The sequence below is a fragment of the Microcoleus sp. B4-C2 genome (assembly GCF_036705265.1).
Classification (GTDB): Bacteria; Cyanobacteriota; Cyanobacteriia; order Cyanobacteriales; family Microcoleaceae; genus Microcoleus.
Genome location: NZ_JAUBUB010000002.1, coordinates 105,853 through 147,823, shown reverse-complemented (window position 1 = coordinate 147,823; position 41,971 = coordinate 105,853). Strand labels below are relative to the sequence as shown.

The window sequence follows — 41,971 nt, the reverse complement described above, 5'->3', positions numbered from 1 at the left end:
GCAAGATGCCTGTTCCACAAGAAAGTTTATTTGTTGTGGAATAGGCATCTTGCCTGTTCCTAAAGTCTTCTTCCCTTCTCCCTCTTCTTTCTTCCTTCTTCCTTCTTCCTTCTTCCTGACATCCGTTACATCCGTAATCAGGAACAGGCAAGATGCCTGTTCCACAAGAAAGTTTATTTGTTGTGGAATAGGCATCTTGCCTGTTCCTAAAGTCTTCTTCCCTTTTCTCTCTTCCTTCATTTACTGTACTTGAGAGCCGTGGGCGCGGGGGTCGGAGCTACTTGTTTTCACAGGCCCTGTGGGGGGAGTAAAATTAGAAACTTGACCGCCTGCTTGGGCGTGTGGCAGAGGTTTTCCTGCAATTAAAGCTTCTAAGTTAGCTTCCATAATACTGCGCGGCATTTCGCCCATCGTTTCAGCAACGGCGCTGCCTTTATCGTTCAAATAGACAAAGTGCGGAATGCCATCTACTCGATATTTTGTGATTTCTGGCAGCCATTTGTCATTGTCTACATTCAGCATCACAAAATTCATCGGTTCGGCGTATTTCTGTTTGATTTCGCTCAGCTCCTTAGCCATTGCCTGACAGCTACCGCACCAATTAGCATAAAATTCCATCAGTGTCGGTTTGCCATTTACCAAAGCTGTTTCTAATGGCGTTGAAGCTTTTGCCATGTCGGTGAGACTGCTTGACGGCGTTTGGGTTTGCAGCCCGAAGAAGATGGATATTGAAAGGGCGATCGCTGTTAACACGATCAATAAGTTTCTGAGGCGCGTGGCGACTTTTGTTTCGGGATTTTTGGCGACGGGGGCGACCGTTGACTTGGGCGAATTCTGGGTCATAAAATAAATTGCGCTTGGATTTCTATGTTTTTATTTTAAATAATAGATTCAGATTATACCACATTTTGAGATAATCAGACCCATTTCATAAAAATTTGTGCTAAGGGCAGTAATTAGATTAAGTGCGCTAAAACAGAAGATAACAAAGATTGTTTGTAAATTACCGAGGACTTGCAGGGTGAAAAAACGGGTAACACTGACGTTTCCCCAACGATCGATCCAAATGCCTGTCACCTATCGACTGGCAAAGGATTTTAATGTGGCAGCCAACATTATCCGCGCTCAGGTGGCTCCGAATCAGGTGGGCAAACTGGTGCTAGAGTTATCAGGGGACATCGACCAACTAGAAGCGGCGATCGACTGGATGCGATCGCAAAACATCGGCGTTTCCCTAGCCAGTCGGGAAATACTTATAGACGAAGATATCTGCGTTGACTGCGGTTTGTGTACGGGGGTTTGCCCGACAGAAGCCTTGACCCTTGACCCAGAAAGCTTTAAACTAAATTTTGCTCGATCGCGGTGTATCGTTTGCGAGCAGTGCATCCCTACCTGTCCGGTGCAAGCTATTTCTACTAACCTCTAGGCCCTGTACAAACTCATCGGGAGCATCATCTTTTTTTTTGCCTGGTTCTCCTAATTGTGCCATTGGATGAAAAAAAACTCTTGGGTTTCCCTAACTCTACTTTTTGTTACTTATTTCACTTTTGGCTGGAAATTATCTGAGTTTGATGTTCCCCCGCACCTGACTTGGTTTCTAGCCATAGCTTCAATTATAGTGTTTGCTGCCGCATTGTCGTTCCCGCTCAGAAACACAAAAGCCTTAATTATGGGGTTGTTTTCGAGTGATTTGGGTGCTTTTATTTCTATAACTTTAGGAGCTTTTGTGGCAGTCGTAGTTATTGCTTGGTTACACCTTTTTGCTACTTGTTTAGTCTTGATTTCAGCCGGAGCTTTGGCAAGACTCGATATTCAAATATCGGGTTGGAAAAATTGGCGGGCTTTTGCCGTATTAGCTACCATTTCTTTAACTGGTGTGGGGTTGGGCGGAGCGATCGAGTTTTGGTTAAAAACAGGCAGGCTCGTATTCTCTTAATGAGGAACGGGAAATTCATCCAACCAAATTCTATAACTCGCAACGGATATTTAGCCGAAAACTATCAGATCGCCCATCAATAAATACAGCTTATTTTTTTTCAATCCCCCACCCCTGGATTAATTCTTCGTTCCGCGCCGTAATCATAGCAGTTTTCCAGCCTCGTGAGGTAAAGCTTCTCAATTGCCGATTCCCCGTTGCCCGTTACTAATTCCCAATTCCCAACTACCAATTACCGACCAAGCTGGAGTCGAAATGAAAACCCCTAGGGCAGTATTGAACTGTAGCGACTGTTGCTCAAAATGTTATTGCCAAGAGCCCGCAAGTCCCGCAGCCAAAAACTTATCCCAATAAAAAAGCAGCTTTTGGGAGCTGCTAGTCAGAATGCATGAGGTATTGTTTTTAGAATAGGACAGGTTCAATTCGATCGGTGCTGGGTTACATTTTTTGATACGGGAGAGTTGATGAGGGAATGGACGATCGTAAAATCGTCACATAGCAGAGTATCATTGATGCTAAATTTCCCGACAATCAAGTTAGCGTTTAACTGTCCTTGCGCCCTACAGCCCTTCAGCGGTGGGGCCATTTTATTTTTAGAGAGAACTCAATAGCACACTTTAACGCATCAGATGAGTCTGCCATTAGTTCTTGTATAAAATCTCCGCATCGCCACATCCTCATACCATTTTAGATTTTAGATTTTAGATTTTCGATTTGGGGAATGACTGATAAATGTGGTGGTTTGGAGCTTGCGTAGGGTTGCATTATTTTTGGGAACTAATACCAAAAGTCCTCAGAAACCTGTTATTTTCTTAGAAACTCGGTTTCTGAATGTATCAATTGAGATCAGGCCCGGTTTCTGGTTTGATAACTTTTTGAATTTCCTCGATCGCCCTAGTCGCCACTGCTTCAGGCCTTTCGCCCACACCAGCACAGACTCGGACATCTGCTTGAGTGTAGAAACGCTCTCGCTCTTTCAAAAGGCTTTGCAGCTTAGATTTGATCTCGCCCTCCTGCAGTAGGGGTCGAGCCGTGTCCGAACGCAGTCGATCGTACAATTGATCTACAGGCACATCCAGCCAAACCACTATACCGTAGTGCAAATAACCCCAATTCATCGATCGCGTCACAATGCCGCCGCCCGTAGCCACGACCGAATTTTGATACGCAGACAACTCCCCAAGCACTTTACTTTCTAGTTCCCGAAAAGCCTCTTCCCCTTCTCGATCGAAAATCTCAGCAATTGACTGATTAGCAACTCGAACAATTAGTTCATCAGTATCAAAAAAACGGTATTTTAATTTTTTTGCCAAAATCCGCCCCACCGTTGTTTTTCCCGCACCCATCATCCCGACAAGATAAATATTTACTCCCCTCAACCCATCCACTGCCAAATCCTCCGATATTTTTCTATTTTTTCAGGTTAATCGATCTGCCACTGAGGCCATCATCGTCATCAAACTCATCACCCTCATCCAATCCCCAATCCTCATCTGCTTCTGCCATAGGATTTATTGGTGTTTCATCAGCGGGTTTAGGTATCGTCTCTTGGGGGGGAACGATCACCCGATACTCCGCATCGTATACAGACTCTGTTTGTCCCACCCCAGACTGGTTTGGATCTCGATAGCCGTAAGAGTATACTGAGCCAGCCCAAGACTTGCTTTTCGGTTCCTGCTGAGCTTCGTAAGCCCTCGGATTTGCTGCTGGAACATCATTTACCTGCGGTTGATCGGGAAAATCGCGATCGTCCCCCCAATCGTCATCGCCCCCTTGAGAGCCGGATTTTGAGCCATCTGAGATCCAATCATCCTCATCGTCTGCCGCTGCATAAGTCCCTGGTTGAGCGTAATTCTTCGCCCCATCAGGATTCGGAGTTTCTTGCAGGAAAGTCCGGGCACTGTAATCCGCCGACGTGCCGTACTCAGTTCGGTAGGAAGTAGCAGCCTGAGTTTGGCTATTTTCCCTATTTAGATCCGGGTCAAGTCCCTGTTTTCTAGGAGGGGGAGGCGGCGTGTAAGGTGTTCTCCTGTCCTCTGGGAAAGTATCGGAACCGCTGCGACTGTCGCGGCCGGTGCGGTCTCGCCTTGGAGATAGATAATTTGAAAAAGCGAGCAAACCAGAAATCAATAAAGACGTGATAGCTCCCACCGCCATGCTCAGCAGAATCCAGATAGATAAGGGTAAAGCGGGCGATCGAACTCCCAAAAACACCAGCGATAATGCCGGCTCCACATTTTGCAGGGCAAAAATAGTCAGCCCTACCACAATTACTAGCAAAAATACAGGACGCATATCAAAATTTAATTTGTAATTTGTAAATCATTAATAACTAATAACTAATGACTAATGACTAATGACTAATTATTACTCTTCTTCCTTCCAGCGTTTGAGAGGAACGCAATCAATCCCCAACTGGTCTAAAGCGCGAGCCACCACAAAGTCTACCAAATCTTCAATAGTTTGCGGATTGTGATACCAAGCAGGAATCGCTGGTACAATTCTAGCTCCAGCTTCCGCCAAGGTAGTCAAATTCCGCAGGTGAATCAAGCTAAAAGGCGTTTCGCGAGGCACGAGTACCAATTTCCGCCCTTCCTTGAGCTGAACGTCGGCCGCTCTTTCGAGCAAATCCGAGCTCAAGCCAGCCGCCAACTTGCCCAGCGTACTCATGCTACAGGGAATAATCATCATCCCTTGGGTACGAAAGGAGCCACTAGCAATATTAGCACCGACATCTTGCCAGGGATGGCACCGAAGTTTACCCATTGTCGCGACTCCTGCTTGTTCCCGCCAGAATTCCTCTTGTAGCGTCGGTTCTGCGGGCATTCGAGTGTTCTGTTCGCTTTGCCAAACCATGTAAGTAGATTTCGATGCTACCAGTTCGATCGCGCGATCGGCCTCCAACAAATATTTCAATGTTCGCACCGCATAAATCAGTCCCGATGCTCCAGTAACTCCTACAATTAGGGGGTAGTTATTCGTCATTAGTTATTTGTTATTTGTTAGTTGACTGTTGACTGTTGACTGTTGTTAGTAATTAGTTGTTATATCAAATTTGTTAGCATCAGAATTCTTCCTATATCTATTTTCGACCTCTGCGTGAATCAGCGTCAATCCATTGTTATCTGCGGTTAATACATTCTCTTTTTTTACCGCAGATATAGGCAAATTAACACAGATTGAGGCAGACAAATTATAGAAATTCCGCTTGCACCGTCCGTGAGTGTTGACCCTTCGGCTTCGCTCAGTGCCTCGCTTTTGACGGAATTGTACACCCGACGATGCTACCGGAATTGATATTAGTCATTAATTATTATTTTTTGATGATTTTTGAGTATATTTGGCCGCCCACTTCTTAATACTTAGTTGCCAGACAATGACAACTAAGTATTGAGACAAGTTAACAGTCAACTGTCAACTGTCAACAGATTATTCATCATCATCAAAAGCTTGACTGCCGCCACCAACTGCAACTAAATCAATTTGCTGGCGGTAGTAGTCAACACTCTTGACTTGAACTTCTACCCGATCGCCCAAACGGTACTGATTGCGGTTTTTGCGACCCACCAGAGTTTGCTGGCGCGATCGATATTCGTACCAGTCATCCTTAAGCGAAGAAACGTGCACCAATCCCTCAACACGCAAAATGTCGCTCTCCGGCGGCCGCACCTCAATTTCCACAAAGAAACCGTAAGACTGCACACCTGTAATCAAACCTTGGAAAGTTTGGCCGGTGCGTTCTTTCATCAATCCCGTTTTCTTTAATCCCTGCAAATCGCTTTCGGCATCCTCAGCAACTCTTTCGCGTTCGGTTAGGTGTACTACTACCGATGCAAACTCCGTCTCAAATTCGTGGTGCAAATCTGGGGGGAGAACATTCCAAGTAATTTGACCGTGACAGGAGGAATGGTGCAAGTCAACTTTTTCCTTAGCCCGTGTTGTGCGGCTGCTGCGGCCTTGCTCGAACACCGCTTGCAACACCCGCAGTATCAGCAAATCGGCGTAGCGGGAAAGCGGCGAAGTGCAGCGCGTGTAACCCTCTGCCAGCCCCAAACCGAAGTGCGGCTTGGGAGTTGTGCTGTAAACAGCGGGCTTCATGGTGTCTTCTAGCAGGTAGGTGAGAACTCTTTCGGACTTCAGGCCGGCAAACTGCTGGGTAAATCGCTGAAAGTCCAAGGGCAAAACTTCTTCTTCGGTTTCGAGATACAGTTCGCCTCCGAGGTTGTTGGAGAGTTTGATGAACTCTTGAATGTCTGCCGGGTCTGGCATCGGCTGGACGCGGTAGATTGCTGGGACTCCCAAGGCTTGCAGGTGGGTGGCGACAGCTTGGTTGGCGAGTACCACCAACTCGGAGACAGCCGACTGGGCGGGGGGAGCTGTTGCAAAAGCTCCTAATTCGCCTTCGTCGTCGAAGTGAGAGTTAGCATCGGGCAAATTTAGTTCAAAAGCTCCTCGCTTGAGCCTTGTCTGTCTGGCTGCCTGTGAGGCGGCCCCGATTTGATCTAGGAAAGGACGGAGGGTGGAGGATAAAGGGTGCTCTTCGGCATCGTCTGGTTCGAGAATTGCTTGAGCTTGCTCGTAAGTAAGGTGGTAGTCAATTTGAATGACGCTGGCTTGAATCTCGTATTCTAGGAGTTCTCCTGATTCGTCTAGGGTGAGCAGTATGCTGAAGGCCAGCCGTTCGGTATCTGGCAGCAGAGAACAGCGCTCGTTGAGGGTTTCTGGCAGTACGGCGATGATTTTTTCTCCCAGATGGGCGGCGGTTCCTCGCTTGCGGGCTTCGCGGTCGATCGGGGTTTCTGGCTGCACGTACTCGGCGGCGTCGCTGATGTGGATTCCTATTTGCCAGCGGCCGGGCTTCAGGGTTTCGATCGACAATGCGCGTTCCACTGGCGGATCGGACAGGAATGATGTTGGATCAAACTCCTTTTCGCCTCCTTCTTCGGAGAGATTTTCCTCCTCAACTTGGGGGGCATTGTTTTCGCTGTTGCTTGTTCCCGGTTCGTTTTTGCTGAAGCTAACAGTCAGAATGTTACGCAAATCTAGGCGTTTTTTGATGTCGGTTTTTTTGACTTTGCTGGGCAAATTTTCCGCTGCTTTGATGACGGCGGCGGGGAACGATCGCGGCAAGTCGTGTTTGCAGCATACGATGTCGAGGTCGTCAGCGGCTTCGGCGTCGGAACCGAGTACCTGTACTACTTTGCCGACTGGGCGATGGGTGCCGAGGGGGTAGCGTTTGACTTCGACGTGTACTAGGTGGTCGATCGCCTCTTGGAGATTTGTGCCATTTGCGAGCAAGTCTAGTTCAAACAACAGGCGATCGTCCAGGGGGATTGCTCTGTAGCTGACGCGGCCGGTGGGGGTGGCGGTTTGCTTGACTCGCGCGAGTACCGAGGGGTTGGCGCGTTCGAGGATGAGCATGACTTCGCCTTCGGGCGATCGGCGGCGGCTACCTTCTTTGATGATTTTGACTAAGACTCGATCGCCATTCCAAGCTGTCGAGAGGTGACTTTCCCGCACATAAACGTCTTCTGAGCCTTCGGCGTCTTGAATTGCAAAGCAAAATCCTTTGCTCGAACAGCGCAGTTTTGCTTCTACTACGTCGTCTTCAGCTACTCGGCGATAGCGGCCTTTGTCTTTGACTAATATGCCAATTTTCTCTAGAGCTTCTAATGCGATTTGAAGTTTGAGTTGACTGGTGGCGTCGTTGCAGTCGAGTTTTTTCTCCAATGCTTTTGGGGCCACTAATTTGTCTTCTGTAAAATTTGCCAGCAGTGCAGCGATAGAAAATTCCATGTAGCGATCGATCCTCTTGTTTCCAGCAATTAGTCTAAATTTTGGCGAAATCAGCCGCACCCCCTCGGGCCCTCGCAGTGCCTGCTTCCCAACAAATGCGCGGGTTGATAGGTGGAGACGCGAGCACAGCCACCTTGTTTCATCGCGAGGTTTTTTTGAGATTCTCTCCCGACACCGGCTTCGTGCTAATTGTCTGCTGTCTGTCTTGAACTGACTGCTGACGGTGCATACAACTGTCCCGCACGCTATTCCCCAATACAATTTTTTAGCGTTGGTTTGTTTGCTTTTAGGTCAGCAGCGCCGAGCACTTCGCGAATTAGAAAGCCTCTGTCGGTTCTTAAAAGATGGCTCGATACTGAAAGCAACGGCTTGAGTCGAGGATGAGCCGATGGAGGGATGGAGAGGGAGAAAATGTGCATTTCTGCCTTCTGCCTTGTTTCCTTCTGCGTTGTTCCTTCTTCCTTTTGAAGTGCCTCTTGCCTCTTGCTTTAGCAAAGAACTTACCGGATCAAGGCAAAATTGCTAGTAGCTCGCCGCTGCGATGCCCCTGTTTTTTGCACGCGATCGGCCCTTGCGGACAGAGGTGCAACGAGCGGGTCGGGAGCAATCTGTGCTGTAGAAAGTGCAGGTACGCAAACCGGAGACTTTTACTACTTTTGCTTAGTTGCTGTGCCATCTCTTATAGGTAGAAATGACGCCCGGTGCTTGTTAGCTTAAACTGCCGGATGTGGGATGGGGTTTAGTGGCGTGAAAGGTTGCGCGGATGACTCACCTTTAATTTATTGTATGTTGAATAGGTGCTTTCAGAAAATTGTTTTCTCAGGGCTGTACTACACTTAAGTCATAAGCCCCCTCTGGTTTCGGGGTCAAAAAATTATGTTTGCTGAATTTCGCGCCCTTTATCCCGCTGGACAGTTAATTTGTGAGTTGCTGACTGTTCATCACGGTAAGTTTGTTGTTCGCTGTCTGGTTCAGGTTGACGGCAAAACTCTGGCTACGGCTATGTCGGCTGCTGAGTCTGTTGAGGATGCTGAAGACCGCGCCCGGTTGCGAGCGATCGCTGTTCTTGGATCTGCTGCGCCCGATCGTGCGATCGCGAGTGTTGAGCCGCCTCCGGTTGCTCCGGTTGCTCCGGTTGCTTCGGTTGCTGCTGTTCCCCCTCCCCCTCCTCCTGCTGTTCCCCCGGTTGCTGCTGTTCCCCCTCCTCCTCCTCCTGCTGTTCCGGTTCCTGTTGGGCCCACAAGTGTTCCTCTTCCGGTTCTAGAAATGCCTGTTGCTGACAAATTGCCGGAAACAGATCAAAGCAATTTTGTCAAGACTGAAGCGAAATTAAATGAAGAGCCGATCGCACCTGTACCGGCACCGCTGCCTCCAAAGGTCGATCGCGCGGAGGCTACTGGATTTGTACCAAAGCAGTTAGACTCGGACGCTTGGCTTTCTTCTAGCTACGGCGAACCACTTCAGGAATTGGAGGTGCCGACTTCTAGCCAAAGTGAACTGCTACAGGGTGCGGCCGAAGTCAGGGAATTGCAACCGATCGCAGTGGGAATTCCCAGCGATGCGATCGAGGATAATTCTGATACGATCGCCCAAATAGACGCCATCCTCAAACGCCTGCGATGGAAAAAACCACAGGAAACCCAGTGTCTGGAACACAATTACGGCAAGTCGTCGCAGAGAGAGCTTTCTAGCGAAGAGTTAGTAGATTTCCTAGAATATCTAGAAATCTATAGCAGAACCACTGAGGAAATCCAGCGGCTGGGCTGGACTGCCAACCAAGGAAAAGATTATCTCAAACAAGGTTATGGCAAAGAAGCGCGCCATTTCTTAAATCAAGTAGAATTGCTCGACTTCCTGCAATATCTCGAATCTTTGCCCTAGGAATTCGGCAACTAAACAAGGCGCTGGAGGCTATTAGATTAAAGAAAACGGTTTTTTTACAGAGATTAAGGTTGAGAACCAAAGATTAGGGTAAAAAACCCGGTTTCTCGCCCCCCGTTGCTCCCGGATTAAAGAAACCGGGTTTTTTACAGAGATTAAGGTTGAGAACCAAAGATTAGGGTAAAAAACCCGGTTTCTCGCCCCCCGTTTATCCATTAAAGAGCTACTTTTGAACGTTAAAAATTAAAAATCAAAAATGAAGAATATTTCCTCATTTTTGATTTTTAACTTTTCATTTAGACGACAGCGGCGATCGGGCGGCTGGCGGAAGGACGGCGATCGATCACTTGATCGACTAATCCGTAGTCCTTTGCTTCTTCAGCCGACATGAAGAAATCCCGTTCGGTATCTTCTTCAATGCGGGAAAGCGGCTGACCGGTATGGTTGGCAAGATGTTCGTTCAGGCGGCGTTTGTGGTACAAAATCTCTTTAGCCTGAATTTCAATATCGGTTGCTTGTCCTTGAGCTCCGCCTAGAGGTTGGTGGATCATAATCCGGGAGTGAGGCAAACTCATCCGCTTGCCTTTAGCGCCGGCACTCAACAGAAAAGCGCCCATGCTGGCGGCCAAACCGAGACAAATAGTGCAAATGTCGGGCCGGATGTGGTTCATCGTGTCAAAAATGCCCATACCTGCTGTTACCGAACCCCCTGGGGAGTTGATATAGAGGTAAATATCTTTCTCCGGGTCTTCGGCGTCTAAAAATAGCAATTGGGCAACGATCAGGTTAGCCAAGTCTGAGTCAACCTGTTGGCCCAAGAAGACGATGCGATCGCGCAGGAGTCGCGAGTAAATGTCAAAGGCGCGTTCGCCGCGACCGGATTGTTCTATAACTGTTGGGATCATTGACGCCTGCCTGCCTATTACGTATCTTTTTTTAATTTTAGCGATTAGGGCTCAGTTATAGTTAGCGATCGGTGGCGTGCGATCGAGAAATCGGCAAAATCCTTGAACTGGGCGGGGTTGGGGCGTTAATTTGTGGAAGTTGTGGCGGGGGTGGGATCGGAAATCCGATCCTGCAGGCGATCGATGTTGAGGCAGCGGACATCAATAAACGTTAAATGTTGTTATGTGGCGATCGTATCATTGCCAGAACTGAAATCGCTCGATCGCCGCTGACACTAGGAAAATGGTCGAAAAATTCATCGACCGAATCACCAGCTTCGAGACAATCAAGCAGAGTTTTCATCGGGGCGCGAGTGCCGATTAAGACAGGATTTCCCCTAAAATTTCGGGGTCGCTATGAACGATAGTAGCTGCCTATTGCAAAGAAAAGGTTGTGACATCAAGACAATCTTCCTCCGTCCAGGTATCACTTGGCTCGAATAGCCTGTTAGTTTCCATCGCTAAATCCCCACTGGAATTCCATCGCATGAATCTTTTCTATCAAAGCTGAAACTTTAATCGGTGAATTATCAGGTACTAAATCGCGATCGACTATTTGTTGAGCCGTGGCAAGATTTTGACTTCCTATATCATCACTCGTATGAAAGACGAGACAATTCACTTGACTAAGCCGAGCCGACAGGAGTTGCAAAAGAGCCATCAGGACACGATTACCACCATAAGCTCCGCATCCCCAAAACCCTGTATGAATAATTAAACTGGGTGCTTTAGAAAACTCTAAATGTGACTCAATTCGTGCTGCTGAAAATGCAGTAAAGGCTGTTTTCAGGATGTATTCAATTTCTGCACTGCTATAAGAACCCTCGCCATAGGAAGGAGCTTCTATCGCAATAATGTTTGTGATTGTAGGCGGGTTTAGAGGTTTTGTAGCTTGTCCGATCGCATCTGATGTAGCTCGTCCAAAATTGTTGCCGTAAAGACCAAAAGGCCGCCCTTGTTCTGGATTGCGATCGGTAGAAATTGCACACCTCCGTTCCACCCCACGAATCAGAATCGGTGTAGGTTGTTCGCTCTCAACTGTCAATGGCTTAATGTTAGAATCTAGTAAAGCTTCTCGCAGTGAACTGAGTGATGGATGTTCGGCTACCTGCATTTCATCTTGGGCAAATAGCGAACCACCATAAGCACAAAAAAGATCGTGATGAGCGAAATTGAGATACCACTCCATCTGAGTGCTATCTTGGGATGGCTCGTACTCAAAATATCCCTTTCGCTCAGAAAGATCGGTCTGATGTTCGAGAGGAGAAAAATATTCTGGAAGTGGCATTGCATACCATCGGGAAAAAGCTAATTGACCCCGATGAGTGCATCCAGGTGGACAACAAATGTCATAAACGAGCTTCTTATTAGGGTGGTAAAATTTTGGTGGGTGAGAATTCATCAGAGCTTGTGTATCAAATGTCTGCCTACTGATCAAGCTATCTAATAAGTCGTTCATTGCTCTCTCGCTTCCAACATTGAAACACTTTTTTCAAACGTTAACCGCTAAAGACTGTGGATGTCAAGACCGACTAGCTCTTAGATACCGGAATTCTTGAAGAAGTCCGATATCTGGGGTATCTGGTTATTCTGTTTTTTTAGGAAGGCTTACTTATTGCTGACTACTCAAATTTTAATCTGCCAACCTCGGCGGTACATTCCATACAAAATTAACCACCAAAATAATACCGCAGTCACGGCAAATGCTAGGGAACCATTCAGCGGCCCCGCCCACGGCACAAACCAGTTTTCATAAATCCAAGTGTAAGTTGTTGAAGCATTTCCCCCGCTGCCGATATGGGTTTTCAACAGGATTCGGGCGACAATACCGGAAGCAACAAACAGGAAAATTGCATTCACTCCCATGATTTCAAACGGTCGCCCCCATTTCCAACCTCGCACTTCAATTGTTTCGTAGCAAGCTGCTAGCAATAGCAACGCCCAACCTGTGGTAAAAACTACATAAGAACTTGTCCAAAGTTGTTTGTTGATGGGTAAGGAAAATCCCCACAAGTGGCCGATTACCACGCAACAGAAGCCGCAGATTGCTAAGTTGATACTGGTGCGCGTTTTGATGGGCTGTACGCGCAGCCATTCTCCGGTAAAGTAGCCTGTGAGGACTGTGACAACTGCGGGTAAAGTGCTCAACAATCCTTCGGGATCGAAGGGGCCGCCTTTGTACAGGTGTTGGCTACCGAGAATTAGCCGATCGACATATCCCCCTAAATTTCCTTCTGGCGTGAGTTCGCCGGCAGTGTACCCCCCTACAGCAAATACGGTTAATGCACCCCAATAGCCCAAAAGCACGGCAACAGCGAGCAGTTTTTGATGGCGGGGGGAAAGGTTGAGAATGGCGATCGCACTGATGAAATAAGCTAAGCCGATGCGCTGCAATACTCCCATGATGCGGATTTTACCGAAGTTTTCCACTGGGGCGTTGTTGAGAAGTACGTCAAGGGCGATCGAAGATGTATTTAGCAGTAATCCTAATATAAATAGAATCGCGGCGCGACGCGCAATTCGCCAGTAAATATTTGAAGAAGGGAGAAGGAAGGAGGAAGAAGGAAGAGGGTTTTTTGCGGATTCTGATTTTTCCTTTGTTTGTGTAATTTTTGAGGTTTCTATTCCGGTTTTTGGATAATTTTGAAGATATTTAGACAGCGAGAAAGACATCGCGCAGCCAACGATGAACAAGAAAAACGGAAATACTAAGTCTGTCGGGGTGCAGCCGTGCCATTCTGCGTGTTCTAGCGGTGGATACACCTGTTCCCAACTACCGGGGTTGTTGACTAGAATCATCGAGGCGATCGCAATTCCGCGAAAAACATCAAGGGATTTGAAGCGCATAAATTAAGGATCGCGAATTCAATAACTTACAATTTTAATTGTTATTGTGGGATGGGCGTCCCGCCCGTCCAAAAAGAACGGGCCCGACGCCCATCCAAAAAGAACGGGCGGGACGCCCATCCCACTTTCAAGAGTGGAAATTATTTAATTCTCATTCCTAAGTTATTTGTTCACTGTTCACTGTTCACTGTTCACTGTTCACTGTTCACTGTTCACTGTTCACTGTTCAGTATCTTAGCTGATGCCCATTTCCTAATTCTTTTTAGCCCAATTCCCAATTCTCCATGCCCCTATACCCCATGCCCCATGCCCAATTCCCCACTACCTATATCTCTATTCCTTCCAGAGTCATTATGACTGCATTCTTCATCAACATATCGCAGCGTTCTGCATAAAAAGATGCTGCCTTATCATACTTGTTGATTTGCAAAACGCGCAGAAACATTTGCCTTGCTTGCGCGAATTGCTGCTGGTAGTGAAAAAAAATTCCCTGTTCAAAATAAGTTTGAGTTTGTGCTTTTAGTTCGATCATTGTCGCCGAGTCGCCGTCGTAAATTTCAAATACAGCAACAGGTGTTTGTTTTCCTTTTACTTGAACGCGATCGAGAAACCGGCACTTGTAATGTTGAGGATCGTCTATCCGGCAAAGGGTTTGGACGCTAGCTACAATAGCAACTCCATAAAGCTTTGTCAATCCTTCCACGCGGGAAGCTAAATTAACTGCATCAGAAATCACCGTACTTTCCATTCGTTCCGCTTCGCCAATCGTACCTAACATTAAAGTCCCCGTATGCAAACCAATCCCTATCGAAATAGGTTGATAGCCACTGTTTTGCCTGTGTCTATTATAAATTTTTACTTGATGCTGCATCTCAATTGCTGCTTGCACAGCATCTTCAGCCCTGTTAGGAAACAAAGCCATAATCCCGTCACCAATATATTTATCTATAAAACCGTTGTACTCGCGGATAACTGGGCCAACTCGGCTTAAGTAAGAGTTAAGAAATTCAAAGTTTTCTCGCGGAGACATACTTTCTGACAGACTTGTAAATGATCGAATGTCGGCAAACATAATCGTCATTTCTGCTTGTACAGAGTCTCCTAGTCTGGCATCAACGATGCTTTCTCTTTTGAGAAACTTCAAAAATTCACGGGGTACAAAACGGGCTGAGGCGGCTGCAATTTTTTCTAGTTCGCTTTTGCTGGACTCGATTTGATTGAGCGATCTAAATGCTCTCAGTGCGGTGACTACTGTGGTAAATAATTTTTTGTTAGTAAGTTCTGTTTTGGTTTTATAATCATTGATATCGTAGCTGACAATTACTACATCTTCTGGCACTTGTCCGGGCTGTCCAGTGCGTAAAATAATCCGCACAATTTGATTATTTAAAATATCGCGGATGTATTTAACTACTTCCAAGCCTGCTTCTTCTGTTTCCATAACTACATCGAGTAAAATCAATGCTATGTCATAGTTATTTTGAATTATTTCTTTAGCTTCTTTTCCTGAGTAAGCGCTGATAAATGTTATACTTTTACCTTCAAATTTAAAATCGTTTAAGGCTAGTTTAGTAATATTATGAATTTCTATTTCATCATCTACAATTAAGATTTTCCAACTTTCTTCTAGCGGTTTTTCTTCCGCCTCGTCTTCCTCGGCAAATATTAATTCATCGTCGCTCGCCGCGATTAATTCGTCATCGCCTGCAGCCAACAGGTTTTTACTAGCTTCTGACATATATCGTTCTCCTATATAAAACTTATATCCATGTGGGCCGTATAATAACTAACTGCTCATTTTAGCGGGAAATTCAATCATAAATCTTGTGCCTTTATTTACTTGACTTCTACAGCTAATTGTGCCTTTTAGTTTTTGAGTAACAAGGTTATAAATAATGTGCAGTCCCAATCCCGTGCCTCCCTGACCTCTTTTGGTGGTAAAAAACGGTTCAAAAATTTTACTGAGATTTTCTGGGTCAATTCCTTTGCCGTTATCGGCATATTCAAATATTAGCCGATCGCCCTCTAGTTTGAAATCAAAAGCCAGAACTCCTTCGTCTTCTACATCGTAGGCGTGAATTAGCGAATTCAACACCAGATTTGTCACAATTTGACACACTACGCCGGGGTAACTGTCCACAACAATATTTTCATCACACTTAATCTGTATTTTGTGCTTAGTTCTTTTTAGTTTGGCTGTTAAGGATGTCAAAATTTCCTCTAGATAGTTTTTAACATTAAACGTGCGTTTTAACTCGCTCGACTGATCCACAGCTACTTCTTTAAAACTGTGAATCAAGTCTGCTGCCCGCGTGAGGTTAGATAAGATCATATTACTGCTTTGCACGGCGGTATCCAGAAACTTTTCTAACTCGGAACGTTTTATTTGGCCGTTACTGTAAACCTCAAAAAACTTTGTGGCTTTTTCAGCAAGCAGGGAGGCGGCGGTGATGCCGATGCCGATGGGAGTATTGATTTCGTGGGCAACACCTGCAACCAACCCTCCGAGGGCAGCCATTTTTTCCGATTCTACCAGTTTATTTTGAGCCGATTTTAAGTCTTCTAAAGTTTGGGAGAGTTCGGAGGTACGCTGCTGTACTAAATTTTCGAGATTTTGATTGAATTGGTGCAAGTTGGCGTAAAGTTGGGCATTTTCGATGGAGATAGAAATTTGAGAAGACAGCAGTTTTAATATTTCTAACCTGTCTTGTGTGAAAGCGCCTGTAGTCAGATTGTTTTCTAAATATAGGATGCCCGTGAGTTGGCCTTGATTAATTAACGGAGTGCAAAGAATTGATTTAGGTCGAACGGCCATTATATAGGGTGTGCGAGTAAATTGTCCTTCGCGGCTGGCATCGTTTAAAACTATACTTTCCTGGGTGCGGGCAACGTAATTGACAACTGCAACTGCCAGCAAAGTTACTTCTCGATCGTCGGCTACAAAATCTATCGGAATTGATTGCATGACAGCAACGCGATCGACATCTACAGATCCTGATGCTTCAATCACCCATTGACCCTCTTTTTCTAGTATTAAAAAGCCTCTTTGCCCTCCGGCATTTTCAATAACAATTTTCATCATTTTTGCCAGCAGTTTGTCTAGAACTATTTCGCCCGCTAAGGTTTGCGATGCTTTAACTGCTGTGGTCAAGTCTAGCACGCCTGCAGCGTCGTTCGTAGTGGAAGCGCTACTGGTAGATTTGTGAGTTTCAATATTAGTTGAAATCGAGCTTGAAGTTAGCAAGTGCGAGTATTTGGATTCTAAATGCGCTGCTTTGGCTGTTGCTCCCCAGCGTTGATAGCAATAACGCGCTTCTGTTAAGTAAGTTTTAGAATTTTTTTCTCTTCCTATGGATAGATAAAATGCTCCTGCCAATTCTGCTGCTAGTGCTTGTACTTGTATGTATCCGTTTTCTTGGGCTCCTTCAATTGCGCGATCGTAATATTCCATTGCTCTCACAATATTGCCCAAAACACGCGCTTTTTCTGCCGTAACTAAGTCGCATTTGTGCTGAAGATTCATGGGTGCATAAAGCGCTTTCTGTTGCAGTTTTTTTCGGTTACTGACAGCGTAAAAAATATGCTCTTCTTGTTCCCCCTCTGTTGCAGATGGATAGGCGGCTAGGCGGGCTAGAGAATCGTAAAACTGATATTCAGAAACATTAATAAAGCCTGCAACTCCGTCTAAATATACTTCGGCTAGCGCTGAATTTTCTAGGGCTGTAGCGGTATCTCCAAATAAATAGGATATTATTAATTTCTGCAAATAAAAGTGCTGTAATCCCACGCGATCGTTAGCTTTTAACAGTAGCGACAACAACTTTTCTTCGCTGTATGCTTCACCTAATACCAGGTGTGTACTTTCCGATTTTCCCATCAATTGCAAAATAGTTTGCAGATATATTTGATTCCAAGTTAATACAGTTTCTTGCTTGAGTTGAAACAGCAAATGGTTGTAACTTACTATTCTTCGTTCCAGTTGTGGCAATTCTTGACCGAGGAAATACAAAGACTGACAAATATTTACGGCTGAATATCCGACACATTCTAAATCCCCATTTTCTAACGCGCTTTGATAGGCGTCTTCTAATAGCGGCAAAGAGTCTTTAACGTGATGCTTGCCGTTCATCAAAATGAATGCTACTAAATTAAGCGTTTTGCTTTTGAATTCTAACACATTTAATCTATCGCTCAAATTTAAAGCTAATTGACCAAAGCGATCGCCTGATTCAATATCTCTAACTATTCCTTTTAAAATTGCTCCGTAATTAGCATAACCGAAGGCAGAAAAAGTAGAGTTTCCGTAATTAATAGATAAATTAACTTGCTCGCACACAATGAGCGGCAGCAGGACAGGTTCAACTATAAATGTAGCTGAAAACATACTGGAAAGCACACACATAGTGGCTAATTTGTGCGGATTTGTCATAATCGGTAAGTCTATTAAATCTTCTATTTTTTTGTCTTTTAAATAAGCTGCTGTTTTAGCAAGTGCTTGCTGAATGTGGAGGGGAATCGGCGATTCAGGAAAGTTAATTCCTAACATTTTTAGTGCTTCCCGACCAATTTTTACCGATTCTTGGAGTTTTGTTTGCATCGCACAAGCTATGATTCTGATTTCAAACACTTTGATTTTGTCTAGTTCATTTGTTGCGTGTTGCAGGACAATTATCGCCCATTTTTCCATGGGTTCAAAGTCGGTATTCAGGTAAGCAGCTTCTGCTGCTGACTCGTAGAGTGCCAGAGTTAAGTCGTAGTCAGTTTGCCAACTTTCGGGGGGCAGCAGTTCAATACCTGCGGTTAAATATTTGAGGGCAAGTTGGTAAGCGGCACTTGCTTTTGCTTTGCGGCCTGCAATTAAATTTAATTGGCATAATTGAAATTGTTCTAATTGACTGCTGATGATTCCTTTGGCAGAATTTAGTTGGTTTACGGTATCAAAAATATGCTCTTCTAATTGCTCTGGCGGTGCATTTTGAAGTAAAAAGTTGCCTATCTTGAGATGAATTTCTTGTTTTTGATAATCGGATATTAAAGCATAAGCTGCTTGCTGCACTCTCTCATGCAAAAATTTGTACGTGGCGCTCGAAACATCAGCTACTGGCAGGGAAAATTTATCGGTAAAGTCTCTAGATATTGTGTCTGTTACTTCTGTGCTTGCTGCTAGTGCGATCGGAATTTTGTAGGCGTTATTCACGAGCAAAATCAGACCGGACTGAAGTGCCTCACCGAGGTCTGTTGCTGCGGAAGCCAGAGGTTGTTCGGCGATTGTCGAGAGAGTTTTCAAATCAAATTTGTTCCCGATACAAGCGGCTAATTTAAGCAGTTCCTGGGTATTCTCTGAAAGTTTCTGAATGTTATCTATCATTAATTCTACAACATTGTCAGTTATTCCCATTTCTTGTATTTGTTCGATATCCCACTGCCACTCGCCTGTGACATGGCATTTTTTCACAATTTGCTCTGAGATTGGTTGCGCTAAGCCCGATAGGTTAGGTTCAGCTAGCTCGACCACATTATTCGAGGGTGAAAGTTTAAATTGAATCAAACTTTTTGAGTAAAGAAATTTTATTAATTGAGTTAAAAAGAATGGATTTCCAGCGGTTTTTCGCCAAAGCAATTCTGCTAAACTTAGGGATTTTTCTGGGGCGCAGTTCAAAGTATCTGCAACGAATTGGTTGACGCTGCTTATATCTAAAGCCGAAAGGGCGATCGCACTCACAGTGCCGCCTGCTTTTTTAATTGCTTCGGCGGTAATGATTAGGGGATGATTTGCATCTACTTCCTGCTCTCTATAAGCTCCAATTATTAATAAATATTGAGTCCCCATGTCAGTTGCTAGCAGTTCTATTAACTTGAGAGATGCTGAATCGATCCACTGCAAATCGTCCAGGAAAATTACTAGGGGGTGTTCTTTTTGAGCAAAGACGCGGATGAAGTTTTGAAATACTAAATTAAAGCGATTTTGAGATTCATTGGCTCCTAAATCGGGGACGGGGGGCTGCGGCCCGACAATCAGTTCTACTTCAGGAATAGCTTCAATAATTACTTGGCAGTTGCCACCCAGTGCTTTTAAAAATTTTTCTTTCCAAACATGGATTTCTGCAGCATTTTGTGTGAATATTTGGCGCAACAAATCTTGAAAAGCTTGGAGCAAAAAAGCGTAAGGAATATCTCGTTTAAATTGCTCAAATTTGCTGTCAATAAAATACCCATTTTCCCGCCGACTCGGCTTGTAAACTTCATATACTAACGAGGATTTGCCCACACCTGCAGAACCGGAAATCAGCACGATTTCTGTATTGCCCCGCCTCATACGCTGGAAGATACTGAGAAGCAGATTAACTTCTGCTTCTCGCCCGTAAAATTTTTGGGAAATTTGCAGGTGACTTGACTGATCTTGCTCGCCGAGGGTTATGTGGGAAATTTCGCCTATAGTTTGCAGTTGATCGAGACAATTTTCCAAGTCGTACAAAAGTCCGAAAGCACTTTGATACCTGTCTTCGGCTGTTTTTGCTAAGAGTTTTATGACGATATCGGAAACGACTTGAGGAATCTCCTTGGTTCCTACTTGATTGATTCTGCCTTCGATGCTTTTGCTTTCTACTTTTTTATTTCTGTTTTCCCAAGGAGAAACTGGCGTTTTAGCAATATGGCAGTGTACTAATTCCATGGGATCGATCGCCTGAAAAGGCAATTCACCACAAAGCATTTCATAAAAGGTGACGCCTAAAGAATAAAAATCGGTGCGGTAGTCGATCGCCCGATTCATGCGCCCCGTTTGTTCAGGAGACATATAGGCGAGAGTGCCTTCGAGTAAATGGGGATGGCTGGGGGCGGGGTTTTCGCCCGGTAGCAGGGAGGCGATCGCAAAATCAGCAATCTTTACATCTCCTGTCTCGATATTGACAATAATATTGCTGGGTTTAATATCCTTATGGATGATGTGGTGTTCGTGAAGTTGCCCAAGAGTTTCTGCTAGTTTGATGCCAATATGCAGAAATTGTGGTAACTCTAGCTGGTTGTTGCTGAGAAACTCTTTTAGGGAAATCCCACCAAAATCTTCTAAAACTAAAACAGGAAAGTGATTGTATGTTTCTATTTTGTAAAGCTTGACTATTCCGGGCAAACTCAAATTTTTAAGAATTTCGGATTCGTGCAGAAGTTGGGATATTTGCGCTGGGGTAGGGTATGGCGGCGTGAGAGTTTTGAGGATAACGGGTTTTTCTTCCTCAAGCTGCACCCCTCGATAAATAACTGTGTGAGGGTTTGTATAAAGTTCTTCGTCAATGCGGTATCCAGGGATAGAAATCATGATATTTGGGGGTTATTTGAAAGATCCGGTTATACAATTTTAAATGTTAGATTGGGAATGATTTATCACATAAGGGTTTGGATCTGACCTACAGTTACATTCTTTTTTGCCACAAGTATTATTAAGTAAGTGGAAATACACATCACCGAGCGAGTGCGGTTTTTACGGCAGTAAACTGGCTACTATTATATAGCTGAGCTAAAACCCTCCCTAAAGAGTCCTCCTAGATACTTTTTTGGTCGCTTATTTAGTTATCTCTATTTTAGTCTTCAAAAAATCCGAAATTGCACTTTGCTATCCCACCAGTGCCAAAATAAACGGGTGCGTGCAAATCAACAGCTAAAATCTAAAAAAATCATGCAGAATATAACTGCCTCAAATCCAGCTAATGCGACCGATCGCGCTTTTGGCACCGCAGACATTCAATTGCTGGTAGTGGATATAGACGGCACGATCGCAGGTATGTCAAATACTATCCGAGAACCAGTCAAGCAGGCAATTTTGGCGGCCGAGTCGCGGGGAGTGAAAGTAGCCGTCGCTACGGGCAGGATGTACCGATCAGCTTTGCGTTTTCACCGCGACATCGGCTCAACATTGCCACTGATTTGCTACCAGGGCGCATGGATTCAAGATCACGCTACTCAAAAACGGCTGCGGCACTTGCCGCTGTCGAAACAAACTGCTCTGCAACTGTTAGATTATTTTGAAGAACCGCATTTGCGACCGCTGCTTTCGATCCATTTCTACATTGACGACCAACTTTACGTGCCGGAAATTACCGCAGCTACCCGAATTTATGCCGAACGATCGGGCATTGAACCAATGGTGATTAAAGATTTGCGGCGAGATATTCCGGGGGAACCGACGAAAGTTTTGGCATTGTGCGAGAATCCGGGGGTACTCGACGGCTTGCTCAGCAGTATGCGGCAGCGCTACACGCCTGCGGAGCTTTATTTGACTCGATCCGTTGCTACTTTTTTTGAAGCTACGCATCCTGTGGCGAATAAGGGAGATGCGGTGCAGTATTTAGCGGAGGAACTTTTGGGTTTGCAGGCGGCGAATGTGATGGCGATCGGCGACAATTTTAATGATGTAGAAATGATTGCCTATGCGGGTGTGGGCGTGGCAATGGGCAATGCTCCTGATGGCGTGAAGGCTGCTGCTGATTGGGTGGCGCCGGATGTGGAGGAAGATGGGGTGGTGGCTGCGATCGAACAATTTGTTTTGGGCGATCGTTGATATTTCTAGCACCAATACCGCAGGGGCGGGTTTAGCGACATTTGGAAAAAATCTAGATCTACCCGCCCCGACCCAGCGACAATTTATTATATAACTGTCTAGTTTTGAGTTCTATGCAATCAAGTTTTGATGATCAAAAACAATCCACACTTTCGGATTTTTCGAGATCAAGTGCAATCAATTACTTTTTTTGCAACATCGAATATTTATTTAACGAACCGCGAAGACGCTAAGAACGCGAAAGAAGAATTGAAGAAAGCGGGGCGGGCTTACATATCTTCTGGATGTGAATTATAGATAATTTAAAACTCTTAAAAATGCCTTGCAACAGAAAAAGCACCGACGACTGGCCGTGTTTCGTCTCGGTGCTTCTTCTGGTTCGCTCCTCACACGTCCATCAATATAGCTGACTGAGTAAATTGTGTCAATACTTTTTCCAAAAATTGTTTTTTGAGTCGGCTGCAGCCGGGGTTCCGGCGCGGTGGAGCGATGCAAAACTCTTGGAATGCAAGGGTTTGACTCGATCGCCCAAGGGTTGCCTCGATCGGAAAAATTTTACTTGACTTCCACCAGCCAGTCCAAAATCAGAGCGTTGACTTCACTGGGCCGCTCGTCGTGGGGACAGTGGCCTGTGTTGGGAATTGAAACAAATTTCACTGGTTTATCGTTGGCGGCCAATTGTTGATAAATCTGGCTGCCGGCGATGGGCGTCCAGGGGTCGTCTGCGCCCCAAAGTACCAATAACGGACGATCGACTTTGGGCAGCAATTCTGACGGTTGAGGGCCTGGAGGGGCTGTGAGAATCGATGCAAACACTTGTTGAGCTCCGGGCTCGCAGGAGGGGGCGTGCAGGAGTTCTACGAGTTCGTCAGTGATGGCTTCGCGGTTCCCGTAGACTTGGCGCAGGGTGTTGCGGATGCGGTGTTTTTGGCGGATGTTGTTGAAGACAAAGGGGCCGATCAGGGGCGATCGAACTAATTTAGTAAAAGTCCCCATCACTACTCGCAGCGGGAAATTCAGTTCGTCGGGCCGGTGGTTGAGCCCGCCGGCACAGTTGATTAAGACACCGCCGGCTGATATTTCTGGATGGTTGGCGACTACCATCAAACTCAGCAAAGCGCCGATCGAATTCCCGACAAATACCGCCGGTTCTAGTACCATATCCGCCCAGAAATCAGTCAGCAATTCTTCCCACAATTCCAGAGTGTAATCTAGGGCTGGTTTGGCGGAAGCACCGAATCCCAGCAAGTCCAAAGCAAATACGCGATAGCCGCCGGCTGCGAGTACGGGGATATTTTGCCGCCAATGTCCGATCGAAGCCCCAAATCCGTGAATCAAGATCAGAGGGCGGCCGGTTCCTTGGACGGTATATTGGATTTTGTGACCTTTCCAAGTCCAAATTAATTTTTCAAAGCTGGTTGCAGATACTAATTGTTGTGCAGTCACGGCTCTAAATGTAAATTTTCGTTAACTTCTTTCATCATAGCAGAAGTCAGTAGTCAGTAGTCAGTAGTCATGAATTATTGGTTATTGGTTATTGGTTATTTGTTATTTGTTATTTGTTATTTGTTATTTGTTATTTGTTGTAATGCCCAATGCCCAATGCCCAATGCCCAATGCCCAATGCCCAATGTCCAATGCCCAATGCCCCATGCCCCATGCCCAATTCCCCATTCCCAATTCCCAATTTTTACTTTTTTTGTAGCAACCAATAAGTCATCATATTCCCCTTACCTTTTACCGGAATTACGCCTCGCCTCTCAAACAAATACTTATCTTTCAAAAGCTCATAAGTAACATCAGTAACTTGAATTCTGCCGGCAAAACCCGTAGCTTCCATCCTCGCCGCTACATTCACCGTATCTCCCCACAAATCATAAGTAAACTTGCTCACACCAATCACTCCCGCAACCACCGGCCCGGAATTGATGCCAACGCGAATTGCCAGTTTTTCCCCTGTCTCGGCGCACAACTTTGCTATTTTTTCCTGCATTCCCAGGGCCATTTGGGCGATCGCCTCGGCATGATCCTGTCTCGGCGTAGGCAATCCCCCGACTACCATGTAAGCATCGCCAATAGTCTTAATTTTCTCCACACCGTACTTTTCAGCTAACTGGTCGAAGTGCGAAAAAATTACGTTCAAGCGCTTTACCAACTCGGTGGGAGACATTCTAGCAGACAACTCAGTAAAGCCAACAATATCAGCAAATAAAACACTTACTTGGGCAAAACTGTCGGCGATCGTACTTTGCTCTGCCTTCAAGCGTTCTGCGATTGGTTTGGGTAAAATATTTAACAGCAACTTCTCGCTTTGTTCTTGTTGAATTTTCAGCTCTTCTTGGGCTAACTTGCGCTCTGTAACGTCAGAAACAGTACCCTCATAGTAGATCAGCTCACCTTTTGCATCTCGAACAGCCCGAACATTTTCTGACACCCAAATCCGGCGCCCGTCTTTGCGACATACCATAGATTCAAACCCAGAAACGGCATTTTCAGCATCCATAGCAGCCACAAATTCGCGGCGGCGTTCTGGGTCAACATACAGTTGCTGAGCAATATTGTTAATCTCGGACATCAGTTCTTCTGGCGAGTCGTAACCGTACAATTTTGCCAAAGCTGGATTAGCGCTGAGATAGCCTCCTGAAGGCGTGCTTTGAAAAATGCCTTCCATCGCATTTTCTACAATGCTGTGATATTTTTCTTGGGCAATACGTAGCAATTCTTCTGCTTGTTTCCGCTGAATCAAAGAACCTAATTGAGTGCCTACCGCATTGAAAACGTCTATAAATTGTGCGTCTTTCCCTTCCGACGAAATTTTAAAGAAAACTAGCACTGCCAATACTTCATCGCCTACCAAAATCGGCACACCAAAACCCGCTTTGAATCCGAGTTCTAGTGCTATTTGACTTCGGAAAAAATGCGGGTAGCCCCTGGAAATATCTTCTACCCATTCCGGTTGCTTGGATGCCCAAACTCGTCCCGGCAGGCCTATATTCATGGCAAATGTCAGTTGTTCGCTTTGCTTGCGGAACGCATCCATCCTCGCGTTGCTGGCATACCAGCCCCTGGCAGATTGCAGCACAGTTGCTTCTGCATTGGGAATCCAAGCTTCTCCTACATCCCATCCGATTGTTTCGCCCACTTGGTGCAAAATTACTTCTAAAGCTGAGTGAAAGTCTACAGCTTCGCCGATCGCCCGCGTCGTTTCCAGCAAAAACCGGATTGATTCTTCAGCCCGCTGCCGTTCTGCGATTTCTTCCTGCAATCTAGAATTGCGATCGTGCAGTTCCCTAGCTTGCAGTTGCAGTTTGCATTGCAGCGAACGAAGAGAAAGTTGGTTTTGGACGCGGGCTAAGACTTCTTCTACTTGAAACGGTTTAGTAATATAATCCACTCCTCCTACTTGAAAAGCTTTAACTTTTTCCAGCACGTCATCTAGCGCACTAATAAAAATTACCGGAATATCTTGAGTTTTTTCGCTTAACTTTAACTGCTCACAAACTTCATACCCGTTCATTTGTGGCATATTAATATCTAGTAAAATTAGATCGGGAGGAGATATTTGTGCCCCTTGCAAAGCCAAGTGTCCGTTAATAGCCTTCCTGACATGATACCCGTAAGATGTCAGCATAGTGGATAAAAGTCGCAAATTATCCGGCATATCGTCAACGATCAGAATGTCTTTACGAGTCGCTGATAATGGATGGTCGTTCATCATAATATAATTGAGTTAAATCGATAATGATATCTATCCGAAAATTATCGACTAAATCTGTTAAAGCGTTAGCGAGATTTGCCTCAGTTTCGGGAATTTCCTTGATCAGATCGAGGATGCGGTTGTCGTCAACACAAAGTGCTGCTCGGTGCAACTCGACCACCCAGTCTGTGGGCATTACACTCAAATCCTCGGTGGTCAAACTTTTAAGCAGCGTCGGTGTAGAAAAAGAAGTAGATAAGTTCTCTTTTTCATAAATATAACGCAGGTTGAGGTGATGCGCTATCTTTTCAAAAAGTACCTCTTCCCGAAACGGTTTACATATCAAATCGTTACAACCAGCAGACAAAATTATTTGTCGCTGCTCATCAAAAGCACTGGCCGTCAAGGCAATAATTATTGTTTCTTTACCTTCGAGAGTTTTCTTAATCTCTCTTGTCGCTTCATACCCATCTATCACGGGCATCAGCATATCCATTAATATCAAGTGCGGCTTCCAAGTTAAATGCAAAGCAATTGCTTCTTGACCGTTAGTTGCTTCCCGGACTTCAAATCCCAGGGGTACTAGCAGCTTAAGCAGCAGTTGGCGATTTTCCGCTACATCTTCAACTATTAATATCCGATAAGTTTCCTGTCCTGCTTCTAAACCAATAACTTGTTTAATCGGTGGTTTTTCTTGTTCATCACTTTCTGTCACTAAGTTAACCCAGATATTAAAGCTAAAAATTGTGCCTTGGCCGAGTTGACTTTCAACAGCAATATCACCTCCCATAATTCGGACAAATTGTTGGCTAATCGGCAATCCCAGACCAGTTCCCTGCATGGAATTTCGACCAGTTTCGGTTTGTACAAAGGGCTTGAATAATGTGGAAAGTTCCGAGGGAGAAATGCCGGGTCCCGTGTCGGCAATTTCAAAATACAATTGGGATTTGTTTTCTTCTATGGCGTCTTTTTCAGCGTGGCTACTGACGCGCAAAGTAACGGTTCCGTGTTGAGTAAATTTAATTGCATTGCCGAGTAGGTTAATTAAAACTTGCCGCAATTTAGCTTCGTCTGTTTGAATGTACTGCGGCAAATTATGGGGATTTTCAAAAATTAGATACAAGCCTTTTGAGTTGGCTTTTAGTTGCAGCATTTCTTTGAGACTGTTGAGAAAGTCGTAGAGATTAAAGCGGCTGGGATTGATAGTAATTTGACCTGCTTCTATTTTGGACATTGACAAAACATCATTGATGAGTTCTAGCAAATGTTCGCCGCTGCGGTTAATAATTTCTATGTATTCTTTTTGTTCTTCCGTGATAGAACTGTTGCGGGCCATGACTTGGGAAAAACCGAGAATGGCGTTGAGAGGTGTCCGGAGTTCATGACTCATGGAAGCGAGAAATTGGCTTTTGGCGCGGTTGGCCACTTCGGCGTTTTCTTTGGATTTAATCAGTTCCATTGACTGCCTTTGAGTGCGAGCGAGCAATTCCGCTTGCTGTAATGCTACTCCTAGCTGAGTACCTACATCAACTGCAACGTTGATTTCAGCTTCGCTCCACTGGCGGGGAGCTGAATTTTGATAGGAGCCTAGTAATCCCCAGAGCGTTTTTCCGCAGAAAATTGGCACAATAATGTAGGATTTAGCTTGAAATTTTTCTAGTAAGTGGATGTAACAATTATCGAAACCTTGCTTGTAAATATCTGGGACACAAAGGTAAGTTGTACCTCGGCTGTAGGCTCCGCCTTGGGTTTGTTGCAAATAGGTATCGCGTACTTCTTGTGAGGGGCTATCTAATTCTTTGACGACGCAACGGTCGCTGTCTAAAGCGCCTTCAGTAAGGTTAGAATCAGTCTCCTGTGCTTGGATGAAAGAAACCCACTTGCGATCAAGGGATTCGGCTACAAATTCGCCACTCCAGTCTGGATTGAAACGGTAAATAGCGACTCGATCGCACTTCATGGTTTGGCGCAATTCTCGGGTTGTGGCGTGAAAAATTTCTCGGATATCTAAAGTCTGCCGCATTCTTTCAATGATGCGGGCGATCGCTCTTTGTCGTAAAGCACTTTCTTGCAGTTCCGTTTCTGCTTGCTTGCGTTCGGTAATATCTACAGCCATTAAAGCAATGCCGATCGCTGTACCGTTATCGTCAATTAGCTGAGTATTATACCACTCGCAGATGATAATTCTGCCGTCTTTAGTCAGATTTTCAGTAGTCCCGCTGGATTTGGCGTTCAAGTCGTGATTGGAAATCTCAGATAATTGCGGTTGATAGCTTTCAGGTACGATTAAATCGGAGGCGACTCGACCAATCGCTTCTTGCTCACTGTAGCCAAAAATAGCAACGGCTGCGGGATTCCAAGTAATAATTTCAAAATTGAGGTTTAACTCGATAACCGCGATCGGCGTTTGCTGCAATAAAAATGAGATTCTTTGTTGGGACTCTAGCAGTTTTTCTTCTGCTAATTTGCGGTCTGTGATGTCATTAGCAGTGCCGAGAATTTGTTTGGGTTTACCATCGCTTGTTCTGAGAAATACTGTATCCCAACTGTGCATCCACCGCCATTCACCGTTTTTGTGTTTCATTCGGTATTGACATTCAATGACATCACCGTCTTTGGCTCGATCAACTTTTTGGATGCTTTCAAAAAAGTTTGGCAAATCGTCGGAGTGCATCAGAAGTGGCATCATTGCTGTACCCATATCTTGTATTTCTTGGGTGGTGTATCCGAGCATCGTCGAAATTTGTCGATTGGTATAAACATTCCGCTGTTCAATTACATCGTAAACGTACAACAGGTTGGGATTGGAATCGGCGATCGCTTGAATGAAGTGCTGGCTTTCTCTGAGTGCGGATTCTGTTTGTTTACGAACGCTAATATCTCGCGCCACGATAATCACTGAATCTGGAGTCAGCGGAGAAACTTTAGCATCGAGGCAAACGTCGCGCTCTCCGACTTTAAAGCTATATTCAACATTGATAGTTTGCTTCGTTTTCAGAGCTTGTTGGATCGCATTTAATAGTAAATCTGCTATAGGTTTCGGCAAGACTTCGTGAGCGGTTTTGTTAATCATTTCGCTTGGAGGTTTCACCAAATTTGTTGATGCTGTCGGGGCGATTTTGATGCAGCGCCCTTCTGCATTTCTCACTAAAACTGTGTCAGTCATGGCGGCAAAAATAGCCCGCAATTCTGTTTCCGATTCTTGCAGAGCTTGCTCGGCACGGACGCGGGTGCGAATTTCTGCTTGCAGCACTTTATTTTGCCGATCGAGCTGCTGAATTCGGTTTTTTTCTCGTTCGATCAGTTTAGCTTGAGCGATAGCGAGCCCTACTTGAGCCGCCACAGCTTCTAATAAGTCTATTTCCTCGGAAGTCCATTCCCGGTAACGATCGCACTGGTGCAAACAGATAGCACCGTTGGCCCGGCCTTGGTAAGAAGTGCGAATTGCCAGCATCGATTTTAACCCAACCTTCTGGCAAATCGGTTGAACAGCTTGCAAAAGAGGGTCTGAATAAACATTGTTCGAGGCGATCGCCAGATCTTGTATCATCATTTGTATGACGTGAGGATTGCCCCAAATTGGAACAGGTACGTTCCGAATAGATTCGCAATCGGGTTCGAGATACTCTGCCGCCAGAGGAATATCGACTTGGGGAGTAGTGACGTAAGTATGAATCAAACAGCGATTGACGCAGAATGCCAGACCGACTTGAGTGGCAGCTATTTGAAATATTTGTTCTGGCTGCAAGCTTGAGCGAATTTCTTGAGTTATTTTTGCAATCAGCAATTCTCGCTGAACTTGCCGTTCTAAAGCAGCTTTAGCTCCAGCCATTTCTATTTCTGCGTGCTTGCGCTCGCTGATATCAAAAAGTACGCCATACCAAACAATATCGCCATTATCGCGCATTTCTGGTCGAGAATTAGATTGGAGCCATTTGAGTTTACCCGACGGCGTAACAATCCGCCATTCACAGGCAAAAGGTTCTAAAGTTTGGGCGCTAGTAGCAATTTGTTTTACCAGATATTCGTGGTCATCTGGATGATTTTGATCGAAGCAAAAGTCGGGACATTTTAATATTTCCTCACTCTCTAATTCGTAAATCTCCCGACAAGCATAACTAATATATTCAAACTTAAAATTTCCCTCTGGTTTCTTGATAAATTGATAAAGAACTCCCGGTATATTGACCGCCAATTTTTGCAACCGCGCTTTGCTTTCCCGGAGTGATTGTTCTGTTCGCTTGCGAAATTCTACCTCTTGTTGCAGTTGGGCATTCTGCTGTTTTAATTGTTTTGATAGCTGTTGTATAGTCAATTGACTTTCGATCCTCACTAAAACTTCTTCCACTTGAAAAGGCTTAGTAATGTAGTCAACACCGCCGACTTCAAAAGCTTTGACTTTGTGAAAAGTTTCCTCAAAAACACTCAAAAAAATAACCGGAATTTCCTTAGTTTTTTCGTTGGATTTCAGTCTAGCACAGACTTCATATCCGTTCATTTTGGGCATAGCAATATCTAGCAAAATTAAGTCTGGGAGAACTGCTAAATTAGCATTGACCGCCATTTCTCCCGAAATCGCCCGCTGAACTTTATACCCTTCTTTCGTCAATATATTTGATATAAACCGCAGGTTGTGGGGCTGATCGTCAATAATTAAAATGTGAATACTTTCTTTGTCAAATATCATTTTTTGTCTGGTCATTGTGATTTTTTTATTTCTAGCAGCAGATTGATGATTTAATATATTTAGCGATTTCTTCCGCTCATCATTATTTATTAAACATTTTTACACTCAGCAAATAGATGATTAACTTTAGATATTAGCCATCAACTAACGCACCTTCTATTTTTTCAATTTATTGGTTACTTCTCTTAATTTTTCACTCAAAATAACCGTAATTAACTACATTTTGTTGTCAAAAGAAATCGCCTGATTTGCTGTACAAATTAACTTGGCTGAAAAACAATCATCGCTTAGGCACTCCAGACCAAAGCAACCGGGTTTCTTAACTTTGTTCAATGGCTGCGACAAAGTATTTTCGTACAACCCGGTTGATTCGCCCAGGACAGTTTTTTGCTTGAATTTAGCATTAAAATTGCCCGGAGGATAACACAACTTTCTGGACATTTTGCTCGCACGTTCAAAGGGTTTTAGCACAGATACACACATGGACATACCACGAGGTGAAGAAACCGTTTTTGACTCTTGTCGCTGCAACAAAGTATTGCTGTGAAAAACCTCGGTTTTGACCCACCGACTCCTGAGTCTTAAGATATTTATAGGTAACTAAGAGTATATAATAGCAATCCACCCCGCACCCAAAGCTTACCCTATAAAATATTTTCTCGGTCTTTTCTATGCCAGCAATTCCTTAAGTTTAGCAATATTTTCATTGCTTAAGTAAATTTTAATTTCTAGTTCTTGGTCAGATTCCCACAGCAACAGCAGATTATCTTCGCCCAAGGCGATTTCGGGATTGTTTAATTCAAGTGTTTGATATTTAACTTCGGGAATTCCTACGCGAATTACCAGTTCCGCTTCCAACTGAGGATAGATGTACAATTGCTGTTGCAAGTTGTCAAGTTCTAATTTGTCAACAGTGTTGTTACGTTGGACAGGAGAATCTGGTTTGTACCAATAGAGAGTTTCCTCCCGAATTTCGGGATTGACTATCACAAATGTTTCGTCAAAACGCTGGGGGTGCCAGTGAATTTCGCTCAAACCGCCGATTTGCGGAATCAGTCGCTCTACCCAGCTAATTTCTTTCCCGTTCAGGTTTCCCCACCACTGACTGATATTATCGAGATTGTCAGCATTTTCGGGGTCGGTGCTGCCGGACTGCCAGACTGTTTTTAGTTGTTGCATATACAAGTTCTCCAGCGAATTTAAATTTGAGATTGCAGGCGCTCAATTGGAGATTCATTCGTTATACAATAATTTTAATGGACTTACCAATTATTTACCACGAAGATTACGTTGCACCCCTGCCACCGGATCACCGCTTCCCGATGGCAAAGTTTCGGATGCTTTACCAGATGCTGCTCGCGGACGGGGTAGCAGATAAATCGCAATTTCACGCTCCCGAACTTCCCCCTCAAGAATGGATTGAATTAGTCCACGACCACTCCTATGTTCAAGCTTACTGCAACGGGACGCTGGATAACAAAGCGACTCGGCGAATTGGTCTGCCTTGGAGTCGCGCCCTTGCTAATCGCACTTGCACTGCGGTTGCAGGAACTGTACTAACTGCAAAGCTCGCTTTAGACTACGGTTTGGCTTGCAATACTGCGGGCGGAACTCATCACGCCTTCCCTGCTTTTGGGTCGGGTTTTTGTATTTTTAATGATTTGGCGATCGCCTCTCGCGTCTTGCAAAAAAATGGTTTAGTTCGCAAAGTTTTAATTGTCGATTTAGATGTCCACCAAGGAGACGGAACCGCCGTAATATTTCAAGATGACAGCAGTGTTTTTACTTTCTCGATGCACTGCGAAGTCAATTTTCCCGGCACTAAACAAAAGGGCGATTTAGATGTACCTTTGCCTGTGGGTATGGAGGACGACGAATATTTACAAACCTTGGATAAATTCTTACCAGATTTGCTTTCAAATGTCAAGCCCGACTTAGTTTTATACGATGCTGGAGTAGACCCTCATCACGGTGACAAACTGGGAAAATTAGCTTTAACTGATACGGGCTTATTTCGCCGGGAAATGCAAGTTTTGATGGCGTGTTTGGCCGGCGGCTATCCCGTTGCCTGCGTGATTGGCGGGGGCTATTCCGATGACGCTAAGGGGTTAGTTTACCGACATTCGCTGCTGCACCGAGCTGCCAGTCAAGCCTACAGGCAGTATCGACTTTGATCCAGCAAGAGTCCGGACACTTTTTCTATTGCCCAATGGCTTATTCTTACTTGACTTTGAGGCTAGCGTAAATAATGAAATCAAAGTCATCTCTACCCCTGACGCGGCATTTAATTCGACTTTTTTATGCTGCTTGCCCTGTAAGGCTTGTAGTATAGTTCCAAAAACTGTGCGGAGTATTGACCCAGATTGGGGAGATTTAATATGGACTTCAGTATTCTTTGGCGATATGATTGCGTGTTTAGGGTGTCAATTAATACTAAAAACAGGCTAAAGTGGCATTAAAATAGATATATCGCATTCAATCCTAGTGTATTTTATGGACTCCAACTCGTTAAATATCACAGAAGATGGGGCCAAAGAACCGACTTTGATGCCCATAGACAAGCACTACCTGCTAGTCCTCAACATCCCATCCTTCCGCGACTCCAAAGGCTGCAGGTATCTCGATTTAATGTGGGCTAAAGACCTAACTCAACACTTTAAGTATTTGAAAAACTTCACGCTAGCATCTCCGTGCGTGCGAGAAACCCTCCCCGAAAATACCATAGAGGTGGATTCGGAAACATCATTTGCTGATGCTAAATTTATTGACCTTCCCTCCCCAAATAGCTTGGCCAAAGGAATATTTCTGCTGCCGGCAACGGTTGCCCAGCTTTGGGGCGCGATCGCATCTTCAGATATCGTACATAGCGGCGTAGCAGGCTGGCCGATTCCGATGGCATGGTTAGTGACGCCCATAGTCCTGATACAGCGGAAACCATACCTGCTCATAGTCGAGTCCGCACCGTGGCGGCTGCAGCCGGGAACCCCTGCCAGCATTAAAGCCAAAATTCAAGCTTACATATACGAAACATTGAATCGCTGGTGCATCAACAGCGCCGACTTGACAATCTTTACACAGGGAGAATATCAGCAAAGTTTATTAAAAAAACCACACAAAAAAAGTCACATAATTCACGCTTCGTGGATAGATGAAGAAAATATTATTTCGGAAGCAGAGGCGACTAAAATATGGCAGGAAAAACTGTCAGCCTCGCCCAAACAACTAAAAATTCTATTTGCGGGCAGATTGCATCCACAGAAAGGTCTGTTAGTTCTCCTAGAAGCAATGAAAATCTTGGACGAGGAAAACATTGCCGTCAAGCTGGACATACTAGGTGAAGGCGAACTGTTAAGCAACTGCCAAGCAGCCAGCAAGGCAATGCAAAAATCGGTACAGATCGAACTTTTGGGAACTATTCCTTACGGGAGAGAATTCTTCAGCCGGCTGCAACAATATCATGCTGTTGTGGTTCCCAGCACCTCAGACGAACAGCCCAGAATAGTATACGATGCTTATTCCCAGGCTGTATCGGTACTGGCAAACAACACTGCCGGACTCCGCGACTGCATCGAAAACGGCATCACAGGCTTGATCGGTAATTGCAATGACCCAGTTGATTTAGCAAACTTGCTCAAACAGTCGGGAGAAAACTTGAACCTACTTCAAAATATGGGCATGGCAGGTCTGAAACAGGCTCGCAGCCTGACTCACGAAGAAATGCACCGGCAGCGGTGGCAGCTTTTGTTAAGTATGTTGGAGCAATGAAAAAAGTAAGTAGGTAGGCGCAAATAAACCTGGCTGTGTAAAGGAATGTAAAGCTGTCAGAAGCTTTGGGATTGCTTCGTTTCACGGAGTTACCCTCGCTTTTGACTACTTGTGTATTTTCCGACTCATCTACTTAAGCGATACCTGTACTCCGGGCGATCGCTCCAGCTTGCCAGATGGGTACAACTTGAGCTAAAAAGTTGTTAAACAAACAACGGTACTTATGTCGAAGGCCAGCGAGTCCAATCACCCCTATCCACTGCTGGTTGTCATTGTTAACTACCGAACCTCTAGTTTGACAATTGACTGCTTGCGCTCTCTAGTTAGCGAAGTTCAATCGCTGCCCGGTATGCGAGTTGTAGTTGGCGACAATGCTTCAGGCGATCGCTCTGTCGAAGAAATTAGTAGTGCGATCGCCTCAGAAGGCTGGAATGAATGGGCATCCTTCGTTCCCCTAGAGCGCAACGGCGGATTTGCTTTCGGCAACAACGCCCTGATCCGTCCCGCCCTCCAATCCACCAATCCCCCCCCTTACTTCCTGCTGCTTAACCCAGACACCATAGTTCGCCCAGGTGCCTTAAAAGCCCTCGTCGATTTCATGGACACTCATCCCGAAGCCGGCATCGCCGGCAGCCGCTTGGAAGACCCCGACGGCACGCCCCAGGAGTCAGCTTTTCGGTTTCACAACATCTTGACAGAACTCGATTTTGGTTGGCGGACAGGCTTTATATCCAAGTTATTAGCCAACTGGGCCGCAGCGCCTCCGATTTCCCAAGAAACCTGTCAAACTGATTGGGTAGCTGGAGCCAGCATGATCGTCCGTCGCGAAGTATTTGAAAAGATTGGCTTGATGGATGAAGCTTATTTCATGTACTGCGAAGAAATGGACTTTTGTCTGCAAGCGAACAAAGCTGGCTGGAGTTGCTGGTACGTACCTGAAAGTCGCGTTGTGCACTTAGTCGGCCAAAGCTCAGGCGTCACTGACACCAAAAAGCCCGCCAAGCGGCTGCCTACCTATTGGTTTGATTCCCGGCGTAGGTACTTTATCAAAAACTACGGCTTGGTTTACACAGCATTAACTGATGTATCCTGGGCTTCGGGTTTTGCAGCCTGGAGGGTGCGTCGCGTACTTCAAGGCAAACCCGATGGCGATCCACCACAATTGCTGAGAGATTTTGTATTAAATAGTGTATTTTTTAAGGGGGGTAAGATTGAAAAATCCAAAAACTTTTAAAGGGAGTTGGTAAATGGGTCAAAGCCAACTAAACCAGGTTAGCCTAGGCAAGCAAAATATTTTATGATGCAGCTGAGGAATTAGTATTCTCGATCAATAAAACCGGATTGCTCCTTCCTCACAAACCTGATAGACCCATTAATATCGTCGGCATCTAGCAATAGAGTAAACAATAAATAATGTGAATTAGAGCTTATGGTAACTGAGCAAAACTTAATCACCACTGAAAATCAAGTAGAAGACCCCGGCCTGGGACTGTGGCAGCAAATTAAAGAAGACTGGATTGCTCATGGTCGAGATTGGACAAAACCGGGATTTCGCGCCGTAGCAGTGCAGCGTTTTGGCGTCTGGAGAATGCAGGTAGAACCGAAATTACTGCGAGCTCCTTTGAGCATTATTTATCGAGCACTCTACCGAAAAGTCCGCAATAGTTACGGGATAGACTTGCCTTACACTGTGAAGCTCGGTCGTCGCGTGGTGATTGAACATCAAAACGCTATTATTATTCACGGATATTGTACGATCGGCGACGACTGCATTATCCGCCAAGGTGTAACGTTGGGAAACCGCTATTTGGACAAGCCGCTGGAATCCCCTCAATTGGGCGATCGGGTTAACGTCGGCGCTGGTGCAAAAATCCTCGGAAAAGTAAACTTGGGAGACGACGTAAATATCGGTGCTAATGCTGTAGTTTTATCAGATATTCCCGCAGGCAAAACAGCAGTAGGTATTCCTGCCAAGATTCTTCAATCTACCAAAAACCAGGAAAATGCTTAGATCAATATTGCAAAAAATTATCCGCCATCTTGCGATGCGTTACGGCAAGTTCCGTGGCCTTTACATCCAATTCTGTAACGCCTGTGCCCAAGAATACACAGAATTTCTCCCCCGCCATGGCAACTTGTAAGCGCTAGGCGAAAATTGCAGCATCTGGCTCAATACGGTCTTTGGAGATCCCGCCTACGTCCGCATCGGCAACAATGTTCACTTCTCCTCTTATACCGTGCTCGGCCACGACGGCTCGATCGCCATGCTTAACCGGGCTTACAACGTTAAACTAGATGCCGTAGGCAAGATACCTCTCTTCTGTCACTAAGCGGCAGAAGAAAATAAGAATTCACTCTCATTTATTAAGTAAGAGAAGGGATTTGGGTAAAAATTCATTAACGCTCTTAATCGAGCCCAGCCTGTAGATAATTGTGGAATCGGAAAAATTTTTAGCCACTGTTGTATCAAGTTAAAGCTAATTAAAGCTTGTAATATTAATCTCAAATTGTTTAGATGCCTCTTCCAACTTTTTTTTTCATCAAGCGTCTTGATGTTGCTCAAAGCGGTGGAGAAGTGAGAAGTTTTTTGCGGATAAAGAGCTGGGTGATGGAGTCTGGGAGTTAACGGCTCTATTAGACCTAGTATAGAGGCCGATCATCACGTAAGCACTACAAACGATTTCCCACCATTTTTCAATCTGTGAATATTGGGTGACTCGGAAATCCGCCCACCCTAATTCACTCTTACTTTGTCGAAAACCATATTCAATCCAAGTCGTATTTCCATACAAATTCCCAACTTCTTTAGCTAAGACTCCCGGAATTTGTGTCATCATATACCAGGTTGAGTTTTCGGAAATGGTATCTATATATGTTGTGATTTCCCAGTAACGCAATGCTCTCTTTTTTCCATAAATATTTTCTCGAATATAGCGCCATACGGTTCAGTTAAGCTCGATCCCCTCGGCGCCAAGGGCGGGAACTCTTACAGCACTTCCGGGTGTTATGAGGTACAATAAGAATAGATTAAAAAATACACCAATGAAAGCATATTCAGTAAATTTGCTTTCCAAAAATAGTAGCAGCCCATCAATATCAGAAGCTGTCGATCAGAAAAACAGCAGCGATATTTTACGTCAGTAAAAGCTTAGTTCAAAAACTGGTCAAGCAACAAAAAATCGAGGGGAATTTACAGCCGAAACGAGAGTGGGAAACCGAGATATAGTCATTTGAATAATTCCACAGCTTCTTTGAGAGAAATAGTGGCAGCACATCCCGATGCAACCTTACTAGAATTGTGTGAGTTATTTGCCCAGAAGAATCGTAAAAAAAAACAGTGATCGGTAGCCAAGCCGGCACTGAAAGAGTCATGAAGTTAAGGTTAGATTATTGGTAAAAACTCAAGCATATCGACCCAAAACATCTAGTCTTTTTAGATGAGACTGGAGTATTACGCTTGTTTAACCAGAAGTCATGCACGTTCACAACGAGGAACAAGAGTCTATGCGGTTAAACCTTTTTACCGAGGGAAAAAAGTCACAGTAATTGGTGCAATTAGTTTGAAGCGAGTAGTGGCACTCATGACAATGGATAACTCAATGGATGGCAAAGCATTTGAGGTATTTATTGAGCAATGTTTAGTGCCACAATTGTGGTCGGGAGCAGTAGACGTGAATTGATAATTTACCCGCGCATAAAGTAGATTCAATTAAGCCTATGATTGAAGCGGTGGGTGCTTCTATCTTGTGTTTTTCCCCATACTCTCCTGATTTTAATCCAATTGAATTATGGTGGTCGCAACTCAAATCTTTCTCGATCCATTTGTCACCAACCACCACTAAAATGGTTGACACCATAATTTCTGTGGCTCTTGACTTAATTAATCCGAAACATCTTAAAAACTGGTTTACTAATTGCTGCTACTGTACCTCATAACATCCGGAAGTGCTGTATGCTATTTATAGGGCGATTAGGTCATTGGTTTGTGTTAATATGCTAAAATATCAAACAACCACGCGGTAATAATTAGGTGGACAAACTTCAGACAGATATAGAAGCAATTTACTCTAAAATTGAGGAATTGCGCCTGGAACGCCAGCAGCTTAGTATTGCCGATGTTGTCCCAACGGGTAATTCGCCCCAAGCGATCGCCGATGCTTATCGGCGTCACGCCAGGGAAACAGCACAAGTGTCGGCAGAAGTCAAGGGTATAGATGACGCGATCGCGGCTCTGTCTGCTCAACTGAGTCAGAAACAACAGCAGTCGGTAAAGTTGCAAAGAATCACTCCGATGGAGGAGCAAGTTGAAGAAGGAAGATTACTAGCTCAGGGACACGCGGAACGGATTAATGAACTGGCGGCGGAACTGGCGGCGGAAGTGAAGGGACTCAAAGCCATCGCCGACCAAATTAGTCCCAGCTACTGGCAAGTTTATTACAAGCCTTTTATTACTGGTTTTAAGAGTATTTCTGTTCCCTACGTGCGATCGGACGGGGATGTTTGGACTATTGTCAATCGAGTAGTTTAGAGAGGCTGCGGGAGCAGAAATAATCAGCGCTCAAGACAATTTTTTTCCTGTCCCTACTCCTCCACCTCAACCTCGCAGCAGTTGCTTAATAGTCCCGACCAATTCTTGAGGGTGAAATGGCTTGGCGATGTAAGCGTCGGCTCCTTGTTTCATTCCCCAATAGCGATCGAACTCTTCGCTTTTGCTCGAACACATTACTACAGGCAAATTTTGGGTTTTAGGGTCGCTTTTGAGCCTGCGACAGACTTCGTAGCCGTTCATCCGGGGCATCACGATATCCAGAACGACTAAATCTGGGCGGTTAGCCTTGATTTGCTCTAGAGCTTCTACGCCATCACTCGCTACCGTGACGTTGAGTCCTCTACCTTTGAGCAAGTCGGCGATCATCTCCCGCAGAGTGACGCTATCATCAACAACCATAACTGTACTCATAGAATAATCCCTACCAAGTTTCTGGGTTGAAACGTTCTCATTAACGTTTACACTAACGTTCACCTTCAAAGGTGTCTTTTCCTGATTGAGATTGCGATCTGCTAAATGTAGTTTACCCACTTTTGCTGATTTCTCAATCATTTTCTGAGTAATTACGGCAAAATTTAAAGATCCGCGCAATCTCGGTTGACACACGAGGCTATGTCCGTTAGTCTATCATTTTCTTTCTCAAATGGTACTATTATCAAAAAATCAGGGTATAGCTTGGTTGTGCGTTTCCCGTTGAGGACGGCGGCGCTCGGCCGCGTGCATCAACGGGAGCATCTCAATGAAAGCAGCCCTCCGCTAGAAATTGGAGTTTTGAGGCAGAAGGCAGGAGGCAGAAGGCAGGAGGAAAGAGGAAGAAGGAAAGAGGAAGAAGGAAAGAAGAAGAAGGAAGGAGCTAGAAGAAGTTTTTTTCCAAATATGAGATGCTCCCTGCATCAACATTTGTCTAATTAGGATTTTTCGTACCTAAAGCCGATAGTTTTTGGTCGTAGAGCGTGTCTAAAACGACCGGGCGTTGGCGGTAGCTGTGACCGGTGTTTTTGCAGCCATTAGCAACGATTCCCAAGACGGAAGCTCCAGAAATTTTTAATTCTTCTAAAACTTTGCGAACTTGCGCTCGGTCCGTTTGCCCAATTTGGACGACCATAATCGTAGCGTCTGTGTGAGCTGCGATCAAGTGGGTGTCTGCCAAGCCTGCTAGTGGCGGGGTGTCATAAATTACTAAGTCAAAAAATGCTTGAAATTGCTCCATCAGATACTGCATTTTTTTGGAAGAAAGAAGCTTGATCGGATCGGGGGGAATTTGGCCTGCGGTGAGTACAAACAAATTTTCTTGGTTCGGGGCTCGTTGAATCGCGTCGTTGAGGCTGATATCTGTGGAGATGGCATCGCCCAGGCCACGCACGTTCGACAGTCCTAACTTAGCGTGCAGTTGGGGGCAACGCAAATCTGCATCTACTAACAATACTCGCTGTCCTACGGCTGCTGCTGTGGCTGCTAGGTGCAAAGCTACTGTAGATTTCCCGTCTCCGGTTACGGCTGAGCCGACTAAGAGCGATCGAATTGCCGTGCCTGCACTCAGCAAGTGAATGTTCGTGTATAGGGATCGAAATGCTTCTAAAAATTGATAGTCCAAGTCGCTCAAAATACTTGGTGCCCCGCTCATCGAACCAGTAGGTCTAGCTTCGACCTGTTCGACTACTTCCACTTTCGAGTTCGATCGAGCCGATGTTAGTTTTCTCTGTCTGGCTGGCGGTCTGCGCTTGACTTTCTTGGTAAACGGAATCACCCCGAGTATTGGCAATCTTGTGGCCATTCTGAGTGATTCTGGAGTGTGGAACACAGTATTTAGTACCTCTACGAGCAAGCCGACGGCTATGCCCAGCAGACTGCTTAAAATTACTGCCAGCGCTAACTGTTTTCTGGTTTGTTTGACGGTAGCTGTTATAGGGTTGCCGAATTTGTCTCGCGGAATTTCCGGAGGATTTATCAGCACCCAGGGTATTTGCTCCTGAGCCGCATCAATTCGCAAGGCTTCTCGTTTTGCCAAGAAGTCCGACAAACTCTTAGTAACTACTTGCAGTTCTCGCTGTAAATTGTCGTATTGTCGGGTTGTAACTGAAAAGTTTCTAATTTTTTGGTTGAGAGCATTTTGCACAGCGGTCATTTCACGATCGCGCGCTTCAATTTCTTTGATTTGGGTCTCTAAATTTCCCATCACCACTTCTTTTGCTTGTTGAGTGGCGGTTAAAATAAGTTCTTCCCGACTTTTTCGCAGCGCTAAAACTGGCAAACTGTCTTCTCTGTACTGAGCTAATTTCATTGACAATTCCGAGTCTATTCTCTGAATTTGACCTAAGAGTCCGCCGTAAGCTTGTCCTTGGGTAATCAGCAGCCCCTGGGGATTATTTTCCTTGAGTAGTTTTTCATAGCTTTGGTAGAGGTTTCGCATCCCTTTTAGCTGAACTCTGATTTCTACTTGCTTGCCGCGAATGCTTTGAACTTGTTCAGACAAAGATTTTCCCTCTATCTGAGGTTCAAATAAGTTGCTCTGCTGCCGCAGTCTTTGGACTTGCAATTGCAGAACTTCTACTCTTTCTCGGAGCTTGGGAAGCTCCGTATCTATAAATTTAATACCTTGATTAATGCCCATCAGCCGTTGCTGCAAGCTGTAGTCTAGATAAGCTTTAGAAATTTTGTCCAATACGTTGTTAATTTTTTTTCTGTCTGCATCTTTGTAGCGAACTTGTAAAATTTTTGTGCCTTGCTGTTTGCCATCTTTCGTGTAGCTGATGCGGTTGATGGACATTTTTGAGATCAGTTCCGTATAGGTCATTTTGGGATACCACGCTCGCAATTCCTCAAGCACGGGCTGCATCAATTTGGGGCTACGCAAAATCCTAATTTGGGTTTCGTAGTCTACTAAGCTAATTCCTTCTATATTAATTCTTGCTAAGTCGGCAGCTTGGGTGTTGTTTAATTGTTTGGACAGCAAACCTTCAGCAGTGGCGGGTTCTACTAACAGGGAAAAGGAGCCTTCATACTCGATCGTTATGCTTTTAGAAGTGGCGACGATCGCTGTTCCTGCCAGGGCGCTCAAAGCAATGGTGGCGGCTGCCATGACCGGGAAGCGACGGCGCACGACGCCTAAGAGCCAGGACAAGTCTAGCTTTTCTTCTTCTCTCTCCTCAACAAAGTGATCTCTGTAGTTCTGAGCAGATAACTCCGGCAGTTTGCCATTCGATTTGGGTGTGAAGGGTTGGTAATCTTGTCTGCTATCCATATTCAGCCTGGGTATTTTTGAGGTTGATATTTTTGAGGTTGATATTTTTGAAGCGGCCAGGTCGCGGCTGGGTA

Annotated in this window: 29 protein-coding genes; 11 read left to right on the top strand and 18 right to left on the bottom strand. The window is 45.0% G+C overall.

The features are described 5' to 3' along the window. A partial coding sequence (locus QUB20_RS01740) for a hypothetical protein (protein WP_333291112.1) occupies positions 1 to 195 on the bottom strand: 195 nt, incomplete at its 3' end. Between the two features lie 45 nt (positions 196 to 240). After that, positions 241 to 843 (bottom strand): thioredoxin family protein, encoded by a 603-nt coding sequence (locus QUB20_RS01735; protein ID WP_333242478.1) that lies wholly within the window; start codon positions 841 to 843, stop codon positions 241 to 243. 178 nt (positions 844 to 1,021) lie between these two features. Between QUB20_RS01735 and QUB20_RS01730 the strand changes: the two genes are divergently transcribed. Both QUB20_RS01730 and QUB20_RS01725 read left to right on the top strand, forming a co-directional pair. After that, positions 1,022 to 1,426: an NIL domain-containing protein gene (locus tag QUB20_RS01730; protein WP_333236412.1), complete on the top strand. Its 405-nt coding sequence runs from the start codon at positions 1,022 to 1,024 to the stop codon at positions 1,424 to 1,426. A gap of 66 nt (positions 1,427 to 1,492) precedes the next feature. Continuing rightward, positions 1,493 to 1,936 (top strand): hypothetical protein, encoded by a 444-nt coding sequence (locus QUB20_RS01725; protein WP_333242481.1) that lies wholly within the window; start codon positions 1,493 to 1,495, stop codon positions 1,934 to 1,936. 836 nt (positions 1,937 to 2,772) lie between these two features. On the opposite strand, the gene QUB20_RS01720 is transcribed toward QUB20_RS01725, so the two are convergent. From QUB20_RS01720 to QUB20_RS01705, 4 genes are all read right to left on the bottom strand, one after another. Continuing rightward, positions 2,773 to 3,324: a shikimate kinase gene (locus QUB20_RS01720; protein WP_333236415.1), complete on the bottom strand. Its 552-nt coding sequence runs from the start codon at positions 3,322 to 3,324 to the stop codon at positions 2,773 to 2,775. Between the two features lie 22 nt (positions 3,325 to 3,346). After that, the gene (locus tag QUB20_RS01715) at positions 3,347 to 4,231 is read right to left on the bottom strand and encodes a LapA family protein (protein ID WP_333242484.1); all 885 of its coding nucleotides are present in this window, start codon (positions 4,229 to 4,231) and stop codon (positions 3,347 to 3,349) included. A 72-nt stretch (positions 4,232 to 4,303) separates the two neighbouring features. Beyond that, on the bottom strand, positions 4,304 to 4,921 hold the full coding sequence (locus QUB20_RS01710) for a flavin prenyltransferase UbiX (RefSeq protein ID WP_333242487.1): 618 nt from the start codon (positions 4,919 to 4,921) through the stop codon (positions 4,304 to 4,306). 444 nt (positions 4,922 to 5,365) lie between these two features. Then, complete coding sequence (locus QUB20_RS01705) at positions 5,366 to 7,732, bottom strand: ribonuclease R family protein (RefSeq protein WP_333242490.1); 2,367 nt, start codon at positions 7,730 to 7,732, stop codon at positions 5,366 to 5,368. A gap of 876 nt (positions 7,733 to 8,608) precedes the next feature. Here QUB20_RS01705 and QUB20_RS01700 point away from each other — a divergent pair. Then, positions 8,609 to 9,613 carry a hypothetical protein gene (locus QUB20_RS01700; RefSeq protein WP_333242494.1) on the top strand — a complete coding sequence of 335 codons (1,005 nt, stop codon included), beginning with the start codon at positions 8,609 to 8,611 and terminating at the stop codon, positions 9,611 to 9,613. Between the two features lie 296 nt (positions 9,614 to 9,909). On the opposite strand, the gene clpP is transcribed toward QUB20_RS01700, so the two are convergent. The 6 genes from clpP to QUB20_RS01675 all read right to left on the bottom strand — a co-directional run bounded on the left by clpP (position 9,910) and on the right by QUB20_RS01675 (position 20,719). Further along, complete coding sequence (gene clpP, locus QUB20_RS01695; RefSeq protein WP_006635758.1) at positions 9,910 to 10,518, bottom strand: ATP-dependent Clp endopeptidase proteolytic subunit ClpP; 609 nt, start codon at positions 10,516 to 10,518, stop codon at positions 9,910 to 9,912. 211 nt (positions 10,519 to 10,729) lie between these two features. Continuing rightward, positions 10,730 to 10,861, bottom strand: a complete 132-nt coding sequence (locus tag QUB20_RS28590) for a hypothetical protein (RefSeq protein WP_445299365.1) — start codon at positions 10,859 to 10,861, stop codon at positions 10,730 to 10,732. Positions 10,862 to 11,005: 144 nt separating this feature from the next. Beyond that, positions 11,006 to 11,845, bottom strand: a complete 840-nt coding sequence (locus QUB20_RS01690; RefSeq protein WP_333242498.1) for a hypothetical protein — start codon at positions 11,843 to 11,845, stop codon at positions 11,006 to 11,008. Positions 11,846 to 12,183: 338 nt separating this feature from the next. After that, positions 12,184 to 13,404: a heparan-alpha-glucosaminide N-acetyltransferase domain-containing protein gene (locus tag QUB20_RS01685; protein ID WP_333242501.1), complete on the bottom strand. Its 1,221-nt coding sequence runs from the start codon at positions 13,402 to 13,404 to the stop codon at positions 12,184 to 12,186. Between the two features lie 325 nt (positions 13,405 to 13,729). Then, a complete protein-coding gene (locus tag QUB20_RS01680) occupies positions 13,730 to 15,142 on the bottom strand; it encodes an adenylate/guanylate cyclase domain-containing protein (protein WP_333242504.1) in 1,413 nt (470 codons plus the stop codon). A gap of 48 nt (positions 15,143 to 15,190) precedes the next feature. Then, a complete protein-coding gene (locus tag QUB20_RS01675) occupies positions 15,191 to 20,719 on the bottom strand; it encodes an ATP-binding sensor histidine kinase (protein ID WP_333242507.1) in 5,529 nt (1,842 codons plus the stop codon). Positions 20,720 to 21,076: 357 nt separating this feature from the next. On the opposite strand from QUB20_RS01675, the gene QUB20_RS01670 reads away from it, so the two are divergent. After that, positions 21,077 to 21,958: a Cof-type HAD-IIB family hydrolase gene (locus QUB20_RS01670; RefSeq protein ID WP_333242510.1), complete on the top strand. Its 882-nt coding sequence runs from the start codon at positions 21,077 to 21,079 to the stop codon at positions 21,956 to 21,958. A 555-nt stretch (positions 21,959 to 22,513) separates the two neighbouring features. On the opposite strand, the gene QUB20_RS01665 is transcribed toward QUB20_RS01670, so the two are convergent. The 4 genes from QUB20_RS01665 to QUB20_RS01650 all read right to left on the bottom strand — a co-directional run bounded on the left by QUB20_RS01665 (position 22,514) and on the right by QUB20_RS01650 (position 31,521). Further along, a complete protein-coding gene (locus tag QUB20_RS01665; RefSeq protein WP_333242513.1) occupies positions 22,514 to 23,404 on the bottom strand; it encodes an alpha/beta fold hydrolase in 891 nt (296 codons plus the stop codon). 244 nt (positions 23,405 to 23,648) lie between these two features. Next, complete coding sequence (locus QUB20_RS01660) at positions 23,649 to 25,676, bottom strand: adenylate/guanylate cyclase domain-containing protein (protein WP_333236445.1); 2,028 nt, start codon at positions 25,674 to 25,676, stop codon at positions 23,649 to 23,651. Then, complete coding sequence (locus tag QUB20_RS01655) at positions 25,642 to 30,357, bottom strand: response regulator (protein ID WP_333242517.1); 4,716 nt, start codon at positions 30,355 to 30,357, stop codon at positions 25,642 to 25,644. Before QUB20_RS01655 ends, QUB20_RS01660 begins: the two co-directional genes overlap by 35 nt. 654 nt (positions 30,358 to 31,011) lie before the next feature. Then, positions 31,012 to 31,521 (bottom strand): hypothetical protein, encoded by a 510-nt coding sequence (locus QUB20_RS01650; RefSeq protein ID WP_333242520.1) that lies wholly within the window; start codon positions 31,519 to 31,521, stop codon positions 31,012 to 31,014. Positions 31,522 to 31,598: 77 nt separating this feature from the next. Here QUB20_RS01650 and QUB20_RS01645 point away from each other — a divergent pair, with 77 nt between their 5' ends. The 7 genes from QUB20_RS01645 to QUB20_RS01620 all read left to right on the top strand — a co-directional run bounded on the left by QUB20_RS01645 (position 31,599) and on the right by QUB20_RS01620 (position 38,635). Continuing rightward, positions 31,599 to 32,516 (top strand): histone deacetylase, encoded by a 918-nt coding sequence (locus QUB20_RS01645; RefSeq protein WP_333236451.1) that lies wholly within the window; start codon positions 31,599 to 31,601, stop codon positions 32,514 to 32,516. A gap of 319 nt (positions 32,517 to 32,835) precedes the next feature. Next, complete coding sequence (locus QUB20_RS01640) at positions 32,836 to 34,107, top strand: glycosyltransferase (protein WP_333236453.1); 1,272 nt, start codon at positions 32,836 to 32,838, stop codon at positions 34,105 to 34,107. Positions 34,108 to 34,330: 223 nt separating this feature from the next. Beyond that, positions 34,331 to 35,341, top strand: a complete 1,011-nt coding sequence (locus QUB20_RS01635; RefSeq protein WP_333057909.1) for a glycosyltransferase family 2 protein — start codon at positions 34,331 to 34,333, stop codon at positions 35,339 to 35,341. A gap of 195 nt (positions 35,342 to 35,536) precedes the next feature. Beyond that, positions 35,537 to 36,118 carry a serine acetyltransferase gene (locus QUB20_RS01630; protein WP_333236455.1) on the top strand — a complete coding sequence of 194 codons (582 nt, stop codon included), beginning with the start codon at positions 35,537 to 35,539 and terminating at the stop codon, positions 36,116 to 36,118. Positions 36,119 to 37,544: 1,426 nt separating this feature from the next. After that, positions 37,545 to 37,787: a transposase gene (locus QUB20_RS01625; RefSeq protein ID WP_333236459.1), complete on the top strand. Its 243-nt coding sequence runs from the start codon at positions 37,545 to 37,547 to the stop codon at positions 37,785 to 37,787. Next, a complete protein-coding gene (locus QUB20_RS28585) occupies positions 37,783 to 38,043 on the top strand; it encodes a transposase (protein WP_445299368.1) in 261 nt (86 codons plus the stop codon). The genes QUB20_RS01625 and QUB20_RS28585 overlap by 5 nt, the downstream gene beginning before the upstream one ends. A 94-nt stretch (positions 38,044 to 38,137) precedes the next feature. Beyond that, positions 38,138 to 38,635, top strand: coding sequence for a hypothetical protein (locus QUB20_RS01620; protein ID WP_333236461.1), 498 nt, complete (start codon positions 38,138 to 38,140; stop codon positions 38,633 to 38,635). Between the two features lie 66 nt (positions 38,636 to 38,701). On the opposite strand, the gene QUB20_RS01615 is transcribed toward QUB20_RS01620, so the two are convergent. Further along, complete coding sequence (locus QUB20_RS01615) at positions 38,702 to 39,067, bottom strand: response regulator transcription factor (protein ID WP_039886668.1); 366 nt, start codon at positions 39,065 to 39,067, stop codon at positions 38,702 to 38,704. A gap of 493 nt (positions 39,068 to 39,560) precedes the next feature. Beyond that, positions 39,561 to 41,897 carry a polysaccharide biosynthesis tyrosine autokinase gene (locus QUB20_RS01610; RefSeq protein WP_333057254.1) on the bottom strand — a complete coding sequence of 779 codons (2,337 nt, stop codon included), beginning with the start codon at positions 41,895 to 41,897 and terminating at the stop codon, positions 39,561 to 39,563. Positions 41,898 to 41,971: the final 74 nt, after the last annotated feature.

Coding starts and splice junctions, on each gene's coding strand:
- QUB20_RS01735 (WP_333242478.1), bottom strand. CDS start 843: ATGACCCAGAATTCGCCCAAGTCAACGGTCGCCCCCGTCGCCAAAAAT.
- QUB20_RS01725 (WP_333242481.1), top strand. CDS start 1,493: ATGAAAAAAAACTCTTGGGTTTCCCTAACTCTACTTTTTGTTACTTAT.
- QUB20_RS01715 (WP_333242484.1), bottom strand. CDS start 4,231: ATGCGTCCTGTATTTTTGCTAGTAATTGTGGTAGGGCTGACTATTTTT.
- QUB20_RS01710 (WP_333242487.1), bottom strand. CDS start 4,921: ATGACGAATAACTACCCCCTAATTGTAGGAGTTACTGGAGCATCGGGA.
- QUB20_RS01705 (WP_333242490.1), bottom strand. CDS start 7,732: ATGGAATTTTCTATCGCTGCACTGCTGGCAAATTTTACAGAAGACAAA.
- QUB20_RS01700 (WP_333242494.1), top strand. CDS start 8,609: ATGTTTGCTGAATTTCGCGCCCTTTATCCCGCTGGACAGTTAATTTGT.
- clpP (WP_006635758.1), bottom strand. CDS start 10,518: ATGATCCCAACAGTTATAGAACAATCCGGTCGCGGCGAACGCGCCTTT.
- QUB20_RS28590 (WP_445299365.1), bottom strand. CDS start 10,861: ATGAAAACTCTGCTTGATTGTCTCGAAGCTGGTGATTCGGTCGATGAA.
- QUB20_RS01690 (WP_333242498.1), bottom strand. CDS start 11,845: ATGCCACTTCCAGAATATTTTTCTCCTCTCGAACATCAGACCGATCTT.
- QUB20_RS01685 (WP_333242501.1), bottom strand. CDS start 13,404: ATGCGCTTCAAATCCCTTGATGTTTTTCGCGGAATTGCGATCGCCTCG.
- QUB20_RS01680 (WP_333242504.1), bottom strand. CDS start 15,142: ATGTCAGAAGCTAGTAAAAACCTGTTGGCTGCAGGCGATGACGAATTA.
- QUB20_RS01675 (WP_333242507.1), bottom strand. CDS start 20,719: ATGATTTCTATCCCTGGATACCGCATTGACGAAGAACTTTATACAAAC.
- QUB20_RS01670 (WP_333242510.1), top strand. CDS start 21,077: ATGCAGAATATAACTGCCTCAAATCCAGCTAATGCGACCGATCGCGCT.
- QUB20_RS01660 (WP_333236445.1), bottom strand. CDS start 25,676: ATGATGAACGACCATCCATTATCAGCGACTCGTAAAGACATTCTGATC.
- QUB20_RS01655 (WP_333242517.1), bottom strand. CDS start 30,357: ATGACCAGACAAAAAATGATATTTGACAAAGAAAGTATTCACATTTTA.
- QUB20_RS01650 (WP_333242520.1), bottom strand. CDS start 31,521: ATGCAACAACTAAAAACAGTCTGGCAGTCCGGCAGCACCGACCCCGAA.
- QUB20_RS01645 (WP_333236451.1), top strand. CDS start 31,599: ATGGACTTACCAATTATTTACCACGAAGATTACGTTGCACCCCTGCCA.
- QUB20_RS01640 (WP_333236453.1), top strand. CDS start 32,836: ATGGACTCCAACTCGTTAAATATCACAGAAGATGGGGCCAAAGAACCG.
- QUB20_RS01635 (WP_333057909.1), top strand. CDS start 34,331: ATGTCGAAGGCCAGCGAGTCCAATCACCCCTATCCACTGCTGGTTGTC.
- QUB20_RS01630 (WP_333236455.1), top strand. CDS start 35,537: ATGGTAACTGAGCAAAACTTAATCACCACTGAAAATCAAGTAGAAGAC.
- QUB20_RS01625 (WP_333236459.1), top strand. CDS start 37,545: ATGAGACTGGAGTATTACGCTTGTTTAACCAGAAGTCATGCACGTTCA.
- QUB20_RS01615 (WP_039886668.1), bottom strand. CDS start 39,067: ATGAGTACAGTTATGGTTGTTGATGATAGCGTCACTCTGCGGGAGATG.
- QUB20_RS01610 (WP_333057254.1), bottom strand. CDS start 41,897: ATGGATAGCAGACAAGATTACCAACCCTTCACACCCAAATCGAATGGC.